Annotated in this window: 51 protein-coding genes and 1 riboswitch (2 of these 52 only partly in view); of the genes, 18 read left to right on the top strand and 33 right to left on the bottom strand. The window is 61.5% G+C overall.

Annotated elements, in window-relative coordinates; genetic code table 11:
- A protein-coding gene (locus ACSBQS_RS18985; RefSeq protein WP_434991276.1) for an autotransporter outer membrane beta-barrel domain-containing protein crosses the window boundary here: on the top strand, positions 1–1,256 show its 3' end. The gene continues 1,807 nt to the left of window position 1, outside the view; the window shows 1,256 of its 3,063 coding nt (coding positions 1,808–3,063); its start codon lies off the left edge, out of view; its stop codon occupies positions 1,254–1,256.
- A gap of 138 nt (positions 1,257–1,394) precedes the next feature.
- On the opposite strand, the gene rluF is transcribed toward ACSBQS_RS18985, so the two are convergent.
- Positions 1,395–2,264 carry a 23S rRNA pseudouridine(2604) synthase RluF gene (gene rluF / locus ACSBQS_RS18980; RefSeq protein WP_033651557.1) on the bottom strand — a complete coding sequence of 290 codons (870 nt, stop codon included), beginning with the start codon at positions 2,262–2,264 and terminating at the stop codon, positions 1,395–1,397.
- A gap of 273 nt (positions 2,265–2,537) precedes the next feature.
- Between rluF and ACSBQS_RS18975 the strand changes: the two genes are divergently transcribed.
- Genes ACSBQS_RS18975 through ACSBQS_RS18965 form a run of 3 tightly spaced genes read left to right on the top strand, consistent with a single transcriptional unit; the run spans position 2,538 to position 3,761 of the window.
- Positions 2,538–3,071 carry a type IV secretion protein Rhs gene (locus ACSBQS_RS18975; protein WP_197666687.1) on the top strand — a complete coding sequence of 178 codons (534 nt, stop codon included), beginning with the start codon at positions 2,538–2,540 and terminating at the stop codon, positions 3,069–3,071.
- 8 nt (positions 3,072–3,079) lie between these two features.
- The gene (locus ACSBQS_RS18970; RefSeq protein WP_049866702.1) at positions 3,080–3,460 is read left to right on the top strand and encodes a putative T6SS immunity periplasmic lipoprotein; all 381 of its coding nucleotides are present in this window, start codon (positions 3,080–3,082) and stop codon (positions 3,458–3,460) included.
- Between the two features lie 55 nt (positions 3,461–3,515).
- Positions 3,516–3,761, top strand: a complete 246-nt coding sequence (locus ACSBQS_RS18965) for a DUF1158 family protein (RefSeq protein ID WP_047025601.1) — start codon at positions 3,516–3,518, stop codon at positions 3,759–3,761.
- A 21-nt stretch (positions 3,762–3,782) separates the two neighbouring features.
- Here the strand turns inward: ACSBQS_RS18965 and ACSBQS_RS18960 are convergent, their stop codons facing one another.
- Entirely contained in the window at positions 3,783–4,232 is a 450-nt protein-coding gene (locus ACSBQS_RS18960; protein WP_042785200.1) for a winged helix-turn-helix transcriptional regulator, read from the bottom strand.
- Between the two features lie 95 nt (positions 4,233–4,327).
- Between ACSBQS_RS18960 and ACSBQS_RS18955 the strand changes: the two genes are divergently transcribed.
- Positions 4,328–5,551 carry an MFS transporter gene (locus ACSBQS_RS18955; RefSeq protein ID WP_047025602.1) on the top strand — a complete coding sequence of 408 codons (1,224 nt, stop codon included), beginning with the start codon at positions 4,328–4,330 and terminating at the stop codon, positions 5,549–5,551.
- Here the strand turns inward: ACSBQS_RS18955 and ACSBQS_RS18950 are convergent.
- Complete coding sequence (locus ACSBQS_RS18950; RefSeq protein ID WP_047025603.1) at positions 5,548–5,973, bottom strand: GNAT family N-acetyltransferase; 426 nt, start codon at positions 5,971–5,973, stop codon at positions 5,548–5,550. The two genes, ACSBQS_RS18955 and ACSBQS_RS18950, sit on opposite strands and share 4 nt — an antisense overlap.
- A gap of 142 nt (positions 5,974–6,115) precedes the next feature.
- Positions 6,116–6,212, top strand: a riboswitch (TPP riboswitch).
- A 35-nt stretch (positions 6,213–6,247) separates the two neighbouring features.
- On the opposite strand from ACSBQS_RS18950, the gene thiM reads away from it, so the two are divergent.
- The 3 genes from thiM to ACSBQS_RS18935 all read left to right on the top strand — a co-directional run bounded on the left by thiM (position 6,248) and on the right by ACSBQS_RS18935 (position 8,381).
- Positions 6,248–7,039, top strand: a complete 792-nt coding sequence (gene thiM, locus ACSBQS_RS18945) for a hydroxyethylthiazole kinase (RefSeq protein WP_033651555.1) — start codon at positions 6,248–6,250, stop codon at positions 7,037–7,039.
- The gene (gene thiD, locus ACSBQS_RS18940; RefSeq protein ID WP_033651554.1) at positions 7,039–7,839 is read left to right on the top strand and encodes a bifunctional hydroxymethylpyrimidine kinase/phosphomethylpyrimidine kinase; all 801 of its coding nucleotides are present in this window, start codon (positions 7,039–7,041) and stop codon (positions 7,837–7,839) included. The genes thiM and thiD overlap by 1 nt, the downstream gene beginning before the upstream one ends.
- Positions 7,840–7,922: 83 nt before the next feature.
- Entirely contained in the window at positions 7,923–8,381 is a 459-nt protein-coding gene (locus ACSBQS_RS18935) for an inhibitor of vertebrate lysozyme family protein (RefSeq protein WP_033644072.1), read from the top strand.
- Between the two features lie 39 nt (positions 8,382–8,420).
- On the opposite strand, the gene gutQ is transcribed toward ACSBQS_RS18935, so the two are convergent.
- The 9 genes from gutQ to yegS form a co-directional block, all read right to left on the bottom strand.
- Positions 8,421–9,392 carry an arabinose-5-phosphate isomerase GutQ gene (gene gutQ, locus ACSBQS_RS18930; protein WP_069100799.1) on the bottom strand — a complete coding sequence of 324 codons (972 nt, stop codon included), beginning with the start codon at positions 9,390–9,392 and terminating at the stop codon, positions 8,421–8,423.
- Positions 9,385–10,158 carry a glucitol operon DNA-binding transcriptional repressor SrlR gene (gene srlR / locus ACSBQS_RS18925; protein WP_033644070.1) on the bottom strand — a complete coding sequence of 258 codons (774 nt, stop codon included), beginning with the start codon at positions 10,156–10,158 and terminating at the stop codon, positions 9,385–9,387. Before srlR ends, gutQ begins: the two co-directional genes overlap by 8 nt.
- 83 nt (positions 10,159–10,241) lie before the next feature.
- Complete coding sequence (gene gutM, locus ACSBQS_RS18920) at positions 10,242–10,598, bottom strand: transcriptional regulator GutM (protein ID WP_434991275.1); 357 nt, start codon at positions 10,596–10,598, stop codon at positions 10,242–10,244.
- Between the two features lie 46 nt (positions 10,599–10,644).
- Positions 10,645–11,424, bottom strand: coding sequence for a sorbitol-6-phosphate dehydrogenase (gene srlD, locus ACSBQS_RS18915; protein WP_047025605.1), 780 nt, complete (start codon positions 11,422–11,424; stop codon positions 10,645–10,647).
- 10 nt (positions 11,425–11,434) lie between these two features.
- Positions 11,435–11,797 carry a PTS glucitol/sorbitol transporter subunit IIA gene (gene srlB, locus ACSBQS_RS18910; RefSeq protein WP_004941520.1) on the bottom strand — a complete coding sequence of 121 codons (363 nt, stop codon included), beginning with the start codon at positions 11,795–11,797 and terminating at the stop codon, positions 11,435–11,437.
- Positions 11,798–11,819: 22 nt separating this feature from the next.
- Positions 11,820–12,803 (bottom strand): PTS glucitol/sorbitol transporter subunit IIB, encoded by a 984-nt coding sequence (srlE, locus tag ACSBQS_RS18905; protein WP_042785195.1) that lies wholly within the window; start codon positions 12,801–12,803, stop codon positions 11,820–11,822.
- Between the two features lie 15 nt (positions 12,804–12,818).
- A complete protein-coding gene (gene srlA / locus ACSBQS_RS18900; protein WP_004941528.1) occupies positions 12,819–13,367 on the bottom strand; it encodes a PTS glucitol/sorbitol transporter subunit IIC in 549 nt (182 codons plus the stop codon).
- A 236-nt stretch (positions 13,368–13,603) separates the two neighbouring features.
- Positions 13,604–14,653: a class I fructose-bisphosphate aldolase gene (gene fbaB / locus ACSBQS_RS18895; protein ID WP_015378749.1), complete on the bottom strand. Its 1,050-nt coding sequence runs from the start codon at positions 14,651–14,653 to the stop codon at positions 13,604–13,606.
- 261 nt (positions 14,654–14,914) lie between these two features.
- On the bottom strand, positions 14,915–15,820 hold the full coding sequence (gene yegS, locus ACSBQS_RS18890; RefSeq protein ID WP_033644066.1) for a lipid kinase YegS: 906 nt from the start codon (positions 15,818–15,820) through the stop codon (positions 14,915–14,917).
- 29 nt (positions 15,821–15,849) lie between these two features.
- On the opposite strand from yegS, the gene ACSBQS_RS18885 reads away from it, so the two are divergent.
- Entirely contained in the window at positions 15,850–16,071 is a 222-nt protein-coding gene (locus ACSBQS_RS18885; protein WP_127897175.1) for a hypothetical protein, read from the top strand.
- Positions 16,072–16,287: 216 nt separating this feature from the next.
- On the opposite strand, the gene yegQ is transcribed toward ACSBQS_RS18885, so the two are convergent.
- Both yegQ and ACSBQS_RS18875 read right to left on the bottom strand, forming a co-directional pair.
- The gene (gene yegQ / locus ACSBQS_RS18880) at positions 16,288–17,640 is read right to left on the bottom strand and encodes a tRNA 5-hydroxyuridine modification protein YegQ (protein ID WP_197750028.1); all 1,353 of its coding nucleotides are present in this window, start codon (positions 17,638–17,640) and stop codon (positions 16,288–16,290) included.
- Between the two features lie 178 nt (positions 17,641–17,818).
- Complete coding sequence (locus ACSBQS_RS18875; RefSeq protein ID WP_033644064.1) at positions 17,819–18,157, bottom strand: YegP family protein; 339 nt, start codon at positions 18,155–18,157, stop codon at positions 17,819–17,821.
- A 285-nt stretch (positions 18,158–18,442) separates the two neighbouring features.
- Between ACSBQS_RS18875 and ACSBQS_RS18870 the strand changes: the two genes are divergently transcribed.
- Positions 18,443–18,625: a hypothetical protein gene (locus ACSBQS_RS18870; protein ID WP_046687632.1), complete on the top strand. Its 183-nt coding sequence runs from the start codon at positions 18,443–18,445 to the stop codon at positions 18,623–18,625.
- Here the strand turns inward: ACSBQS_RS18870 and baeR are convergent.
- Genes baeR through ACSBQS_RS18840 form a run of 6 tightly spaced genes read right to left on the bottom strand, consistent with a single transcriptional unit; the run spans position 18,622 to position 29,607 of the window.
- Positions 18,622–19,338, bottom strand: coding sequence for a two-component system response regulator BaeR (baeR, locus tag ACSBQS_RS18865; RefSeq protein WP_033644062.1), 717 nt, complete (start codon positions 19,336–19,338; stop codon positions 18,622–18,624). The two genes, ACSBQS_RS18870 and baeR, sit on opposite strands and share 4 nt — an antisense overlap.
- Positions 19,338–20,720 (bottom strand): two-component system sensor histidine kinase BaeS, encoded by a 1,383-nt coding sequence (gene baeS / locus ACSBQS_RS18860; protein ID WP_033644061.1) that lies wholly within the window; start codon positions 20,718–20,720, stop codon positions 19,338–19,340. Before baeS ends, baeR begins: the two co-directional genes overlap by 1 nt.
- Complete coding sequence (gene mdtD, locus ACSBQS_RS18855; protein WP_033644060.1) at positions 20,717–22,147, bottom strand: multidrug transporter subunit MdtD; 1,431 nt, start codon at positions 22,145–22,147, stop codon at positions 20,717–20,719. Before mdtD ends, baeS begins: the two co-directional genes overlap by 4 nt.
- A 10-nt stretch (positions 22,148–22,157) precedes the next feature.
- A complete protein-coding gene (gene mdtC, locus ACSBQS_RS18850) occupies positions 22,158–25,238 on the bottom strand; it encodes a multidrug efflux RND transporter permease subunit MdtC (RefSeq protein ID WP_047025608.1) in 3,081 nt (1,026 codons plus the stop codon).
- Entirely contained in the window at positions 25,235–28,354 is a 3,120-nt protein-coding gene (locus ACSBQS_RS18845) for an MdtB/MuxB family multidrug efflux RND transporter permease subunit (RefSeq protein WP_047025609.1), read from the bottom strand. Before ACSBQS_RS18845 ends, mdtC begins: the two co-directional genes overlap by 4 nt.
- Positions 28,354–29,607, bottom strand: coding sequence for an MdtA/MuxA family multidrug efflux RND transporter periplasmic adaptor subunit (locus tag ACSBQS_RS18840; protein WP_033644057.1), 1,254 nt, complete (start codon positions 29,605–29,607; stop codon positions 28,354–28,356). The genes ACSBQS_RS18845 and ACSBQS_RS18840 overlap by 1 nt, the downstream gene beginning before the upstream one ends.
- A gap of 269 nt (positions 29,608–29,876) precedes the next feature.
- Between ACSBQS_RS18840 and ACSBQS_RS18835 the strand changes: the two genes are divergently transcribed.
- Complete coding sequence (locus ACSBQS_RS18835) at positions 29,877–30,830, top strand: aldo/keto reductase (protein WP_197750030.1); 954 nt, start codon at positions 29,877–29,879, stop codon at positions 30,828–30,830.
- A gap of 61 nt (positions 30,831–30,891) precedes the next feature.
- Positions 30,892–31,509, top strand: a complete 618-nt coding sequence (locus ACSBQS_RS18830; RefSeq protein WP_033651545.1) for a pyridoxamine 5'-phosphate oxidase family protein — start codon at positions 30,892–30,894, stop codon at positions 31,507–31,509.
- Here ACSBQS_RS18830 and ACSBQS_RS18825 read toward each other — a convergent pair.
- Positions 31,506–32,072 carry a GNAT family N-acetyltransferase gene (locus ACSBQS_RS18825; protein ID WP_197750031.1) on the bottom strand — a complete coding sequence of 189 codons (567 nt, stop codon included), beginning with the start codon at positions 32,070–32,072 and terminating at the stop codon, positions 31,506–31,508. The genes ACSBQS_RS18830 and ACSBQS_RS18825 overlap by 4 nt on opposite strands.
- Positions 32,073–32,123: 51 nt before the next feature.
- Positions 32,124–33,476 (bottom strand): molecular chaperone, encoded by a 1,353-nt coding sequence (gene yegD, locus ACSBQS_RS18820; protein ID WP_197750032.1) that lies wholly within the window; start codon positions 33,474–33,476, stop codon positions 32,124–32,126.
- 271 nt (positions 33,477–33,747) lie between these two features.
- Here yegD and ACSBQS_RS18815 point away from each other — a divergent pair, with 271 nt between their 5' ends.
- From ACSBQS_RS18815 to alkA, 3 genes are all read left to right on the top strand, one after another.
- Positions 33,748–34,758, top strand: coding sequence for an AraC family transcriptional regulator (locus ACSBQS_RS18815; protein ID WP_197666693.1), 1,011 nt, complete (start codon positions 33,748–33,750; stop codon positions 34,756–34,758).
- 147 nt (positions 34,759–34,905) lie between these two features.
- Complete coding sequence (locus ACSBQS_RS18810) at positions 34,906–35,745, top strand: oxidoreductase (RefSeq protein WP_033651541.1); 840 nt, start codon at positions 34,906–34,908, stop codon at positions 35,743–35,745.
- A gap of 161 nt (positions 35,746–35,906) precedes the next feature.
- The gene (gene alkA, locus ACSBQS_RS18805) at positions 35,907–37,397 is read left to right on the top strand and encodes a DNA-3-methyladenine glycosylase 2 (RefSeq protein WP_033651540.1); all 1,491 of its coding nucleotides are present in this window, start codon (positions 35,907–35,909) and stop codon (positions 37,395–37,397) included.
- Positions 37,398–37,403: 6 nt separating this feature from the next.
- Here alkA and ACSBQS_RS18800 read toward each other — a convergent pair whose 3' ends face one another.
- The 6 genes from ACSBQS_RS18800 to ppk1 all read right to left on the bottom strand — a co-directional run bounded on the left by ACSBQS_RS18800 (position 37,404) and on the right by ppk1 (position 46,992).
- A complete protein-coding gene (locus ACSBQS_RS18800) occupies positions 37,404–37,757 on the bottom strand; it encodes a DNA-binding protein (RefSeq protein WP_033644048.1) in 354 nt (117 codons plus the stop codon).
- A 194-nt stretch (positions 37,758–37,951) separates the two neighbouring features.
- A complete protein-coding gene (locus tag ACSBQS_RS18795) occupies positions 37,952–41,281 on the bottom strand; it encodes a diguanylate cyclase (protein WP_405052957.1) in 3,330 nt (1,109 codons plus the stop codon).
- A 185-nt stretch (positions 41,282–41,466) separates the two neighbouring features.
- Entirely contained in the window at positions 41,467–42,900 is a 1,434-nt protein-coding gene (gene mgtE, locus ACSBQS_RS18790; protein ID WP_004941597.1) for a magnesium transporter, read from the bottom strand.
- 103 nt (positions 42,901–43,003) lie between these two features.
- A complete protein-coding gene (locus ACSBQS_RS18785; RefSeq protein WP_033644045.1) occupies positions 43,004–43,186 on the bottom strand; it encodes a YfgG family protein in 183 nt (60 codons plus the stop codon).
- A gap of 181 nt (positions 43,187–43,367) precedes the next feature.
- On the bottom strand, positions 43,368–44,918 hold the full coding sequence (ppx, locus tag ACSBQS_RS18780) for an exopolyphosphatase (RefSeq protein ID WP_033632396.1): 1,551 nt from the start codon (positions 44,916–44,918) through the stop codon (positions 43,368–43,370).
- A 10-nt stretch (positions 44,919–44,928) separates the two neighbouring features.
- Complete coding sequence (gene ppk1, locus ACSBQS_RS18775) at positions 44,929–46,992, bottom strand: polyphosphate kinase 1 (RefSeq protein ID WP_033644044.1); 2,064 nt, start codon at positions 46,990–46,992, stop codon at positions 44,929–44,931.
- A 396-nt stretch (positions 46,993–47,388) separates the two neighbouring features.
- On the opposite strand from ppk1, the gene ACSBQS_RS18770 reads away from it, so the two are divergent.
- The 3 genes from ACSBQS_RS18770 to pstB are packed head-to-tail and all read left to right on the top strand — an operon-like array spanning position 47,389 to position 52,047.
- A complete protein-coding gene (locus ACSBQS_RS18770; protein WP_434991274.1) occupies positions 47,389–49,560 on the top strand; it encodes an ABC transporter permease subunit in 2,172 nt (723 codons plus the stop codon).
- Positions 49,557–51,206: a phosphate ABC transporter permease PstA gene (gene pstA / locus ACSBQS_RS18765; RefSeq protein ID WP_033644042.1), complete on the top strand. Its 1,650-nt coding sequence runs from the start codon at positions 49,557–49,559 to the stop codon at positions 51,204–51,206. Before ACSBQS_RS18770 ends, pstA begins: the two co-directional genes overlap by 4 nt.
- Positions 51,207–51,234: 28 nt before the next feature.
- Positions 51,235–52,047, top strand: coding sequence for a phosphate ABC transporter ATP-binding protein PstB (pstB, locus tag ACSBQS_RS18760; RefSeq protein WP_004941613.1), 813 nt, complete (start codon positions 51,235–51,237; stop codon positions 52,045–52,047).
- 280 nt (positions 52,048–52,327) lie between these two features.
- Here pstB and ACSBQS_RS18755 read toward each other — a convergent pair whose 3' ends face one another.
- The 5 genes from ACSBQS_RS18755 to ACSBQS_RS18735 all read right to left on the bottom strand — a co-directional run.
- On the bottom strand, positions 52,328–52,549 hold the full coding sequence (locus ACSBQS_RS18755; RefSeq protein ID WP_033644041.1) for a hypothetical protein: 222 nt from the start codon (positions 52,547–52,549) through the stop codon (positions 52,328–52,330).
- A gap of 203 nt (positions 52,550–52,752) precedes the next feature.
- Positions 52,753–53,304 (bottom strand): spermidine N1-acetyltransferase, encoded by a 552-nt coding sequence (speG, locus tag ACSBQS_RS18750; protein WP_033644040.1) that lies wholly within the window; start codon positions 53,302–53,304, stop codon positions 52,753–52,755.
- 106 nt (positions 53,305–53,410) lie between these two features.
- Entirely contained in the window at positions 53,411–53,749 is a 339-nt protein-coding gene (locus tag ACSBQS_RS18745) for a hypothetical protein (RefSeq protein WP_033644039.1), read from the bottom strand.
- A gap of 45 nt (positions 53,750–53,794) precedes the next feature.
- Complete coding sequence (locus tag ACSBQS_RS18740; RefSeq protein ID WP_033644038.1) at positions 53,795–54,229, bottom strand: toxin-activating lysine-acyltransferase; 435 nt, start codon at positions 54,227–54,229, stop codon at positions 53,795–53,797.
- Positions 54,226–55,761, bottom strand: partial view of a hypothetical protein gene (locus tag ACSBQS_RS18735; RefSeq protein WP_047025625.1) — the 3' portion only. 30 nt of this gene lie beyond the right edge of the window; 1,536 of the gene's 1,566 nt are visible here — the last part of the coding sequence; the start codon falls outside the window, past its right edge; the stop codon is at positions 54,226–54,228. The genes ACSBQS_RS18740 and ACSBQS_RS18735 overlap by 4 nt, the downstream gene beginning before the upstream one ends.

Raw genomic sequence — 55,761 nt, 5'->3', positions numbered from 1 at the left:
GTGGGGAAAATCCAGGTGGTGAGAATCCGGGCGGAGAAAACCCTGGCGGTGAGAATCCAGGGGGCGAGAATCCGGGCGGAGAAAACCCAGGCGGGGAAAATCCGGGGGGCGAGAATCCAGGCAGCGGCAAGCCGGGCATTTTCCAAACGGTGGCCGAGAGCGGCAACCAGTGGAATACCGCCGGCGCGCTCTCCACGCTGGCGCAGCGCGGTCCTTCACTGGCGCTATACAACTCGCTGCTGCTGCTGAGCGCGCCGGAAGCGCGCGAGGCGTTCAATCAGCTGTCCGGCGAAGTCTATCCGTCGATGCAGTCTAACCTGATCGCCGGCAGCACCCAGCTGTTCAACGTGCTGAACCAGCGCATGCTGCGCCTGTTCGACAATGACAGTCTGCCGGTACCGCCGTTGGCGATGTCGCTGGTGCAACCGGCGCAGGCGCAAAACAGCGGCGTCTGGGGCCAGACCTTCAGTTCCTGGGGCAGGAACAGCGGCAACGGCAACGTGGGCAAGCTGGATGGCAACACCACCGGCTTCCTGTTGGGGGCGGATCGCAAGCTGGCGGACCATAACGTGCGCATCGGCGGTTACTTCGGTTACAGCCGCGGCGATTATGACGTCGACAGCCGCCGCTCCAAGGCCGATACCGACAACTACCACCTCGGCCTGTATGCGGCCGGGCAACAGGATGCGTTTTCGCTGCGCGGCGCGCTGGGTTACACCTGGCACAAGATTGAAGGCAAGCGCAACGTCGATTTCAGCGGCTTCTCGGATCGGCTGAAGTCGGATTATGACGCGAACTCGCTGCTGGCATTCACCGAAGCGGGTTACCGTTTCGGCCAGCCGGAGATGAACGTCGAACCGTTCATCAACCTGAGCTACATCCGCCTGCATACCGACAGCTTCCAGGAGTCGGGTGGCGCGGCGGCGCTGAGCGTGCGCAATGAAACGATGGACACCTTCTACTCCACGCTCGGGGTGCGCGGCGTGACCGAACTGCCGAAGAACGTCAGCCTTTACGGCTCGCTCGGCTGGCAACATGCCTACGGCGATAAGAACACCTCATCGCGCATGGCGTTTGCCGGCAGCGACGCGTTCGTCACGCAGGGCCAGGCCGTGGATGACAACGTGATGGTGGGCGATATCGGCGTGAGCGTGAAGCTGTCGCGCGCTGCGACGCTGGATGTTGGCTATCAGGGGCAATTCGGCGCCGATACCCGCGTCAATTCGGTCAACGCCAACCTGCGCTGGTCGTTCTGATTTTTCCTCTAGACTTCTCTGGTACTTGCAGGCCCGCTTGATGCGGGCCTTTTTTATGGTGAGAACTCAGTGGCGGCCTGCGACTGACTTTTATGATAAAAAAGCCCGCGCAACGGCGGGCTGAGCAGGGAAGGACGTTTAACGCCCTTTTTTCTTGCGTCCTGGCTGGGTAAAGCGCTTGCGGCCGGCCGGCGCAGCGGTTTTATCGGCGCTTTTCGGTCCGCCGGCGCTCGGTTTTTTCGCCGGGGCAGATTTGGCCGGGGCTTTCTTCGTCGGTTTAGCCTCGGACGAAGAGCCTTCAATCAGCTTGAACAGCTCAATCAGCTCGTCATCGGTCAGATCGCGCCATTCGCCCAGCGGCAAGCCCTTCAGGCTGACGTTCATGATGCGCGTGCGTTCCAGCTTGGTGACCTCATAGCCGAAGTGTTCGCACATGCGGCGGATCTGGCGGTTCAGCCCCTGCACCAGCGTGATGCGGAACACGAACGGCGCTTCTTTCTTCACCTTGCATTTTTTTGTCACCGTGCCAAGCATCGGCACGCCGGCGCCCATGCCGCGAATAAACTCGTCGGTCACTGGCTTGTTGACCGTCACCAGATACTCTTTCTCGTGATTGTTGCCGGCGCGCAGGATCTTGTTGACCAGGTCACCGTGGTTGGTCAGAAAGATCAGCCCCTGCGAATCCTTGTCCAAGCGGCCGATCGGGAAGATGCGCTTGCTGTGGTTGACGAAGTCGGTGATGTTGTCGCGCTCGCCGTCCTCGGTGGTGGTGACGATGCCGACCGGTTTGTTCAGCGCGATCAGCACCAGGTCTTCTTCATTGCGCGGTTCGATCAGCTGACCGTTAACCTTCACCACATCGCCGGCAAATACCTGGGCGCCAACGGTGGCGCGTTTACCGTTGATGAAAACGTTGCCCTGTTCGATGTATCGATCGGCGTCGCGGCGTGAGCAGATACCGCTCTCGCTAATGTATTTGTTCAGACGAATGGATGAGTTAGTCAGCATGGGATCTCCGTAAAACGCGGACTATACATTACCCGGATGGCGCTGCGAAGCGAATCATGCAGGGGGGGCTGGATAAGCGTATCCTGACCACGGTTGCTACAAAGGTATTTGCAATATTTTTTTTCGTTTAATTAATTATAGAAAATCGATGGGGATTTCCCTGAAAGTCATTCAAGTTATAAATGGATTATGCCAAATGCAATTCTTTAAGAGTTCATGTATAGATTCATTTTAAAAAAGTATTAGGATATTGATAAATTCAAGGAGGGATAAATGAACGCATTGGCCGAAGAAGGGACATTACGACGTATGACCATAGGGGAAATAAAATTGGCTCGCCATATATATGGAAGCTCAATTATATATGGTCGTGTATGGATACACTGTGATAGCTATTTCTCGTTTGGCTTACAAAACAGAAGTTATGCCATGGCACCTAATGGTGAGTTATGGTTACGGAGGGAGCTCTATAAAGACGATTTTTCTGATAATAGGGTTCTGATAGAAGATAAACATCTTTTCATCCATGAATTGGGGCATGTATGGCAACATCAGCATGGACAATGGGTAAGAATGCGTGGGTTGTTTAGTTGGGCGGCTGAGTACAACTATCGTCTTGATAGAAATAAAATTACTGATTACTCGCTGGAACAACAAGCTTCGATTTTTGCTGATTACTGGCTGCTGTTGGTTTATGGTATTGAAACGTGGCGTTATTATCAACGTCCTGGACGAGTGGGTAGGTACAGGGGAACCGATAGTTTGCGTGACATTCATGCACTTTATCAAAAAATTATTAGGGGATGAGAGGGAGCATGAAAAAATATGTGGTTCTATTCACGGCCTGCTTCTTGGTCGGCTGTCCGGGGCCTGGCGATAAGTTTACTCCGCGTTTCCCCGCCGTCGTCACTGCCAAAGATAACCATGTCTGCATTCTTTCTTCTATGAAGGCGGGGGATAATATCCGCTTCGTTCAGATTTATAGCGAATCAGGCGATAAGCTCATTAAAGATATCGATAATGACGCTTTTTTTGTTGAACCGGGGAGGTGCATGCCGGTATTCGACTATGCTTTTCGGCCAGGGAGGCGCTATTCCGTCGCCTACGATGTACAGACACCCGAAGGTTCGCATTTGATTACCGCCGCATTCATGGTTGTCTCCGACGAACGGGGCAACCTGAGGGTTAACGATTAACGTATGTTCTTAGGTTCAGTTTGTTGGGCTGCGTTAGGTTGTAGAATGAAAGGCTATGAAAAAATTTGCCCTGTTGCTCGCTAACGTATTGGCTGTTGTTGGGCTGGCTGTGCTGACAATAAAGCTTTTTCCTGTACCCAGGCTAAACCAGAATCAAACCGCTTGGCTGATTGACGCCAGTGAGTTTTTTCATTTTAACGATACGGAATGGTTTGGCGCGCTCGTTTTTGGCGCGGTTTATCTGTTGGCTGGATGTCTGGAATGGTTCTTTATCCGCCTAATCTTTCAACGGGTGAGCTGAGGACACCGTCATTAACTCTCATCACCGTTCCCCCACCTTCACCACCCGGGTGTTAAGCGGGGTGAGCGTCTGCCCGGCGTTGCCGATCGGCGTCAGGCGCGGCACGGGGCGGCCGCTGTCGCTTTCCACCAGCGTTGAATGCGCCTCTCCTTCGGCGAACAGATGATCTTCCCCCCACTGGCGCAGGCCAACGATCACCGGAAACAGCGCGCGGCCTTTCTCGGTCAGCACATACTCCTGATAGGCACTGCCGTCTGCGGCGGGCACGATCTCCAGCACGCCGTGCGTCACCAGGGCGCGCAGCCGGGTGGCAAGAATGTTCTTCGCCATCCCCAGCCCTTTTTGAAATTCGCTGAAACGGGTGACGCCGTCGAAGGCGTCGCGCACGATCAGCAGCGACCACCAGTCGCCAATCACATCCAGCGTGCGCGCCACCGGGCACGGCGCGTCTTCCAGGCTCTTACGTTTCACGACGATTATCTCCTGCTGCATATTCTGGTTGCATTATAAAACCTCTGCACCTAAAGTTCATTGGGTTTAATAATGAAACCACATTGAGGTGTACGATGAGCGACAAACTGCTGGAACCTCCCTGTGCGGCATTGGGGCGCCTGCCGGCCGCCCTGGTGCTGCTGTTGGCCGCCGCCAGCGCCTTTAGCGTGGCCAACGTTTACTATGCGCAGCCGCTGTTAGACGCCATCGCCCGCGATTTTTCCATCAGCCTGGCGGCGGTCGGCATGGTGATCGCCGTGACTCAGTTGGGCTGCGCGCTGGCGTTGCTGTTGGTGGTGCCGCTGGGGGATCGGTTGAACCGGCATCGATTGCTGGCGGGGCAACAGCTGGGGCTGATCGCTGCGCTGCTGCTGGTGGGCTGGGCGCCCAGCGCGGCCTGGCTGCTGGTGGGGATGATGCTGGTGGGGCTACTGGGCACCGCCATGACGCAGGGCCTGATCGCGTTCGCCGCCGCCCTGGCGCCGCCGCAGGAGCGCGGGCGGGTAGTCGGCGCGGCGCAGGGCGGGGTGGTGCTGGGGTTGCTGCTGGCGCGCACTCTCTCCGGCGCGCTGGCGGACGTTGGCGGCTGGCGCACGGTGTACTTCTTCTCCGCCGGAGTGACGTTGGTATTGCTGCCGATCCTGTCGCGCCTGCTGCCAGCGGCACGCACCGTTTCCAGCACGCTGAGTTATCCCGCGCTGCTGGGTTCAATGTTGAGCCTGTTGCTGCATGACCGCACGCTGCAAATTCGCGGCATGCTGGCGCTGCTGATGTTCGGCGCTTTCAGCCTCTTTTGGAGTTCGCTGGTGTTGCCGCTGAGCCGGCCGCCGTTCAACTTCACCCATGCCGCGGTGGGAGCGTTCGGCCTGGTCGGCGCGGTGGGCGCGCTGGCGGCGGTGCGCGCCGGGCATCTGGCGGATCGCGGGTTGGGGCAGGCGGCCAGCGGCGCATGTCTGCTGCTGTTGACGCTGGCCTGGCTGCCGCTCGGTTTGCTCGGCAGCGGCCTGGTTTGGCTGGTGGCGGGCATCGTGCTGCTGGATCTGGCGGGCCAGGCTATCCATGTGCTGAACCAGAGCATGATTTTCAGCGCACACCCGCAGTCGCACAGCCGGCTGGTGGCCTGCTACATGCTGTTTTACGCCGTCGGCAGCGGGCTGGGCGCCTTTGCCGGCACCCATGTGTACGCCTGGGCGGGCTGGAGCGGCGTTTGCTGGCTGGGGGCGGGCGTCAGCCTGAGCGCATTGCTGTTTTGGCGGCTGACGCTGCGCGGGATGCCGGATGCGGCGGGTAAGGGCTAGTGGGCCGGTGAGTGCATCAGGTAATAATCTTCTTCGCCGTCGTTGCCGGTGGAGATGATGCGCCAGCCGTGCTTGCGGTAGAACGCCAGCGCTTTTTCATTTTTAACCAGGCATTTCAGCGAACCGGTGGCGGTGAAGGTGGCTTGCGCCGCATGCAGCAGCGCACTGCCGACGCCGCGCGGCGGCTGATGGGGATCGACATACAGGTTATGAATGAAGTTATCTTCGCGGTAGACGGAGACGAATCCCAGCAGCGCGCCGCCGTCTTCCGCCACCCAAATCGCTTCGCCCAGCGTCGCGCCGTCGAAATCTTCCAACTGATAGTTTGAGGTATCGCGCCAGCCGAACGCCGCCTTGCGCGACGCCAGGTACAGCGTGCGCAGGAAGGGGCGATCGGTCTCTTGGTAGGGTCTTATCTGCATGGCATCTCCCGGTGGTTTGTGCTCACTATAGCGCATTGCGCGGCGTATGCCCGCTGGGCCAATTTAATCGCTTGTTTGTCCGCGCCGCCGCTGGCATGATCCCCTGCAGGGATTAACGCAACGTTGATCACAACCTATTGATTTTCATGACTCGGGGTGCCCTTCCGCGTGAAGGCTGAGAAATACCCGTATTACCTGATCTGGATAATGCCAGCGTAGGGAAGTCACGGCCGCTCAACCGGCGCCGCCTTCTTGAACGCCGGTTGGGAGGAATATGATCGCTCGACCTGATGCACTACCCGGCGCCCGCGCCGCGGCCTGCCTGACCCAATTCCAACAGCGGCCTCCGCTGATCCACTGCCTGACCAACGAAGTGGTGCAGTCGCTGACCGCCAACGTGCTATTGGCGCTCGGCGCTTCCCCTGCGATGGTGGTGGAGCCGCAAGAGGCGGCGCAGTTCAGCGCGCTGGCCGACGGCCTGCTGATCAACGTCGGCACCCTCAACGCGCTGCGCGCCGAATCGATGCGGGCGGCGGTGGCCGCCGCCAATCGGGCCGGCAAGCCCTGGACGCTGGATCCGGTGGCGGTCGGCGCGCTCTCCTACCGCACCGCCTTCGCCAAACAGCTGCTGGACGAGAAACCGGCGGCGATACGCGGCAACGCCTCGGAAATCATGGCGCTCAGCGGGTTGCTGGCCAGCGGCCGCGGCGTGGATAGCGGCGACGACTCGCTGGCGGCATTGCCCGCCGCGCGTGAGCTGGCGCAGCGCAGCGGCGCGGTGGTGGCGGTCACCGGCGCGGTGGATTACGTCACCGACGGCCAACGCGATTGGGCGATCGAAGGCGGCTCTCCGCTGATGACGCGGGTGGTGGGCACCGGCTGCGCGCTGTCGGCGGTGGTGGCGGCGTTTTGCGCCCTGCCGGGCGATCGCCTGGACAACGTGGCGACCGCCTGCCGGGTGATGTCCCACTGCGGCGGCCTGGCGGCCAGGCAGGCCGCCGGGCCGGGCAGCTTTACGCCGGCGTTCCTCGATGCGCTGTATCAACTGCGCGGGGAGGATCTGTGATGAAACGCATTAACGCCCTGACCATCGCCGGCACCGATCCCAGCGGCGGCGCCGGCATTCAGGCCGATTTGAAGGCCTTCTCGGCGCTTGGCGCCTACGGCACCTCGGTGATTACCGCGCTGGTGGCGCAAAATACCCGCGGCGTGCAGTCGGTGTATTACATCGATCCGGCGTTCGTCGCCGCGCAGCTGGACTCGGTGTTCAGCGACGTGCGCATCGACAGCGTCAAGATCGGCATGCTGGCCAACGCCGACATCGTGCAGGCGGTGGCCGAACGGCTGCGCCATTACCGGCCGGAATTCGTGGTGCTGGATACCGTGATGCTGGCGAAAAGCGGCGATCCGCTGTTGGCGCCGGAGGCGGTAGAGTCTATCCGGCGCGAGCTGTTGCCGCTGGTGTCGATCATTACGCCGAACCTGCCGGAAGCGGCGGCGCTGCTGGCGTGCGCGCCGGCGGAAGATGAAGCGCAGATGCGCGAGCAGGGGCGGGCGCTGCTGGCGATGGGCTGCCGGGCGGTGCTGATGAAGGGCGGCCACCTGAGCGAAAGCGAGAGCCCGGACTGGCTGTTTACCGCCGAAGGCGAGCAGCGCTTTACCGCGCCGCGCGTCGCCACCCGCCACACCCACGGCACCGGTTGCACGCTTTCGGCCGCGCTGGCGGCGCTGCGCCCGCGCCATGCCGACTGGGCGGCCACGGTGGCCGCCGCCAAGGACTACCTGCAACACGCGCTGCAACAGGCGGACACGCTGGAAGTGGGGCACGGCATCGGGCCGGTGCATCATTTTCACGCCTGGTGGTGAGTCAACTTTTTGCCGCAACCGTGGTCTGACTAGTTCAGGCCCGGTTTACGGGCGAAACCTGATTTAACCTAGGGAGAAGGACTATGACGGGACACCAGGCGCTGCGTTGCGCCCTCTTCGGCGCACTGCTCAGCTTCAGCGCGGGCAGCTTCGCTCAGCAGATCGTCACCACATCGGATTTGATTCAGCAGCCGGGGTATCAGGCCAGCTGGCAAAACATGGTCAAAGGCCAGGCGCGGATGCCGGGCTGGGCGCGCAAGGGCGTCGGCACCTCTACGCCGGCGCAAAACTTGAGCTGGAAGGGCAAAGAGTATCTGGTCGGCAACCTGTGCAAGCCGCACGACTGCGGCAACAACTTTTTGATCGTGGCGTTCAGCGCGGACAAATCCCAGGCCTGGGGCGTGCGGGTGGAAGTGGAAGATCGGCCGGAAGCCGTCGATCATCCGAAGAAATACGCCAAGTACCAGTGGCTCGGCAAGCCGGATGACGACATGAAAGCGCTGCTTAAGCAGCAGTTCGAGAACAATCCCGACTGGAAATGATCTGACCGGGGGCGCTGACGATGCCGCCCCCGGCGTCGATCAGCCGATGCCGGCCTGATGCAGATCGTGCAGGTTGAGCGCCCCCACCAGTACACCGTCCATATCGACCACCGGGGCTGCGCTGATGTGCTGTTCGTGCAGCGCTTCCAGCGCTTCGCCGGCGCGCCACTGCTCCGGCAGCCGATAGCCGGGGCGGGTGATCGCCGGGCTGAGCGGATCCTGCAGGCTGTTGCCCTTCACCAGCCAGCGGCGCAGGTCGCCGTCGGTAAACACGCCCACTACCCGCTGCTGCGCGTCGCACACCGCCACCAACCCGAGCCCGGTGCGGCTCAGTTCCAGCATCGCTTCCATCACGTTGGCGCTTTCGCTCACGCGCGGCAGGCGATCGCCGGTGCGCATCAGGTGATGCACGCGGTTCAGCAGGCGCGCCCCCAGGCTGCCGCCCGGGTGCGAGCGGGCGAAGTCTTCCGCATTGAAACCGCGCTGGCGCATCAGCGCCATCGCCAGAGCGTCGCCCATCATCAGGGTGTTGACCGCGCTGGAGGTGGGCGCCAGCCCCATCGGGCAGGCTTCGCGCTCGACGCCGATATCCAGTACGCAGGCCGCGCCCTGCGCCAGGGGCGATTCTTTGCCGCCGGTGATGGCGATCACCGGAATGCCGTTCTCCGCCAGCAGCGGCAGGATCAGATCCAGCTCTTTGGCGCGGCCGGAGTAGGAGATGAACACCACCACGTCGTCGGCGCCGATCATGCCGAGATCGCCGTGCAGCGCCTCCGCCGGATGAACGAAGAACGACGGCGTGCCGGTGCTGGCCAGCGACGCGGCGATTTTTTTGCCGATATGGCCGGACTTGCCGATGCCGGAAATCACCGCTTTGCCGCGGCAGTTCAGCAGCAGCTCGCAGGCGCAGACGAAATTGTCATCCAGGCGCGCCAGCAGGCGCTGCGCTTCGGTCAACTCGATCTCCAGCGTTTCGCGGGCGAAGGCGAGCAGGGCGTTGGCGTTACTCATCGGGGTCTCCTACCAGAATGATATTGATGCCTTTCGCCTGCAGGGCGGCGAGGTAATCGGGGTTGATGTCTCGGTCGGTGATCAGCGTATCGACGGCGCTGAGTTCGCACACCACGTTCGGGCTCTTGCGGCCGAATTTCGAGGAGTCCACCAACAAAATAATGCGGCCGGCGGCTTCGCACATCGCTTTGCTGACGTTGTGCACTTCGTTGAAGGTGGTGACGCCGGCGTTGAGATCGACGCCGTCCGCGCCGATAAACAGCTTGTCGAAGCTGAATTGCTGAAACGCCGATTCGGCCAGGCTGCCGTGGAACGAGGCCGATTTTTTGCGGTAGGTGCCGCCGGGCATCAGGATGGTCTGATCGTTGTCCAGTTCCACCAGCGCGTTGACGATGGTCAGGCTGTTGGTCATCACCGTGATGTTATTGAACTGCGCCAGGTGCGGCACCATCTGCAGCACCGTGCTGCCGGCGTCGAAGATCAGCGAGTCGCCGTCGGCGATCAGCGCCACGGCGGCGCTGGCGATGCGGCGTTTTTTCTCGGTGTTGATATGGGTTTTACGGTCGATTGGCTGATCGCCGTCGTCGCGGCTGAGTACTACGCCGCCGTAGGTGCGGATCACCTCGCCTTCTTCTTCCAGCAGGGTGAGATCTTTGCGGATGGTGGTGCCGGTAGTGGAGAAATGCTCGGCCAGGGCGTCCACTGCCGTTTTGCCATGCTGCTGCAGATATTCAAGGATAGCGGCCTGCCGCTGCTTTGGTTTCATCGCGATTCCCGTTCACAAGAGTGGGGCATTTCCCCTCGCTGAATAATTCACTATGAAAGGTAATGCCTTTTAATGTGAAAATATCACGATTTGGGTTCAATCGCTAACGATAGTGCAGACTGGCATGCGCGATCCTCGGGGAAGATCACATCCGGGCGCAAATCCCGCTGATGCAAACCGTGCAAATGAGGCAGCGGGCGGGGCCGGGCGAAGACGGTCAGGCCGCGCAGCAACAGGCTGCCGCACACCCGCCGATCGGCGTCGAAGGCCAGCGCCAGCACCACCCGCGGGCGAAAACGGCCGCCGGAGCGGCCGACGCCGACGGCGCCCAGTCGGCATAAGCCGTCGAAGGCGCGGTTGAAACGTTGCAGGTGCCACCAGCCGAAGGCGATTTGCAGCAGCCAGGCCAGCAGCGCGAAGGCGATCAAAGCTTGTGTCATGGGGTTCTCCTTATGCCCCCTTCCGCGGAAGGGGGCGTCGGTGGCGTCAGAACATCACCTGGCCGCCGGTGATGTTGATCGATTGGCCGGTGCAGTAAGAGGCCTTATCGCTGGCGTAGAACAGCAGGGTGTTCAGCACGTCCTGGTAGTCGCAGCCGCGCTTCAGCGGCACTTTGTCGATGTAGTACTGCTCCACCTGGTCCGGCGCGATGCCCAATTTTTGCGCGTACTGCGGCAGCAGCGATTGAAACATCGGCGATTTCAGCAGGTTGCCGAGCATCAGCGAATGCACGGTAATGCCGTATTCCGCCAGATCGAGCGCCAGCGACTGCGTCAGCCCCACGCCGCCGAACTTGGCGGCGCTGTAGCCGGAGTTGTGCTTGCTGCCGACCTTGCCGGACTTGGAGTTGATCTGAATGATGCGCCCGGCGATGCCGTCGCGGATCATCAGGCGCGAGAACTCGCGGGCGCAGAGGAAATAGCCCACCAGGTTCACCTGCAGCGAGCGGTCGAAGTCGCCCAGCGGGAAGTCGGTGATCGGCGCCGCCTTGGCGATGCCGGCGCTGTAGACCAGCAGGTTGGTTTGGCCAAATTCCCGGTCAACCGCCGCCGCCAGTGCGAGCACGCTCTGCTCGTCGGTGGCGTCGGCCTGAAAACCGCAGGCGCTGCCTGTGCCGTACTCTTCGTTGATCTGCCGCGCCACCCGATTGGCGTTGTCGGCGTTCAGATCGGCCACCGCCACCCGATAGCCGGCCTGCGCCAGCCCGTGGGACAAAAAGGCGCCTAACGTTTGGCCGCCGCCGATCACTACAGCTACTTCAGACATGGTCTACTCCTTATGCGATAAATGACAGCGTGCTGCCCAACGGGATATCGGTCGGCGTCGGGCCGGAAACGTGGATCGAGCCGGGGAATTCGGCTTCGGCTTCGCCGTCGAAGCGTACGGTGATGTGGCCGAGCTCGCGCAGATTCTGCGTGGCGACGCTGCCGACGGCGGTGATGGCGTAGCGCTGCTGCGCCAGCTCCATCACGCCGCCCACCTGCAGCTCGCCGGCGGTCGCGCCGTGGCGGTGGATGAAGCAGAACTCTTCGATATCCGCCGGCGCGCCTTCACGGAAAGTGATCAGCATGTTGTCCAGCAACGCGTCGCGGGCGCAGCCGCCGATCTGCGTGATGGTGGTATGAAAAATGGTGTGCATAAACGTCTCCCTGGAAATCATGCTATTGATAAATAAAGGCCGAGGCGGCCCAGGCGATCAGGACCGTCGGCGCGCCGGTCAGAAAGCGGCCAACCAGCACTGAAGGCACGCCGACCCGTACGGTGTCCTGTTTGGCTTCCGCCAGCGACAGGCCGACCGGAATGAAATCGCAGGCGGCCTGCGCGTTGATGGCGAACAGCGCGGGCAGCGCCAGCTGCGGCGGGATATGGCCGAGGCCGATCTGCACCCCGACCAGCACGCCGATCACCTGGGCGATGACCGCGCCGGGGCCGAGGAACGGCGACAGCAGCGGGAATGAGCAGATCAGCGCCAGCGTCACCAGGCCGATCGGGCTGTTGGCCAGCGGCGTCAGGCCGTGAGCGATAAAGTCCCCGAGGCCGGAGGCCATGATGATGCCGATCAAGGCCGAGACGAACGCCATAAACGGCAGAATGGTCTTCAGCACGGTGTCGATAGTGTCGCGTCCAGCCTGGAAGAACACCGCCACCACCGATCCCATGCCCATGCCGACCTTCGCCAGCAGCCCGTCGCTTTGTTCGGTGATCTTCTTGCTGGTGTCGTAGTCGCGCGCCTTGGGCGGCGCGGCAACGGCGGCGGCGGCGGGTGGGTTCTCCGTCGCGTCGATTCGGCTGATGTTGTGGTCGCGCACGCCGGAGACATAGATGTCTTCGAGGATAAACTGCGCCAGCGGGCCGGACTGGCCGGTGGCGTGGATGTTGACCGTCGGAATGCGGCGTTTCGGGTACAGGCCGCAGCGCAGGGTGCCGCCGCAGTCGATCACCGCCACGCCGATCTCTTCCGCCGGCGGCTCGCCCTCTTTGAAACCGTCGACGGCGGGCCAACCGGTCAATTCGCTGAGGCGATCGACGATGGAAGGCCGGGTGCCGGCGGTGATGTACACCACTTTTTTGCCGGGTTCTATCGGCAGTTCCAGGGGGCCGCCCCAGCCGCTGGCGCCTTTTTCAATACGGATATAAGCACTCATGCTGCACTCCACGAATTAAAGTTGCACCTGGCGATCCAGACGGATGCCCATCTTGCGTTCGAACAGACTGGTGGTGAGATCGGTGACCCAGCCGCGGAAGAAGTTGGTGAACAGCCCCACCAGGAAATAGCTCACCGCCAACGGGCCGAGCGGCAGGCCGAGGGTGGTCAGGCCGCTGGCGATGCCGAGGTAAACGAACAGTTCGCCGGGGTTGATGTGCGGAAACAGGCCGTTCATCGAGTGGCAGCTGTAGGAGGCCGCCGCGTAGTAGCTCGGCTTGTATTTCTCCGGCATGAAGCGCCCCAGGCTGAGGGTCATCGGGTTGCAGAAGACAAAGGTGCCGATCAGCGGCAGCAGCAGATAACGCGAAACGGGGTTGCCCGCACAGCGCTGCGCCAATCGTTCGATACGTTCCTGGCCAACAAATTTGATCAGCGCGTTCATGATAACCAACAGGCTGATCAACAAAGGCAAAATGCCGGTCACCATGCCGACAAACACTTCACCGCCTTTCTGAAACAGGCCGATAAACCACTCGGCGCCGTGGGTGATTAGCTCAATCATTATGTTCTCCTGTAATGGACTGTTATGGCCTGGAGCGAACGGCGGCTCTGTCGCCATGGGCCTTACAGTAGTCACTTTGTTGGGCTATTTGTTTTAAATAGATCACAATTTGAAAGATAAATATTTTATTTTGAAAGTTTAAAGTGAAAGAAAGAGAAGGTGAACGGCGCGAGAGGCGGGATAACGGGCACAAAAAAGCCCGGCGAACCGGGCTTTGGGACAGGCGGTCTGTCACATCAGGCGATGGTGACCTTCTTGTCCAGGTAGGCGTCTTGTACGGCGTTGATCAGCGCCACGCCGTCTTTCATCGATTTCTTAAACGCTTTACGCCCCAGGATCAGGCCCATGCCGCCGGCGCGTTTGTTGATCACTGCGGTGCGCACCGATTCCTGCAGATCGTTCTCACCGGCGGCGCCGCCGGAGTTGATCAGCCCGGCGCGGCCCATGTAGCAGTTGGCCAGCTGGTAGCGCACCAGATCGATCGGGTGATCGGTGGTCAGCTTGGTGTAGACGCGATCGTCGGTATAGCCGAATTTCACCGCGCGGTAACCGCCGTTGTTTTCGGCCATTTTCTGTTTGACGATGTCGGCGCCGATGGTGGCGGCGATGTGGTTGGCCTGGCCGGTCAGATCGGCGCTGGAGTGGTAGTCCACGCCGTCCTTGTTGAACGCCGGGTTGCGCAGATAGGCCCACAGCACCGTGACCATGCCCAGCTCATGCGCGCGCTCGAAGGCGATCGAGATCTCTTCGATCTGGCGGCGCGACTGCTCGGAGCCGAAGTAAATGGTGGCGCCGACCGCCACTGCGCCCATGTTGAACGCCTGCTCGACGCTGGCGTACAGGGTCTGGTCGTACTGGGTCGGGTAGCTCAGCGTTTCGTTGTGGTTGAGTTTGACCAGGAACGGAATTTTATGCGCGTAGCGGCGCGATACCGACGCCAGCACGCCGTAGGTGGAGGCGACGCAGTTACAGCCGGCTTCAATCGCCAGCTCGACGATGTTCTTCGGATCGAAATACAGCGGGTTGGCGGCGAACGAGGCGGCGGCGGAGTGCTCGATGCCCTGATCGACCGGCAGGATCGACAGGTAACCGGTGCCGCCCAGGCGGCCGTGGTTGAACAGGGTTTGCATCGAACGCAGCACGCTGTTGGGGCGGTTGTTATCGATCATTACGCGGTCGACGAAGTCGGCGCCCGGCAGGTAGAGATTCTCGGCGGGGATAGTGGTACAGCGGTGTTGCAGCAGATCTTCCGCTTCCTTTCCTAGCAACTGCACAATATCAGTCATGATTCACTCCCGATTAAGCTTCTTCATACACCGGCAATGCAAGGGTTTTTGACCACCGGCGTAGTAAAAAAGCGGTGATTGAAGCTGTAAAGCGATGCTACCGAACTTGATCCGGCAAGGACAAACAATAGATGCGATTGAGAGGAAATGCCATTGGCGTAGCCAAATACGCGGGGGCAATCGCCCCCGGCGCGTTAAGTGCTTGATTGTTCGATCTCGCCTGCCTTGGCGTTCCGAGCGGCGAGCGGGCGCAGAGCCGGATTAGCCCAGCAGGGCGCAGTTCGGCGGCAGGCGGCATTCGATGGCCTGCGGCACCACTTCGATGCGGAAATGGCGGCCTTTGAGCGGCTCGCCGTCGAGGTTGAAGGTCATCTCATGCGGCGCGTCGATCTCCAGCCACGGCAGCGCGGCGCTGAGGATGCTGTTGCTCTCTTCGTCGTTGAACAGGGCGGCCACCAGCGCCGGCAGCAGTTCATCGGCGATTAACAGGCGCAGCTGCAACTGCCCGTCGTTAATCAGCGCGTTGGGGCACAGTTCCTGGCCGCCGCCGGCCTGTTTGCCGTTGCCGATGCCGATCACCAGCGCTTCGCCGGCCCAGCGGAAGTCCGGCCCGCGGATTTCACAGCGGTCGGCCTGCAGCGTATCCATGCGCAATAAGCCGTGAACGAAGTAGGACACGCCGCCCAACGCCGCCTTCAGCTTCTCCGGCGTTTCAGTGGTGATACGGGTGCCGAAGCCGCCGGTGGCCATGTTGATGAAGTAGCGCTCGCCGTTGACCTTGGCCAGATCGATAGGCACCGAGCGGCCCTTGATCGCCAGCTGCAGCGCCTGCTCGGGCGAGAGGGGAATGTTGCAGGCCATGGCGAAGTCGTTGGCGGTGCCGAGCGGCAAAATGCCCAGCGCCGGCCGACCTTGCGCCGGCAGTTGCGCCAGCGCGGCGGCCACTTCGTTGATGGTGCCGTCACCGCCGCCGGCGACGACGGTGCCGACGCCGAGCCGAGCGGCTTCCGCGACGTAGCGCGCGGCGTCGCCGTGTTCCCAGGTGACGCGCACGTGCAGCGTTATCTGCTCTTCGCGCAGCCGGTTGACGGCCTGGCGCAGCTCTTCGTTGCCGGCGCCCTTGCCGTTGATGATAAGCAGTGCTGGTGCATGTGAGTGTTGAGGCATTGCCGAGCTCCTCCGGCGGAAAACCAATAATGCCTCAAGATAAACCAGCCCAGGCCGCCAAGCCATCAGAATATTCAGCTAATTCCGGTTATTTCCCATTGCGCCGTGAATATGAAGACGATGCGAATTTATCTGAATTTAACCTGACAATAAGCGCAATTTTAATGGCGGCAGGATTAATCGCTATAGCGTTATTTATATATCGATGTGGCGTTATTATTTTTATTAAAATGGATAACGGGAAAACGTAATGAGAAATAGGCGCGCCGGCGGCAATGGCGGGCCCATAAAGAAAAAGCCAGCCCAAGGGAGATTGGGCCGGCTAAGGAGGTGGTTCCTAGTATTGCTATGCAAATATTTTCGTTGTTCGTTTTAAGCAGCGTGATAGTAACCAAGCTGCGGGCACATTGATGTGATCCAATTCTAATATTTGCTAAAAATCGCCGCCGAATGACGGCGATTCATTGTTAGGCTCCGGCGCTATTTTCTTCCGCCAAATTGCGGATCAGCAAAGCATAATTGAGATCGATATCCTGCGGGATCGGCAAATAAACGATATGGCCGTTGCCCGGCGCGACCTCAATCGGCTCGCCTTTCTTATTTTGCATGCTTTCGAGGGTGAACAGCACGTTGCCGCCCGGCGTCATCATCTCGACGCTGTCGCCGAGTGAGAATTTATTCTTCACGTCGACTTCCGCCCAGCCTTCGCGGCGCACGCCGGTGAACTCGCCGACGAACTGCTGGCGCTCGGAGAGCGAAGAGCCGTAGTCGTAGTTCTGCTGCGCTTCGTGCACGTGGCGGCGCAGGAAGCCTTCGGTATAGCCGCGGTGCGCCAGGCCTTCCAGCGTGGTGAGCAGGGTCGGATCGAACGGTTTGCCGGCAACGGCGTCGTCGATGGCGCGGCGGTAGACCTGGGCGGTGCGCGCGCAGTAGTAAAAGGACTTGGTGCGCCCTTCGATCTTCAACGAATGCACGCCGAGCTGCGTCAGACGCTCTACGTGCTGGATGGCGCGCAGATCCTTGGAGTTCATGATGTAGGTGCCGTGTTCGTCCTCGAAGGCGCTCATATATTCGCCTGGTTTTTGCGTCTCAGACAGCATGAATACCTTGTCGGTCGGCGCGCCGATGCCCAGCGTCGGCTCGACGGTCTGCACCGGGATCGGCTCGTGCAGGTGCACGATATTGCCGGTGTCGTCCTCTTTGCCTTCTTCCGCCTTGTACTGCCAACGGCAGGCGTTGGTGCAGGTGCCCTGGTTGGGATCGCGCTTGTTGATGTAGCCGGACAGCAGGCAGCGGCCGGAGTAGGCCATGCACAGCGCGCCGTGGACGAAGATCTCCAGCTCCATGTCCGGCACTTCGGCGCGGATCTCGGCGATCTCTTCCAGCGACAGCTCGCGCGACAGGATCACGCGGGTCAGGCCCATTTGTTTCCAGAACTTCACCGTCGCCCAGTTAACGGCGTTGGCCTGCACCGACAGGTGGATGTCCATCTGCGGGAAGGCTTCGCGCACCATCATGATCAGGCCAGGATCGGACATGATCAGCGCATCCGGGCCCATATCGACTACCGGTTTCAGATCGCGCAGGAAGGTTTTCAGCTTGGCGTTGTGCGGGGCGATGTTGACCACCACGTAGAATTTTTTGCCCAGCGCGTGCGCTTCGTTGATGCCCTGCGCCAGATTCTCGTGGTTGAACTCGTTGTTGCGCACCCGCAGGCTGTAGCGCGGCTGGCCGGCGTAAACCGCATCGGCGCCGTAGGCGAAGGCGTAACGCATGTTTTTCAGCGTGCCGGCCGGGGAGAGAAGTTCCGGTGTAAACATAGTGTGTCTCGGTCTGATTTCAGGTCAGCACCACGCCACCTGATGGCGCAGTAAAAGCGGGGGATTGTAGCCGCGGCGCGGCAAAAAATCAGCAGTTAACCGGATTTATTCAAGGGAGATTGATCCCGGTCAAACGGAAAACGCGCGATGGCGGCCACCGCGCGGGCGAAACGGGGGATCAGGCGCTCAAATCGCGAATGTCGGTGGTCGGGCCGTTTTTAATCACCGACTGGATACCGTTTTTGGCTGCGCTTTCGGAGCTGTACATTTCGCTGACGCCGATCACCTGATGGTTCTTGGCCTTCAGCACAAAGTAGGGCTGGTTGCTGGTGCTGTGCTTCAGCTCAAACTGCGCTTCATGCGGCGAATTGGTCTGCACCGAGGCGATGCCGTTCTCCGCCGACGCTTTGCTGGCGTACATCTCGCTGGCCAGAATGATCTCGCCGTTACTGGCTTTCAGGTTGAAGTGGTACTGTCCGTTCTTTGCTTTTTTCAGCTCGTAATGACCGATTGCCATGGTTCTTCTCCTGTAGGTTCCGATTCGTGATGTAAGTGTAGCCAATCGCTTGAAAATCGGTGGCTAAACCTCACAGCAGCTTAGTCGAAAAAATGCGCAATTTTTTTGCGCCGGCGCGGAGTTTTCGCCCGAGAAGCCCGGCGCCGCACGGGAAGCTAAGAGAGGGGCGGTGATTGCGCAGTGCAGTATTTGGGACGTCTAAGCCGTGTAACACTCGCGATTTCATCTTGGCGGGTTCACCTCGCAGAGATAAAATAGGGTAAATTTTGCACAGGAGCGCCAAGGATGGAAAAAATCGAACGGTCAGTAGGAAATGATAAAAGCGAGGGCAGCGATAAAGATTGGGAGCCTCTGTTGAGAATGATCGCTAACACAGCCCTACCACACGACTTCCTGCTGTCGGATGAGCGACAACAGGGTGTGGCTGACCGCGCGCCTTGGTGGAACGCGGTCGATTCTCTCCCCTAAACCCCATTCACCAGCCGGCAGGGCTCGGCTTCCCAGCGGTAACCGACGCCGTATACCGAGCGGATAAAGGATTTTTGCCCGTCGATCAGCTCCAGCTTGCGGCGCAGGTTTTTGATGTGGCTGTCGATGGTGCGGTCGGTGACCACCCGATAGTCGTCATACAGGTTGTTCAGCAGCTGCTCGCGCGAAAATACGTTGCCCGGCTGGCTGGCCAACGTTTTCAGCAGGCGGAACTCCGCCGGCGTCAGATCCAGCAACTGCCCCTGATAGCTGGCCTGGAAACGCGGTTCATCGATGTGCAGCAGGTCATCTTCCCGCGCATTCTCCTGCGGCCGATAGCTGCGGCGCAGAATGGTTTTCACCCGCGCCACCACTTCGCGCGGGCTGTAGGGTTTGCAGATGTAATCGTCGGCGCCGATCTCCAGCCCCAGCAGGCGGTCAATCTCTTCGATTTTCGCCGTCACCATCACGATCGGCACGTCGCTGAAGCGGCGCAGCTCGCGGCACACCGTCAGCCCATCGGCGCCCGGCAGCATCAGATCGAGCAAGATCAGCGCCGGCGGATGCTGGTGCACGGTCGGCACCACTTCGTTGCCGTTGGTCAGCCAACGGGTGGCGTAGCCCGCCGCCTGCAGATAATCCACCAGCAGCTGGCCCAGCTTGGGCTCATCTTCAACAATCATGATCTGCACGGGTTGATTCTGAATGTCCATCAGGGCGCCTTATTTTTTATCGGGGTAGCAAATTCTACTGTAATGCGCACGCCGCCTAAAGGCGAATGCTCGGCGCGGATTTTTCCGTCGTGCGCTTCCACGATGTTGTGGCAGATCGCCAGCCCCAAACCGGAACCGCCGCTGGCGCGGTTGCGCGAGCCTTCCGCCCGGTAGAAACGTTCGAAAATGCGCGTCAGTTGCTGATCGCTGATGCCTGGCGCGCTGTCCTGCCAGCAGAGGGATAGCCGCCCCGGCTGCAGCTCGGCACTGATTTCCAGCCGGCCGCCGGCATCGGTGTAGCGCAGGCTGTTTTCCAACAGGTTATTGAACAGTTGATTCAGGCGATCGGGATCGCCGAACAGCGGCGCCTGGGGCGGCAGATGGGTGACGATCTCCAGCCCTTTGGCGCGAAAGCGCTCGCGGAAGGCGGCGACGGCGATCTGCAGCAGATGCACGCAGTCCACCGACGATTTGCGATAGGCCAGCGCGCCGAGATCGGAGAGCGAAAGCTGGTGCAGGTCGTCGACCAGTTTGGTCAGGGTGGACACCTCGGCCTGCAGCGAGCTGAGCGACGCGGGCGTCGGCTGGCGCACGCCGTCCTGCAGCGCCTCCAGCTCGCCGCGCAGCACCGCCAACGGCGTGCGCAGTTCGTGCGACACGTCGGCCATAAAGGCGCGGCGCATCTGTTCATTTTTCTCCAGCGAGGTGGCCAACTGGTTGAAGTCGTGCGCCAGCCTGCCCAGCTCATCCTGGCTGCTGACCGCCACGCGGGCGGTGAAGTCGCCCGCCGCCAATCGATGGGTGCCCGCCACCAGGCGTTTAACCGGGGCCAGCATGCCGCGCGACAGTAGCCAGGTCACCGCCGCCGCCAGCAGGGTGGAGAGCGCGACGATGATCCAGCTGGTGCGGCGCTGCTGGCGATCGAAGTTGATGTCGGTATTGCGCGTCAGGCGTTCGACCGGGGTAGTGAGCACCCAACCGACGATCTCGTTGTTGTAGCGGATCGGGTGGCGCGGCCCCTCTTTCGGCAACGGGCCGGAATGCCCGACCAGCCGATTGAACTGGCTGTCCACCACCCAAAACTGGGTGCGCCAGCCTTTGGGCGGCAGGTTGTGGCTGCTGTCGCTGTTCTGCTCGAACGAACGCATGATTTGGTAGACCACCTGATCGTTGTTGCGCAGGAATATCCAGTTGCCATGATGGCTGTACTGCTCCTCCAGCGCTTCGCTCAGCATGTTGATGCGCTGCTCGTTACTGCTCTTGATGTAGTCGATAAAACCGCGCTCAAAGCTGACGCGCACCCCCCAGTGCATGGTGATCAACACCAGCATGCAGGTGGCGAAAATGGCCAGGAACAGCTTCCCGGTAATGCCTATCTTCATTGCAACCTCGTTGAGCCGGTGCCCGGCTCTTTGGCCAGCGTGCGGTTAGGCGCGCTATCCGCCGGCACGCGCGCGAAGGCCAGCGCGGGCAGGGCGATAATCAACGCCATACAGCAGTAGCTGTAAATAAATGCGCTGTGGATGGCCGGGCTGTCGGCCACCGCCTGGTGATGGGCGAAGCTGCCGATCAAGATGCCGGCGACGCTGACGCCGAGGCTCATCGACAGCTGCATGACCATCGACAACAGGCTGTTGCCGCTGCTGGCCAGGCGGTCCGGCAGGTCTTTCAGCGTCAGGGTATTCATCGCCGAGAAGCGCAATGCGTTGACCATCCCCTGGAAGAACAGTATCACCGGCAGCAGCCACAGCCAGCCGAGCATCGCCGCCAGCAGGAAACTCAGGCTGACCAGCGCCAGCAGCAGCGTGGCGGCCACCAGCACGTTGCGGTAGCCGAAGCGGTTGACCACCTGCACCACGATGCGCTTCATGCCCATGCTGCCGATGATCATCGGGATCATCATCAGCCCGGCGTGGAACGGCGTGAAGCCCATGCCCACCTGCAGAAACAGCGGTGTCATGAACGGCAGCATGCCGCTGCCGATGCGCCCCAGCAGACTGGCCAGCAGCCCGATCTTGTAGGTCGGGGTGCGCAGCAGCCGCAGCGAGAACAGGGCGCGGCTATTGCCGTAGGCATGCCAAACATACCCCAACAACGCCGCCGCGCCCAGCGCCACCAGGCCGGCGATGGCGCCGCCGGTCAGGCCCATGCCTTTGTGGCCGTCGAGCGCCAGCGTCAGCGACGCCATGCCGATCGCCAGCAGGAAAAAGCCGCTGAGATCGAAGCGGCGGGTCTGCATTTGGTAGTTGGGCATCAGCAGCAGCGTGGCGATGGCGCCCACGATGCCCACCGGAATATTGATCAGGAAAATCCAGTGCCAGCTGGCGTATTGCACCAGAAGTCCGCCCAGCGCCGGCCCCATCAGCGGGCCGATCTGGCCCGGCAGCGTCACGAAGGTCATCGCCGCCATGTACTGCTCGCGCGGCACGATCTTCATCACCGTCAGGCGGCCGACCGGCACCATCATCGCGCCGCCGATGCCCTGAAGCACGCGCGAGGCGATCAGCTCGTTCAGGGTTGCCGAGCGGGCGCAGAGGAGGGAGCCGAGGGTAAACAGCACAATGGCGCTGAAAAACACCCGCTGTACGCCGACCTTGTCCGCCAGCCAGCCGCTGGCCGGCAGCGTCACCGCCACCGTCAGCACATAGGCGACGATCACCGACTGCATGCGCAGCGGGTTCTCCCCCAGGCTGGCGGCCATCGAGGGCAGGGCGGTATTGACGATAGTGGTATCCAGCGTCTGCATAAAGAAGCCGAACGCCACTATCCAGAGTTGCCAACGTACCGTGGCGGTGTGTTTCATCAGCATCGGTCGGCCATTAGTGCGGCAGCGGGGCCAGCTGCTTGTTGCGGCGGAACTTCGCCTGCAGCCGGTCGAAGTAAAGATAGACCACCGGCGTGGTGTACAGCGTCAGCAGCTGGCTCATCACCAGACCGCCGGCGATGGTGATGCCGAGCGGCTGGCGCAGCTCCGCACCGTCGCCGCTGGTCAACACCAGCGGCAGCGCGCCGAACAGCGCCGCCAGCGTGGTCATCAGGATCGGCCGGAAGCGCAGCAGGCTGGCCTGGAAAATCGCCTCGCGGGCGCTGATGCCGCCGTTGCGCTGCGCCTCGAGCGCGAAGTCGACCATCATGATGGCGTTTTTCTTCACGATGCCGATCAACAGCATGATGCCGATCAGCGCGATCAGGCTGAACGGCGCGCCGAACAGCTCGAGCGCCAACAGCGCCCCCACGCCCGCGGAAGGCAGGGTGGAGAGGATGGTCAGCGGATGGATATAGCTCTCGTACAGCACGCCGAGCACGATATACACCGTGGCGATCGCCGCCAGGATCAGGAGCAGCTGCGACTTCAGGGTGTCCTGGAACACCTGGGCGGTGCCGGCGAAGGCGCCGCGCACCGTGGACGGCACGCCGAGCTGAGTCATGGTGCGCTCGACAGCGGCGGTGGCGTCCGACAGGCTGCCGCCGTCCGGCAGGTTAAAGGAGATGGTTGAGGCGGCGGACAGCCCCTGATGGTTGACCGACAGCGGCGCGTTGGCCGGTCGCCAACTGGCGAAGTAGGAGAGCGGTATCGCCTTGCCTTCGTTGTTGATGATGAACATTTTGTCCAGCGAGCTGACGTCCTGAGTGTAAGGCGGCGCCACTTCCATCACCACCTTGTATTGGTTGAGCGGTTGATAGATGGTCGAAATCTGTCGCTGGCCGAAGGCGTTGTTCAACAGGTTGTTGGCGTCGGACACCGAAATGCCGAGGCGCGCCATGGTCTCGCGATCGTAGACCAGATCCATCTCCGAGCCTTTATCCTGCTGATCCGAGTTGACGTCCGCCAGCTCGGGCAATGCCGCCAGCGCGGCGCGGATCTTCGGTTCCCAGTCGCGCAGCGCGGCGAGGTCATCCGCCAGCAGCGTATATTGGTAGCTGGCGTTGGCCTGGCGGCCGCCGACGCGGATATCCTGCACCGCCATCAAGAACAGGCTGGCGCCCGGTTCTTTGGCCAGGCGAGCGCGCAGGCGGGCGATCACTTTCTGCGCGTCGTCGCTGCGCACCGACAGCGGTTTCAGTGAGATGAACATCGAGCCGCTGTTGGTGCGCGAGCCGCCGGTAAAGCCGGTGACGTTTTCCACGTCCGGATCTTCGCGCACGATTTTCATGAAATCTTCCAGTTTGCCGCGCATCGCCTGGAACGAGATGCTCTGATCGGCCTGGATAAAGCCCATCAGGCGGCCGGTATCCTGTTCGGGGAAGAAGGTTTTCGGGATGCTGATATACAGCCAGACGTTGAGCGCAATGGTGGCGAGGAACACCGCCAGCACCCAGCGCGAGTGGCCAAGCACCCAGTTCAGCGAGCGTCCGTAACCCTGCTGCAGCGCCAGCAGCATTTTGCCGAAGCCGCGCGCGCGCCGCTGCGAACGCGCCGGCTGGTGGCGCAGCAGATAGGCGCACATCATCGGCGTGAGCGTCAGCGAGACGATCAGCGACAGCCCGATCGACACCGACAGGGTGACGGCGAATTCGCGGAACAGCCGGCCGGGCAGGCCCGCCATCAGCAGCAGCGGGATAAACACCGCCACCAGCGAAACGCTCATCGACAGCACGGTGAAACCGACCTCCCGCGCGCCCAGCAGCGCGGCGTTGATCGGTTTCATGCCGGCCTCGACGTGGCGGGAAATGTTTTCCAGCACCACGATGGCGTCGTCCACCACAAAGCCGGTGGCGATGGTCAGCGCCATCAGCGACAGGTTGTTGAGGCTGAAGCCGCACAGGTACATGGCGGCGAACGAGCCGATCAGCGACACCGGCACGGCGACCGCCGGGATCAGCGTGGCGCGGCCGGAACGCAGGAAGATGAACACCACCAGGATCACCAGCCCGATGGCGATCGCCAGCGACTGTTCGACCTCGGCCAGCGACGCGCGAATGGTCGGCGAGCGATCCTGCGCGACGTTGAGCGAGATTGCGGCCGGAATGTTTTCCTGCAGCGCGGGCAGCTCGGCGCGAATGCGATCGACGGTTTCGATGATGTTGGCGTCCGGCGCGCGGCTGATGGCCAGAACGATCGCCGGCTTGGCGTCGGTCATCCCGGCGTTGCGCACGTCCTGCACCGAATCTTTGACCTCGGCCACGTCGCCGAGCCGCACCGCCGAACCGTTGTTGTAATGAACGATCAGCGGGCGGTAGGCGTCGGCGGTTTTCAGCGCGTCGTTGGCCTGGATTTGCCAACGTTGCTGCGGGTTTTCGACGGCGCCCTGCGGGCGGCGCACGTTGGCGTTGCTGATGGCCTGCCGCACGGCATCCAGCGAAACGCCCTGATTGAACAGCGCCGAAGGGTTCAACTCCACCCGCACCGCCGGCAGCGAGCTGCCGCCCACGGAAACGTCGCCGACGCCTTCGGTCTGGCTGATCTTCTGCGCCAGCTGGGTGGACGCGAAGTCGTAAAGCTGCCCCTGGCTGTAGGTGTCCGACGTCAGCGTCAGGATCATGATCGGCGCGTCGGAAGGGTTGACCTTGCGATAGCTGGGGCGGCTCGGCATGCCGGTCGGCAACAGGCTTTGCGCGGCGTTAATCGCCGCCTGCACGTCGCGCGCGGCGCCGTTGATGTCGCGGCTGAGATCGAACTGCAAAATCACCCGGGTGCTGCCGAGCGAGCTCATCGAGGTCATTTCATTGACCCCGGCGATGCGGCCCAGCGCGCGTTCCAGCGGCGTCGCCACCGAGGAGGCCATGGTTTCCGGCGAGGCGCCCGGCAGCGACGCGCTGATCGAAATCACCGGAAAATCCACCTGCGGCAGCGGCGACACCGGCAGCAGGCGAAAACCGATCGCGCCGCTGATGGCGATGGCCAGCGTCAGCAGGGTGGTGGCCACCGGCCGGTGAATGAACAGGGCGAAGAATTTCACGGCAGCTCCTGCGTATCCGGCTGGCGATGCGTGTTGCGCGCCAGTTTGTCAAACAGCAGGTAGATCACCGGCGTGGTGAACAGCGTCAGGATCTGGCTCATGATCAGGCCGCCGACCATACAGACGCCGAGCGGATGCCGCAGCTCCGCGCCGACGCCGGTGCTCAGCATCAGCGGCAGCGCGCCGAGCAAGGCCGCCAGCGTGGTCATCAGGATCGGCCGGAAACGCAGCAGGCAGGCCTGATAAATGGCGTCGCGCGGCGATAAGCCCTGTTCGCGTTCCGCCGCCAGCGCGAAGTCGATCATCATGATGGCGTTCTTCTTCACGATGCCGATCAGCAGGATGATGCCGATGATGGCGATCACGTCCAGTTCGCTGCCGGCCAGCATCAGCGCCAGCAGCGCGCCGACCCCGGCGGTCGGCAGGGTGGAGAGGATGGTCACCGGATGAATGAAGCTTTCATACAGCACGCCCAGCACGATATACATCGCCACCACCGCCGCCAAAATCAGCCACAGCGTGCTGCCGAGCGCCGCCTGGAAGGCCAGCGTCGCGCCCTGGAATTGGGTGGTGATGTCTTTCGGCATGGCGAGATTTTTTTCCGCCTGGGTGACCGCGTCTACCGCTTCGCCGAGCGAGTAGCCGGCGGCGACGTTGAACGAGACGGTGGCCGACGGGAATTGGTCGAGGTGGTTGACCGACAGCGGGCCGAAACGTTCTTCGATTTTGGCGATGGCGCTCAACGGCACCACGGCGCCGTCCTTGCCGCTCAGACGGATCTCATTGAGCGCCGCCAACCCCGGCGTCGCGCTGACGTCGTGCTCCAGCACCACCCGGTATTGATTGGCCTGGGTGTAGATGGTGGAGATCAGGCGTTGGCCGAAGGCGTTGTACAACGCATTGTCCACGTCGCTCATGGTGACGCCGAGGCGCGAGGCCGAATCGCGATCGACGTTGACGTAGGCGACCAGCCCCTGATCCTGCCAATCGCTGGTGACGTCCGCCAGCTGCGGGGTGCGCTTCAGCTCATCCATCAGCTGCGGCACCCACAGGCTGAGATCGTCCAGCGACATCGCCTGCAGGGTGAACTGGTACTGGGTGCGGCTGACCTGGGTATCGATGGTCAGATCCTGCACCGGCTGCAGGTACAGCTTCACGCCGGGGAACTGCGCCGTTTGCTGCTGCAACCGGCTGATGATCGCCGGAATGCGGTCGCTGCGTTCGCTCAGCGGCTTCAGGTTGATCTGCAGCCGGCCGCTGTTGAGCGTGGCGTTGCTGCCGTCGACGCCGACGAACGAGGTCAGGCTCTCCACCGCCGGATCTTTGAGGATCTGCGCCGCGACCTGCTGCTGGCGCTCGGCCATATTGCTGAACGAAACGCTCTGCGGCGCCTCCAGCGTGCCCTGAATGATGCCGTTGTCCTGCACCGGGAAGAAGCCTTTCGGGATCAGCAGGTACAGCAACACCGTCAGCGCCAGGGTGCCCACGGCCACGCCGAGCGTCAGCCAGGGGTGGTTAAGCACCGTTTTCAGCCACTGGCCGTATCGCGCGATCACGCGCTCGAAAAAGCGCTCAGAGGCGGCGGAGAAGCGGTTCTGCTTGCGCAGCGATTCGTGGCTGAGCATGCGGGCGCACATCATCGGCGTCAGCGTCAGCGATACCACGGCGGAGATCAAAATCGCCACCGCCAGCGTCACGGCGAACTCGCGGAACAGGCGGCCGACGATGTCGCCCATGAACAGCAGCGGGATCAGCACCGCCACCAGCGAGAAGGTCAGCGAGATGATGGTGAAGCCGATCTCGCCGGCCCCTTTCAGCGCGGCGTCGAGCGGCTTTTCCCCTTTCTCGATGTAGCGCGAGATGTTCTCGATCACCACGATGGCGTCATCCACCACGAAACCGGTGGCGATGGTTAATGCCATCAGCGTCAGGTTATTGATGGAGAAGCCGAGGAAATACATGGCGGCGAAGGTGCCGACCAGCGACAGCGGCACCGCCACGCTGGGGATAATGGTCGCCGGCACGTTGCGCAGGAACACGTAGATCACCATTACCACCAGCGCGATCGCCAGCAGCAGCTCGAACTGCACGTCGCTGACCGAGGCGCGGATGGTGGTGGTGCGATCGGTCAACACCTTGACGTCGACCGACTTGGGCAGGCTTTTAATCAGCGTCGGCAGCATTTCGCGGATGCTGTCGGCGGTGGTGATGACGTTGACGCCGGGCTGGCGCTGAATGTTCAGCACGATCGCCTGTTGCTGGTTGGCCCAGGCCGCCAGTCGGGTATTTTCCGCCCCTTGTTCGATGGTGGCGATATCCTGCAGGCGGATCGCCGCGCCGTTCTGATAGGCGACGATCAGCTGGCGATAGTCGTCGGCGGATTTCATTTGGTCGTTGGCGGACAGGGTGACCGAGCGGGTCGGGCCGTCCAGGCTGCCTTTTGCCGAGTTGACGTTGGCGTTGCTGATGGCGGTGCGGATGGTTTCGCTGTTCAGGCCATAGGCGGCGACCGCCGCGGCGTTCAGTTTTACACGCACCGCCGGGCGTTGGCCGCCGGCCAGGGTCACCAGGCCGACGCCGGTCACCTGAGAGATTTTCTGCGCTACGCGCGTCTCCACCATGTCTTCCACCTGCGTCATCGGCATGGCGGTGGAGGTGACGGCCAGCGTCAGGATCGGCGGATCGGCCGGGTTAACCTTGCTGTAAATCGGCGGGTAGGGCAGATCGTTCGGCAATAGGTTGGTGGCGGCGTTGATCGCCGCCTGCACTTCCTGCTCCGCGACGTCGAGCGGCAGCGCCAGCTGGAATTGCAGCGTCACCACCGAGGCGCCGCCGGAGCTTTGCGACGCCATTTGCTTCAGGCCGGACATCTGGCCGAACTGGCGTTCCAGCGGCGCGGTAATGGCGGAGGTGACCACGTCCGGGCTGGCGCCGGGGTACAGCGTCACCACCTGGATGGTCGGGTAGTCCACTTCCGGCAACGCGGAAACCGGCAGCGCGCGATAGCCGATGATCCCCGCCAGCAGTATCGCCACCATCAGCAGGGTGGTGGCGACCGGGCGCAGGATAAACAGGCGGGAAGGGCCGCCGCCGCGGGTCGGTGGCATCACCTGCATCAGGACTTCCTCTGAACGTCAGGTTCGCGCTTGGCTTTTGACGCCGCAGGCGCGTCGTTCGGCGCCAGCACTTCCACCTGCATGCCTTCGGTCAGGCGATCGATGCCGTCGGTCACCACCCGATCGCCGGCGTTGAGGCCGGCGCTGATCACCACCTGCCGGCTGTCCTGCACGCCGGCGGTGACCCGGTGTTTGCTGACCTTGTTGTCTTCGCTGAGCGTCCAGACGAAGTTGCCTTCGTTGCCCATCTGCAGCGCGGCGGTCGGGATCACCACCGCATCGTGCAGGGTATCCACCTGCAGCCGCGCGTTGACGAACTGGTTGGGGAACAGCGCGTCGTCTTCGTTGGCGAAGCGCGCTTTCAGCTTGATGGTGCCGGTGGCGGTATCAATTTGGTTGTCCAGGCTCAGCAGCGAACCGGTCGTCAGCTTGTTCTGGTTGGTGCGATCCCAGGCTTCGACGCTCACCGGCCCGGCTTTTTGCGCCTTGAGCAGATCGGCGATGTTGCCTTCGGGCAGCGTGAACACCACGTCGATCGGGTGCGTCTGCGTGATCACCACCAAACCGGTGGTGCTGCCGCTGGTGACGTAGTTGCCGACGTCGACCAGTTTCAACCCGACGCGGCCGTCGATTGGCGCAGTGATGCGGCTGTAGGTGATCTGCAGTTTGGCGCTGTCGACCGCGCCCTGATCGGCTTTGATGGCGCCTTCGGTTTGCTGCACCAGCGAGGCCTGCGTATCCAGCTCTTGACGGGAAACCAGATTGGTTTTCACCAATTGCTGGTAGCGCGCCAGATCGCGCCGGGCGTTGGCCAGCGTGGCCTGATCTTTCGCTAACTGCCCCTGCGCCTGGGTCAGCTGCACCTGGAACGGCCGGGGATCGATCTCCGCCAGCAGATCGCCGGCTTTGACCTGCTGGCCTTCGGTAAAGTGGATCGCCATCAGTTGGCCGTCGACCCGGCTGGTGACGGTGACGGTATTGGCGGCGGTGGCGGTGCCCAAGCCGGAAAGATAGCGCGGCACCGTCTGTTGCGTGGCCGTCGCGGCCTGCACCGGCGACATCGGCGCGCCGCGCCGCCCGCCCGCCGCGCGACCGGCCCCCGCTTTGCCGCCGGCCTGCTGCGCGCCCGGGGCCGTGCCGGCCGGCGGTTGAGCGGCGTTAAAATAACGCCAGGCGAAGACGGCGGCGATGACCAGGATGGCCGCAACCAGCAGGCGCGGCATCAGGGAACGGCGTTGGGGTTTTGCATTCATGGCGGCGAAAATTCTCTCCAAAAGGCAGGGGTGCGGGCACTCATTGCCACAAAAATGACACTCCTTACAGGATACTAGTTTAGCCAGCGGGGACGGCATAAAAATGAAGGAAATATGGAGGAACCGTCAGCATTGTCCTAATAAGTGGGTGATTTGAGCGTGCTATGTTTATAAGTGATTTGTTTCAGCTTATAGCCAATCCGTTTTAGCGTTCTATCCTGGTTGGCGCTAATAATTAACCCGCGAATCTTTTCCCACAGGAGCAGGTGATGAGCAACAGAGAATTGGGCCGCTCAGGCATTCAGGTGCCGGCGTTGACCTTTGGCGGCAATGTGTTCGGTTGGACGGCGGATCAAGCGATCTCGTTCAGCCTGCTGGATGCGCTGGTGGACAATCAGCTCAACTTTATCGATACCGCCGACGTTTATTCCAGCTGGGCGCCGGGCAACCGGGGCGGCGAATCGGAAACCGTCATCGGCGAATGGCTGAAGAAGAGCGGCAAGCGCGACCAGATGATCATCGCCACCAAGGTGGGTAAACCGATGGGCGAAGGCAAACAGGGTCTGTCGCCGCGCTATATTCAGCAGGCGGTGGAAGATTCGCTGCGGCGCCTGCAAACCGATTATATCGATCTTTATCAGTCGCATGACGATGACCGCGATACGCCGCTGGAAGAGACGCTGGCGGCGTTCGATACGTTGATTAAGGCCGGCAAGGTGCGGGCGATCGGCGCCTCCAACTATCAGGCGGATCGCCTGGAAGAAGCGCTGCGGGTGAGCGAGAGCAACGGATTGGCGCGCTACGAAACCCTGCAGCCGGAATACAATCTGTATGCGCGCGAAGGGTATGAAGCCGAGCTGGAGGGGGTGGCGCAGCGCCATGGCCTCGGGGTGATCAACTTCTTCGCGCTGGCCAGCGGCTTTCTGACCGGCAAATACCGCAGCAAAGCGGATGAGGGCAAAAGTCAGCGCGGCGATCGCATCGTCGAACGCTACCTGAACCCGCGCGGTTTCCGCATCCTGGCGGCGCTGGATCAGGTGGCGGGCAAACACGGCGTCTCTGCGGCGCAGGTCTCGCTGGCCTGGCTGATCGCGCGTCCGAGCATCACCGCGCCGATCGTTAGCGCCACCTCGTTGTCGCAGCTGGATGAGTTGGTCAGCGCCACGCGTCTGACGCTGGATGCGGACGACATTCAGACGCTGAACCACGCCAGCGCCGAGTAAGAGCCGCCGGCGATTTTGCTCTATGCTGAAGGGGTCAATATGACTCATTCAGGAAACTGCAATGTCTGGCGATATCATCAACGACCTCGCGGCGCTGGAACAGCTGTACGGCAAGCCCGCCGCGCCCTCGGTTTTTAAAGAAGTCAGCTACATCCACCCGGCGTACCGTCCGTTTATCGAGGCGGCGCCGTTCGCCGCCCTCTCGACGGTGGGGCCGGACGGCATGGACGTCTCGCCGCGCGGCGATCCGGCCGGTTTCATTCATATCGAAGACGAGAAAACCCTGCTGTTGCCGGATCGGCGCGGCAATAACCGCATCGACAGCCTGCGCAATATCCTGCACGACAACCGGGTGGCGCTGCTGCTGCTGATCCCCGGCATCGGCGAAACGCTGCGGATTAACGGGCGGGCGGAGATCGTGGTGGCGCCGGCGGTGTTGCAGCGCTTCGCCCACCGCAACCAGCTGCCGCGTTCGGTGCTGCGCATTCGGGTGGAGGCGGTGTTCTTCCAGTGCAGCCGGGCGATCTTGCGTTCGGGGTTATGGGAAGAGGCCAGCCGCCTCGAGCGTTCGGCGCTGCCCAGCCCCGGCCATATTTTGGCTGCGGTGAGCCAAACGCGCTTCGACGGTGAGGAGTACGACAGCGCGCTGCCGCAGCGGCTGAAGGATACGCTGTATTAATCGCCGTGGCGTTCGCGCCACGTTTGTCGATTCAGCCGGTACAGGACGTGCTTTTGCAGCGGATGGCCCGCCGGCAGACGCGGGTGCAGGAAGGTTTCGCCGTCGAAGCGCATACCGATGCGCGTCATCACCCGGCGCGACGGCTGGTTATCTTCGGCGGTGAAGGACACCACTTCCGGCAAATGCAGCGTGTCGAAGGCGCACGCCAGCGCGGCGCGCGCCGCCTCAGCGGCGTAGCCGTTGCCCCAGTGGGCCGCCGCCAACCGCCAGCCGATCTCCACGCAGGGGGAGCAAGGCAGATCGTCGCCCGGCCGCGCCAGCCCGACAAAACCGATAAAAGGCGCGCCGCTTTTCACTTCCACCGCCCACAGCCCCCAGCCGTGCTGTTGCAGGAAGGCGCGGATGCGTTCGGCCTGCGCGCGGCTTTCCTCGGTCGTCATCGTCGCCGGGAAATAGCGCATGACCTGCGGATCGGCGTTGAGCGCGGCGAAGGCCGGCAGGTCGTCGTCGCGCCAGGGGCGCAGCCGCAGCCTGGCGCTGTCGAGGGTAAGGATGGTCGACATGATGCATAGCCTCCAATGAACAAGGGCGCGGCGAGCCGCGCCCGCGGGCTGTCAACGGAACAGCGTTTGCGCCCAGCGCGCCAGCCCGGCGGTGACCGAGCCGAAGTCGTTGCCGCCGACGATCGGAATGCCCGGCAGCTGTTGTTGCAGCGCGGCGCGCAGCAGCGGCGAACGCGCGCTGCCGCCGGTCAGGTAGATCACCTGCGGCGCGGTCTGGCTGCTGGCCAGCGCGGCGCTGACCTGCTCCTGAATGCGCATCAACGGCTGCGAGATGGCGTCGGCGAGCTGATCCTGGCTGATGTTCTCCGCCAGATCGGCCTGCACGAAATTGAGCGGCGCGCTGATGGCCGTTTGGCCGGACAGGGCGATCTTACTCTCTTCGGCCGCCCGCACCAATCGGTAGCTCAGGCGCTGCTGGTACACTTTCAGCAGGCGCTTGATCTTTTCCGGCTCCGCCGCGTCGAGGATCAGATCGCGCAGCACGCGGCCGTTGGCGGCGCTGTAGAAATCGTTTTGCGCCGGCACGTCGTTGGTCGCCACCGCGTTCCAGTAAGGCAGCGCCGGCAGGGCGATGCCTTTGGCGGTTTCGCCGCCCAGGCCGAACAGCGGCATCAGCTGCTTGAAGGCCAGCATGATGTCCAGATCGTTACCGCCGACCCGGCAGCCGCTGTGGCCCAGCAGGCTCTGCTGGCGATCGGCGCGGTTGCGCCACTGCGGCCCCATCAGCAGCACCGAGCAGTCGGTGGTGCCGCCGCCGATGTCCACCACCAGCACGGTTTGCTCTTCGCTAAGCGTCGCTTCGAAGTCCAGCCCCGCCGCCACCGGCTCGAACTGGAATTCAATGTCCTTGAAACCGGCGCGTTCGGCAGCGCGTTGCAGAATGCCCTGCGCCTGCCGGTTGGCTTCGTCGCCGCCGATGCCCTGGAAGTTGATCGGCCGGCCGATCACCGCCTGATCGATGCCGGTTTGCAGCACATTTTCCGCCTGGCGTTTGATGTGGAACATCATGGCGCACACCAGGTCTTCGAACAGCGCGATCTGCTGTGGTTTCAGGCCGTTGGCGCCGAGGAAGGACTTCGGCGAGCGCACGAAATACACCTCTTCCGGATCTTCCATATAGTGCGCCAGCGCCTGCAGGCCGAACAGCACGCTGTCGCCGTTGACCGGAATGTCTTCTTCGCGGTTGTAACTGATGGCGCGGCGCAGCAGTTGCTGGTTTTCTTCGCTGCCGGTCGGGATCTGCCAATGGCGGTGCAGGCATTCGCTCACCGCTTCGCGGGTCGGCGCGCACAGCATCGAAGGCAGATAGGGCGCGTTGTTTTCCAGCGTCAACAGCTCGGGGCCGTGGTCGCGCATCACTGCAACGGAACAGTTGGCTGTCCCGTAATCGAATCCAATAAACATCTCTTTTTTGTCCCCATGCCAATGAAGGGGGGCGACTTTACCCGAGACGGGGCCGGCGGGCAATGCGCCAATGCGCGAGTGTCGAAAAATTTAGCGGGCGCGGCGGCGTGCGCGAACTTTCTCAGTGCGGATAACGCTCAAGCCGCAGCAATGGCACAGTCGGCTATGAAAATGGCGTGCTTCGCCCATCAAGACGCACGCCATTTCTTTATACTCAACAGGTATTCCGAGCGGGGAATGCCTTTCCCTATGACTCTGTGATGAGGATTTCATGACGCGCAACTCGACCTTTCTCATGAATATCGGCTGGCGAACCCTGCTGAAAGATCTGGGGCTCCAGCCGACAGATGTTTTACGCCGGGCTGCATTGCCTGAAGATCTGTTGTCACGCACCGCTGAAGGGATCACTACGGAAGAATATTTCCGCTTCTGGCGCGCGATGGAGGAAGGAACGGGCGACCCGTTGTTTCCGTTGAAAATCGTTGCGCTGATGTCAACGGAATCGTTTGACCCTCCGATATTCGCCGCCCTGTGCAGCGCCAATCTGGCGCAAGCTGTCCAGCGGTTAGCGAAATACAAGCAACTTACGGCGCCGATGAGCCTGGAGCTCGCCATCGGCCCTGAAGGCGAAATGACGATTTTACCCCGCTGGCTGTTGGCGGAGGAGGCAGTACCGGCGTCTTTGCTGGTGGCTGAGCTGGCATTTTATGTTCGGCTGGCGCAGCTTGCCACGCGCGAACAGGTAAAAGCGCGCCGTATCACCTTGCCTGAACTGCCGCCTGCAGCCCTTTCACGCCCCTTGGCAGCCTTCTTCGGCTGCGCGGTAACGCCTGGGGCAGGGCCGGGCATTACTTTCTCCTCCGCAGATGCCTTGCGTCCCTTTTTGACTGTGAATGAGGGCATGTGGCGCGTTTTCGAACCCGAGCTGCGTCGTCGCCTCAGTGAACTGGACGCCACGGCAACCACCGGAGAGCGCGTTTGTGCGGTGCTGCTGGAGTTGATTCCCAGCAATACCGCCGGCATCGACGCGGTGGCGGCAAGATTGGGCATGAGCCGCCGGACGCTGCAGCGGCGTCTGGAAGATGAGGGCGAGAGTTTTCGTTCGCTGAGCAACGGCACCCGGGAAAAATTGGCGCGCCACTATCTTAAGCATTCGACCCTTACCAGCGGAGAGATTGCCTTTTTGCTCGGTTTTGAAGAGCCGAACTCTTTCTTCCGCGCCTTTCACGAATGGACAGGGCAAACGCCGGAAGCGGCTCGCCAGGCGATGCGGCTGAATTAGCCGAGAGGCGCTGTTCACGTTGGCGCATTCTGCGAGTTGATTGGCGCGGTTCGACATGGTTGCGGCAGGGCCCGTCGCTTAAAGTGGACAACATACAGACTGCGCAGGCAGTCGCCAACGCAATCATCCTAATAAGGAGCAGTCAGTATGAAGTCCAAAGTGATCCTGGTGACCGGCGCCTCGTCCGGTATTGGCGAAGCCACCGCCGTCACGTTAAAGCAGCGCGGGCATACCGTTTATGCGGCCGCCCGCCGGGTTGAACGCATGCAGGCTCTGGCTGCCGCCGGCATTCGCGTTTTGCCGTTGGACGTCACCGACGATGCTTCCATGGCGCAGGCGGTAAAGACCATCATCGCCGAAACGGGGCGTATCGATGTGTTGGTCAATAACGCCGGTTACGGCTCCTATGGCGCTATTGAAGACGTTTCTGCGGATGAGGCTCGCGCTCAATTTGATGTGAATGTGTTCGGTGCGGTTCGGCTGACGCAGCTGATTTTGCCGCACATGCGAGCGCAGCGCTCCGGCACCGTCATCAATATTACGTCGATGGGCGGGAAAATACATACGCCGCTGGGCGGATGGTATCACGGCACCAAATTCGCCTTGGAGGCCATCAGCGACTGTTTGCGCATGGAGGTGCAACCTTTCGGCATCGACGTCGTGGTGATCGAACCCGGCGGCATCCAGAGTGAATGGGCGGATATCGCCGCGGAAAAACTGATCGGCGTTTCCGGCCAGAGCGAGTACGCCGCTCAGGCTCACGCTGTCGCCCACGCCATGGTCAGCGACGCCAGCAAGAAACGGCAATCGCCGCCGAGCGTGATTGCCGATACGATCGCCAAAGCCGTCGCCGCCCATCGTCCGAAAACGCGCTATGCCGTGGGGTTTGGCGCGAAACCGCTGATTTTTCTGCGGCGCTTGTTGTCCGATCGCGCCTTCGATGGGCTGATGCGCCGGGCATTGGGGGTACCGCGCCAGGGGCAATAAGTCGTCGGGCAGCGGGGCTTTATGTCGGTGGCGGTGAAAATGGTGCGTCTGAACGCTGTTCAGACGCATAATCATTAAAGACAATCGCTAATCTGGACGGTGGGAAGGTGCGTAACTTAATGTCCGAATTCCGCACGTCAGCGCGCTAGCCGAGTCCCATAATGCAGAAAAAACCGAACCCGAGCGTTGCCATGAATACTCAACAGCAAGCGTTGTACGACGCGCTGCGCGCGCGTGACCGCAAATTCGACGGCCGTTTTTTCGTCGGCGTCTCTTCCACCGGCATCTATTGTCGCCCGGTGTGCAGCGCCCGCACGCCGAAGCTGGAAAACTGCACCTTTTATCCGAGCGCGGCGGCGGCTGAACTGGCGGGGTTTCGCCCCTGCCTCAAATGCCGACCGGAACTGGCGCCCGGCCTGGCGCTGATCGACCTGGGCAACCGCTATGCCCAGGTGGCGGTGCAGCTCATCGAGCAGGGGTATCTGTCCGAACACAGCTGCGAAGCGCTGGCGGCGCGGCTGGGCATTTCCGATCGCCATCTGCGGCGCATCTTCGCCGAACAGTTTGGCGCCTCGCCGATCGATTACGCGCAGTCGCACCGGTTGCTGCAGGCCAAGCGCTTGCTGGCGGACACCGATCTGCCGCTCAGCGAGGTGGCGTTCGCCGCCGGTTTCGGCAGCCTGCGGCGTTTCAACGAGCTGTTCAAGGCGCGTTACCGCCTGATCCCGTCGGCGCTGCGCAGCGGCGGCGCGCGCGGTGAACGGGCCGCCGCCAGCGGGTTGGTGTTTCACCTGGGCTATCGGCCGCCCTATGACTGGGCGCGCATGCTGAATTTCTTGCAGGCGCGCGCCGTGCAGGGCGTGGAGCGGGTCGAGGGGCGCCGCTACCTGCGCTCGATCGCCGTCAGCCAGGGCGGCACGGAACACCGCGGCTGGCTCAGCGTGCAGCCGGAAGAGGCGCGCAATCGGGTTCGGGTCGAGATTGCGCCGACGCTCAGTCTGGTGACGACGGAGGTGTTGCGCCGGGTGCGCCTGCTGTTTGATCTGGACGCCGCGCCGGATCGCATCAATGCGGCGCTGGGCTCGCTGGCGGCCGATGCGCCGGGGCTGCGCCTGCCGGGCTGCGTGAACAGTTTCGAGCAGGCGGCGCGTGCGGTGCTGGGGCAGTTGGTCAGCGTGAAAATGGCGGCGACCTTCGCCGGGCGGATGGCTGAACGCTGGGGCGAAGCGCTGGCGACGCCGCATGAGGGCATCACCCACGTTTTCCCCACGGCAGAACGGGTGGCGCAGCTGCAGCCTGAAGAACTGCGCCCGCTCGGGGTGCAAGTGAAGCGCGCGGCGGCGCTGATCGAGATCGCCCGCGCGCTGGGGGAAGGGCGGCTGCAGCTCGACAACGTGCTGGATATCGAACAGGGCATCAAGGCGCTGACCGCGCTGCCGGGCATCGGCAACTGGACCGCCAGCTATATCGCGATGCGCGCCTGGTCGTGGCCGGACGTGTTCCTGGCCGGCGACTACCTGATCAAACAGCGTTTCCCCGGCATGACGCCGCGCCAGATTGAACGCTACGCCGAGCGCTGGCGCCCGTGGCGCTCTTACGCCACGCTGCATCTATGGCACAACGGCGGCTGGGCGCCGGAAGCGGAGAGTTGAACGCGGCTAGCGGGGAGACTCGATCAGCTGCAGCAGGCGGCTCATGCCTTCACGCATCAGGAACGCCAGCAGCTTTTCCCGTTCGGCCGGCGTGAGGTGATAGTAATACTCGATCCAGACCCGTACCGGATCCTGACGTTTGACGTCGTAATCCGGATGGTCGGTTTCGCGCAACGCCGACAGGCTGCGCGCGCCGAACGGCAGGCTGTCGATATGGTATTCCAGCGCTTTGCCCTGTACGCCGCTGCGGCGGCGACTGACCCAGCCTTCGCGCCGGGCCATCAAATTGACCCCTTGCGGGGTTGAGGGCAACCCCGCCTTACCCATCAGTTCCCTGGCGGAAAACCATTTCTTTTCCATAGTCCCTTGTCTCTGAGCCATCACCTGTCGAGGAAAATCAACGGATACGTCGATGTTCGCATGGGGATTTCATCTTACTTAATCGTTTAAGCTTCAGGTGTTATTTATATCACTAATCTTGTCTTGGTTAATATCATGTAACCAACGAGATGCGAGGCGCCGCCCGGGAGACGGCGCCTGAGAGGGGGAGAGGGTTAACGGATGCCGAAATAGCCGTCGCTGAGCAACACCGCCAGCGGCTGCTCCAGCGCCACCTGGTCGCCGTCCGCCAGATCGACGCCAATGTCGCGCAGCGCCTGCAGCGTCACCGGCTGGTGAGCCGGTCCGGCGAAGGTCTGCGCTTTAATGCGATGCGCCGCGCCGTTGAGCATCGAGACCATCAGCTCGTCCATCTGGTTGCAGTGCACGTTGGTGATAAAGCGTTCATCGATGCGAATGATGTCGATCCTCTGGTCGCTGAGCTCATCGAACGCATTGATGTTATGCCCGAAGCCGTTGACGATCAGCCGGCAGCCCTGCTGCTGCAGTTCGCGGAGAAATGCCCGACACTGCGCGGCGTGCTCCAGTATTGCGGCCTCATCGACGCTGAACAGCAGCGCCTGCGGCGGCAGCGAGGAAGCGCGCACCGTTTCCGTCAGGTAGCGCTGGAAGTCGGCGCTCAGCAGGCTGTCGATGGCCAGCGGCAGCGCGAGCGACAGCCCTTTGCGTTTGATGTCGTCGGCATATTTCACCAGCAGTTGCGCCGCCGTCCAGCGGTCGATGTCCGGCATCAGGCCGTACAGCTGCGCGGCGGCGATGAACGCCTCGTGCGACAGCGGGCGGTCGTCCGGCGCCATCACCTGCAGCTTCACCTGGTGAAACGCGGCCGACAGCGGCGTCGCCGGCGGCGCGACCGCGTGAGTCAGCAGCCGCAGTTGCCCCTCGCTGATGATCGTCTGCACTTCCTGCAGGCTCAGCACCTCGTGTTGCCGCTCCAGCAGCTGTTTCTGCCGCGTTTCGTACAGATAAACCTGGCTGCGCCCCTGGTGCTTGGCGGTGTAGCAGGCGATATCGGCCTGCGCCAGCAGTTCGCTGCTTTTGGCGTCGGCGCTGATGCGCGTGATGCCGGCGCTGGCGCCGACGCGGTAAATCTTCCCTTCCCAGTAGAACGGGTGCTGGCTGATTTGATTAACCACTTGCTGCACCAGCGATTTGGCCTGTTCCAGCCGGCAGTCGTACAGGATCAGACCGAACTCGTCGCCGCCCAGCCGGGCCAGGCAATCGCTATGGCGCAGCTGATGCCGCATCAACTGGGCGATGTCCCGTAGCAGGGCATCGCCCGCCGCATGGCCGGCGGTGTCGTTCACCGCCTTGAACCGATCCAGATCGAGGAACACCAGCGAATGCGGCGACGACGGTTCCCCGCCGGCGACGATCGCCGCTTTCAGCTGTTTCTCGAAGCGGGTGCGGTTCGGCAATCCGGTCAGCGCATCGTGCGAGGCGCTGTAGCTGAGTTTTTTCATCAGTTCGCGCGAGGCGGTGACGTCCTGCAGCACCATCACCGCACCCATGGTTTCCCCGTCGAGGGTTTTCAGCGGTGAGACCGACTGCTGTACGTCGAAATAACGCCCGTCGCGGCTGTGCAGCACCAGCGCATAATCCGCCGGCCATTGCCGTGGGTATTGCGTGAGGTTTTCGATTTCCGGGCCGTCTTTGCCGTTGGTCAGGCGCACCACGCCGGCGACGGGCATACCGATCGCCAATTCGAGCGGCCAGCCGCACATCTGTTCCGCCACCGGATTCATAAAGGTGATGCGCAGGTGGCTGTCGGTGGAGATCACCCCTTCGCCGATGGCGTCGAGGGTGATGTGCAGGCGCTCTTTCTCTTCGTGCAGCGCCTCGGCGAGGCTCTTGAGCTCGGTCATGTCGATATTGGTGCCGATCAGGCGCAGCGGCCGGCCCCGATCGTCGAGGATCACGTTGCCCTGGCCGCGGATATGGCGCACTTTGCCGCTGCGCGTAGTGATGCGAAACTCCATGATGAATGGCCGCGGCTGCGCCAGGATCTCGGCCAGCTCGCGATCGGTGCGCTCGCGATCTTCCGGCACCAGCAGGGTGCGCCACAACGCCAGCGTCGGCGTTTGGTCGGGGGTGAGATCGTAGAGTTCGAACATGCGCTGATCCCAGGTGAAGTTTTCCTGGCTCATCACCCATTCCCAGATGCCGACGCCGCCCACCTGGTTGGCCAGCGTGATGCGCTCCACCAACCGGTTGTTCTCCGCCTCGCTGCGCTTAAGGTCGCTGATGTCCTCCACCTGAGAGATGAAGTACAACGGCCGGCCTTCGCCGTCGCGCACCAGCGAGACCGCCAGCAGCGCCCAGACCGTCTGGCCGTCGCTGCGGATATAGCGTTTCTCCATGGTGTAGCTGCTGATATGGCCGTCGAGCAGTTCGTGCAGTTGGGTCAGGTCGGCGTTCAGATCGTCCGGGTGGGTGATCTCTTGAAAGGTCAGGCGATAAAGTCTTTCGGGCGGATAGCCGAGCAGCTTGCACAGCGCCTGGTTAACCTGCAGCCATTTGCCCTCCGGCGACACCAGCGCCATGCCGATGGCGGAATACTCCAGCGCGCTGCGAAAGCGGCTTTCGCTCTCGACGATATGTTGCTTTTCCACCCGGAAGGTGTGCATCACCATCGCCATGGCGTGCGCCGGGATCAGGATCAGCAACATCGGCAGATAGAGGCCGAGTTCGCCCAGGAAAGTGTGCTGGGAAGACTGAAGGCGCAGCAGGCCCAGCGACAGCAGGACGGTGATCAGCAAGAGAGTGCAGAAACAGACGGTGAAGGTTTCGAAGCGCGACAGCGCGATAGCCGCCCACAGCAGCGGCAGGATGACGAAGGTAAAGGGGAAGGGCAGATGTGTCAGCGCCAGATAGCTGAAGGCCAGCGAGCCCATCAGGGTCAATAGCAGCGGATACGGATTCAGCCCGGCCAACAGGCGGCGGTGATAGGTGAGCCCGAGCGGCGCCAGCGACAGCACCCCTATCGCCTCAGAGATGAACCAGGTGCCGAACGATTGCCAAAACGTTTGGTCCGGCGTGGGGGTCAGTCCGGCGGCCAGCAGCGCGCTGAACAATGGGGTAAATATCACCGCGCAGACCACGAAGCGCAGCCAACAGCCCAGATCGCTCAGCGGATCGATCGCCGGCAGCGTGCGGCGCAGCAGAAGAGCGCACACTGCCGCTTCCAGCAGGTTGATGGCGGCCAGCTTGACGGGAATGGCGCTGAGGCCGAACAGCAGGAAGCTGGCGAGCACGATGCCTGTGCCGCTGGCCAGCAGCGGTAAACCCCAATGACGCGGGGGATGGCGATACAGCACGGCGATCGCGGCGGCGGTCGGGAACCACAGCGGCGTGAAGTGATGAGCCTCACTGGATAACGACAGGCTCAGCAAGGCGAGCAAAAATGTCGCCAGCGCCACGAACAGAGAATGTGTCAGCATAACGCCTTTGTGTGTGCCGAACGCGTTCGGCGCGCTGATATCCATAGACATCCTTACCGATGACCTCTGCCTGTGATTGGATTCATGACGTGGATGAATCAAGATGACTTATTGAAAAAGGGTAGTACAGCGCGGGAGGAAAACCTACCGGGAGGGCCGACTTTACTGCGTTAGCGCAAACCCGGCGACAGAATGACGAAAAAGCCGGCGCGGGGCCGGCTTTGAGCGTCTTACAGCAGGAACAGGGTGGCGAGGCCGAGGAAGATGAAGAAGCCGCCGGTATCGGTCAGCGCGGTGATGAGCACGCTCGAGCCGACCGCCGGGTCGCGGCCCAGTTTGAGCATGGTCATCGGGATCACCACGCCCATCAGCGCCGCCAGCAGCAGGTTGAGCAGCATCGCCAACGTCATCACGCCGCCCATCGCCGCGTCGCCGTACAGCAGCCAGGTGATCACGCCCATGATGCCGCCCCACACCACGCCGTTGATGATGGCGACGCCCAGCTCTCTGAGCATCAGGCGCGAGATGTTGCCGACTTCAATCTGGTGCAGCGCCAGCGCGCGCACGATCATGGTGATGGTCTGGTTGCCGGTGTTGCCGCCGATGCCGGCGACGATCGGCATCAGCGCCGCCAGCGCTACCAGCTGGGAAATGGTGTGCTCGAACAGGCCGATCACTCGCGAGGCGATGAATGCGGTGCAGAGGTTGATCGCCAGCCAGGCCCAGCGGGTTTTGACCGCTTTGCTGACCGGGGCGAACACGTCTTCTTCCGGGCTTAAACCGCCCATGCGGCGCAGGTTGGTGTCGCTCTCTTCGTTGACGGCGTCGACGATCTCTTCGATGGTCAGGCGGCCCATCAGTTTGCCTTTGGCGTCAACCACCGGGGCGCTGATCAGGTCATAACGTTCGAACGCGCCCGCCGCTTCATCGGCCTTGTCCTCAGGCTGAAAGGTGGCGGGGTCGCTGTCCATCACTTCGCGTACCGGGATTTCCGGGTCGTTCAGCAGCACCGCGGTGAGCGGCAGTTCGCCCAGCAGGGTATTTTTGCGATCGGTGACGAACAGTTTATCGGTGGCGTCGGGAATGGTTTTGCGCATGCGCAAAAAACGGTGCACCGCGCCGAGCGTGACGTCCGGCCGCACCGTCACCAGTTCGAAATCCATCATCCAGCCGACGCTGTCTTTGGCGTACTGGCTCATCTCGCGCACCTGAGCGCGCTGCTCCGGCTCCAGCGAGGTCAGCAACCGGCCCATCAGGTTACGCGGCAGGTATTGCGCCAGATAGGCCTGTTCGTCCACGTCCAGCGTTTTGATCGCTTTGAGCAGGTCTTTATCGCTCATTTCTTCGATCAGGCTGTCCCAGACCGGTTCGGCGACTTCCACCAGCGTCTGGCCGCGCTTGCTGTTGCCCACCAGCCGCCACAGCGCCATGCGTTCGTCCTGTGGCAGCGCTTCCAGCAGGTCCGCCAGGTCGGCGGCGTGCATGTCGTCAAGCAGGCCGGTAATTTCCGCCGTTTGGTTCAGCAGTTCGCTTTGGCTGAGGGCGTGTTCATCCCCTGGCCGGCCGAGAATGCCGTCGACCAATTCCTTATTGTTCAACAACAGAGTGAGAATGCGCTGGCGGTGTTCAGCGACTTTTTTGACGTTATGGGTTGCGGCTGACATGGTGTTCCTTAACGGGCGCTCGGCGTTCCTGACGCAGGCTCATTAAAAGATAGAGCATAGCGAGTGCCGGAGTCATTTTTATGAAACGGACGGGGCGCGGCGGTTATTCAGAGGAGGCGTCCTGTTGCGGCGTGCTGACTTCGGCGGCGTTTTGCGCAGCGGCCTGCTTTTTTTCCTGATGATGAGGCACCGCCACCACGGCGGCGTACAGAAGTCGGCCGACTAAAATGATAAAGCTGATAAACAACACTATCTTCGTCATCTGTCCGGTGGTTTTCTTGCGCATATATCACCCGGTATGCCGGTGTCCTGTGTTATTCGCTCGAGAATTTGTAACCGGATTTTAGGCGCTGATGACAAAAGTTGTCCATTTTTTTCCGGCGAGCGGCGCGCCGTATTAGGGTTTCGTTTAGGTTGGCGGAGCGGGGGCGGAAAGAAAAACCCCCTGGCTGGCAGGGGGCGGGGGATCAGGCGGAGCGTTGTTCGTCTTGCGAACCTTCTTCGTCGATCAGCAGCTTCCAGCCGACGACGTCGTTCCAGTAGGCCTGCTCGCGCTCGAAGTCCAACTGCACCAGGTTGTTTTGCGCCAGGTAGCCGGCCGGGAAGCGCAGCGTCCAGTGGTTGTCGTCGGTGGTCAGGCGCAGCGTTTCCGGCGTGGTGGTCGACTGGCGCTGGTTGTTGAGCAGGGTGCTCAGACGCAGCAGCTGGATCAGCGGCAGGTAGTGTTTCTTTTTGAACAGGTTGAGGCGCGGCAGCTCTTCCAGCTTGATCGCCTTGCGGTGGAAACGCACCAACGCCGCCAACAGCAGCTGCTGTTCCTGGTTAAAGCCAGGCAGATTGGAGTTTTGCAGAATGTAGGCCGAATGGCGATGCATGCCGCTGTGGTTGATGCTCAGCCCCACTTCGTGCAGCATGGCGGCCCATTTCAGCAGGGCTTCCAATTGCGGATGCACCAGCTTGGTGTTTTGCGCCATCCACTGCGAATAGAGCAGTTCGGTGGTTTCCAGCACCCGCTTGGCCTGTTCGCGGTCGATGTTGTAGTGATCGGCCAGGCTTTTGGCGGTGCGGCTGCGGATGTCCTGGTGGCGGAAGCGGCCTTCCATTTCATACAGCACGCCTTCGCGCAGCGCACCGTCAGACAGGCGCAGATCGCGGATCGCCAGCGCATCGAACACGCCGCACAGAATAGCCAGCCCCGGCACGAACACCGATTGGCGATCTTCCGACAGCCCCGGCAGGCTCAGTGAGCTGAAGCTTTTGAACTGCAGCACCTGTTCGGCGAGCATTTCCAGGCGTTCGAGGGTGATCAGACCGTCTTTTTCGCCCATCGCCACCAGCACTTCGTGGGCGGCCTTGATGGTGCCCGAGGCGCCCAGCGCGTACTGCCAGCCCTGAATGCGGTACTGCCAGGCCAGCGTTTCCAGCTTCTGCGCCGCCGCCAGCCGCGCGCGGCGGAAGTTGTTTTTGCTGATCTCGCCGCCGGGGAAGAACAGCTGGGCGAAGCTGACGCAGCCCATGCGGCGGCTTTCCGCCAGCAGCGGCTCGAAGTCTTCGCCGATCACCAGCTCGGTCGAGCCGCCGCCGATGTCGATCACCAGCTTGCGGCCTTTCTCCGGTTGAGTGTGCTCCACGCCCATGAAGATCAGGCGCGCTTCTTCCTGGCCGGCGATGATTTCGATCGGGTAGGGGATCACTTTGGCGGCGCGCTTGAGGAACACTTCGGCGTTCACCGCCTGGCGCAGGGTGTGGGTCCCGACGATGGTGACGTTATCCGCCGGGAAGCCCTGCAGCCGTTCGGCAAACAGCGCCAGGCAGGCCAGGCCGCGTTCTATCGCCTCTTCACTGAGTACGTTGTTGCTGTCCAATCCGTCGGCGAGGTGCACCCGCTGTTTTAAACGGCCCAATACCTGTAAGGCGCCGTTGACGACGCGGGCGATCACCATGTGGAAACTGTTCGACCCGAGGTCGATGGCGGCGATTTCCTGCGGTTTGTTCGTTGCAGTGTTTTTTAGCGGCATAGTTGCTGGCCTACTGTCCTGGTTGTTCCAGAGCTTTTAAATACTCGTAAATAGCCACCTGGGCGCGCACTTTGCGGCGGTTGCCGCGCGGCACGTACTGGTTGCTCAGTTCTTTATCCACATAACGGGCCTTGACCGTATCGCTGAACAGGATCTCCAGAATGTCCAGAACGCGCTGTTTCAGCGCCGGATCCAGCAGCGATACCGCCACTTCGATACGGTAATCTATGTTGCGGGTCATCCAGTCGGCGGAGGACAGATACACCCGTTTGTCACCTTTGTTGTCGAAAACGTAAACCCGATCGTGTTCCAAAAAGCGATCGACGATGCTGATCACCTGAATATTGTCGCTGATCCCCGGCAGGTTGGGAATCAGGGAACACATGCCCCGCACCAGCAGGCGGATCTTCACGCCGGCGCCGGACGCGGTATATAACCGATCTACCAGCCCTTTATCCACCAGATTATTTATTTTCAACATAATGCCGGCCTGTTCCCCGGCCTGGGCGTTGGCGATTTCGTTGTCGATCAGCTCATACAGCTTCAGGCGCGAGTTCTGCGGCGACACCATCAGGTTGTCGAAGGTGACCGGCCGGTAGGGGTTCTCGATAAAGTTGAACACCCGGCGCACTTCGTTGGTGATGCGCGAGTCGGCGGTCAGCAGCGAATAGTCGGTATAGATGCGCGCGGTTTTTTCGTTAAAGTTGCCGGTGCCGATATGAGCATAGCGCACAATTTCATCGCCTTCACGGCGCGAAATCAGGAACAGTTTGGCGTGGATTTTCAGCCCCGGCGCCGAGAAGATCACGTGTACGCCGGCTTCGGTCAGGCGCTTCGCCCAGTGAATGTTGGCCTCTTCGTCGAAGCGCGCCTGCAGCTCGACCACCACCGTGACCTTTTTGCCGTTGTGCGCGGCGTGGATCATCGATTCGATGATGCGCGAGTCTTTCGCCACGCGGTAGATGTTGATTTTGATCGCCAGCACGCTCGGATCGAACGACGCCTGGCGCAGCAGCTCCAGCACGTGCTCAAAGGTGTGGTACGGGTAGTAGAGCAGCACGTCTTTTTCGCGAATGGCGTCGAAGCCGTTGCGGAAACCGTCGAACCAGATGTGGCGCAGGCGCGGCAGCGGCTTGTTGACCAGATTGGCCTTGCCGACGTTCGGGAAGCTGATGAAGTCTTTAAAATTGTGATAGCGGCCGCCGGCGATCACCGAATCGTAGTTGGAGATGCCCAGCTTGCCGCGCAGCAGTTCCACCATCTCGTTCGGCATGTCGCGCTGATAAACGAAGCGCACCGGTTCGGCGGTGAGGCGCTGTTTCAGGCTGGAGGACATCAGTTCCAGCAGGCTGGATTCCATTTCGGTCACCAGATCGTACTCGGCGTCGCGGGTCATCTTCATCGAATAGGCGTTGAGCGCGTCGTAGTCGAAGAAGCCTTTGAAAATCTCATCCAGGCAGTAACGCAGAATGTTGTCCAGCAGGATCATCGGCTTGCGGCGGCGCGGCGCTTCCGGCGGCAGATTGACGAAGCGCGGCACTTTGTCCGACGGGATTTCCAGCAGCGCATAGTCGGTGCGCGCGCCGCGGATAATTTCCACCGCCAGATAGGTGTAATCGTCTTTCAGGAACTGCACCAGATTGGTGTCGTGGTTGATCAGGATCGGCGTGATGTGCTGGCGCAGATGCTGTTTGAAATACTGGCGCAGCCAGATTTGCTGGTTTTCGGACACCTGGCGTTCGTTGATCAGGAAGATCTGGTTGCGCGCCATTTCCAGCAGCAGATCGTTGTACAGCCCGTCGAATTCCTGATCGGTTTTCAGCACCTTGGCCTGGATCTTTTTCAGCAGGTGGCGCGAGGCGCCGGCGGAGCCCTGCTCTTCGCTGATCAGGATGCGGCGTTTGAGATCGGCAAAGCGGACTTTATAGAACTCGTCGAGGTTGTTGGAGTAAATGCCCAGAAAACGCATTCGTTCAATCAGGGGATTGCTCTTATCTGCGGCTTCCTGCAACACGCGCTCATTAAAGGATAACCAGCTTAGTTCTTTTTCGATGTAGAGCTTTTCCTGACCCATTGCCACTCCAGTTCAATTTTAGAATAGGATCCGGGACGCAGCGCCCGGATGCCGCTCTAGTGTCCTTCATCATTATTGCGAGAGATTGACAGGAAAGTCCAACATATCCATTGCGTTGGCGCGCGGCGTTTTTCGCCGACAATAAATTCTCCCCGCGGCGGGATGCCCGGCAGTGAAACGATCAGCATGAAATGACGGTTAGCAGGCTTATTCTTGGCGTTATAAAGCGTGTTTATGGTCATTTTTCAGCAATATATCAAATTCATATTGTCTGTTGGCAGTGTAAAAAACCTGGGTTGATTCGGGTAACTTTGTCATGCAAACGTCATAAAACTGACATAAGATGCCCGGTTATCTTACGGCGTAAGCCCGATTACATCAGCGACAGCGAGACACATGACACAGACGACGGCAAATCAACATCCCCGAGATCGCCTGCGCGGGCGCATCGACCGCGGCGTGCAGGCGGCAGTGACCGCCTGCGGGCTGATGGTGCTGATGACGTTGATGCTGATCTTCGTTTATCTGCTGTTTGCGGTGCTGCCGCTGTTCAAACCGGCCTCGCTTGGGCAGGCTCAGCCGCTGCCGATTGCGGCGTCTTCCCCGGCGCTGGCGCTGGGCATGGACGTGCAGCAGCGCGTCGGTTATCGCATCGATGCGCAGGGCACGGGGCAATTTTATCGTCTGTCGCCGGCGCCGAGCGGCCAGGCCCAGACACCGCTGGCGCAGCAAACGCTGCTGGCCAAACCGGTGCTGCTCGCGCAGGCCGCCGGAGAGCGCGATCTGTTTGCACTGGCGCAGGCCGACGGCCGGTTGGTGGTGGCGCGCGCGGATTTCGCCACGGCGGAAAACGGCCGGCCGCAGTGGCTGTTCCCACTCGGGCAACCGCCGCTGGCGCTGGATCCTCAGCGCAAGCCGCTGAAGCTGTTGTCGCTGGCGGACGCGCATCGCGGGCAGTATCTGCTGGCCGGGGTGACCGACGATCGGCGGCTGGTGTTCGGCCGTTTCAGCCCGGATCGGCCGCCGCAGTTCAGCGAACGTCCGCTGGAACACGACGCAGAGCAGTTGGTGCTGACGCCGGATGGCCGCCAGCTTTACCTGCTGGCGGGCAACCGGCTGGCGCGTTACCAGATCGACGGCACGCAGCTGCAGCTGCGTGAAACGCGCACCTTGGGCGAACACGCCCCGTACCAGATGACGGCGCTGCCCGGCGGCAGCGCGCTGCTGATCAAGGGCGCCGACGGCAACCTGCGCGAGTGGTTCGAGGTGGAAAAAGAGCAGCGCTGGCGACTGACGCCGGTGCAGCATTTCGACCACGGCGCCGACGGGCAGGAGCTGACGGTGGCTGAACCTTATCGCCGGGTGTTCGCCACCCTGCGGCCCGATGGCGGCTTCTCGTTATTCTCCACGATCCAATCCCAGCCGCTGCTGAATACCCGTTTGGGCGCCGAGGTGCGGCAAATGGCGTTCGCGCCGCGCGGCGATGGCCTGCTGCTGGAGAGCGCGCAGGGCTGGCAGCGCTATGCGCTCGACAACCCGTATCCGGACGTCACCTGGCGTTCGCTGTGGGGCAAGGTGTGGTATGAGAACTACCCGCAGCCGGCCTATGTCTGGCAGTCTACCTCCGGCGAAGACAGCTACCAACCGAAATTCAGCCTGATGCCGGTGATCTTCGGCACCTTCAAGGCGGCGGCTTACGCGATGCTGTTCGCCATCCCGCTGGCCTTGGCCGGCGCCATCTATACCGCTTACTTTATGACGCCGGGGCTGCGGCGAGTGATCAAACCGGCTATCGAAGTGATGGGCGCGCTGCCGACGGTGGTGATCGGGCTGGTGGCCGGCATCTGGCTGGCGCCGATCATCGAGCAGTATCTGTTGGCGGTGCTGGCGTTGCCGCTGCTGCTGGCGGCGGCGGTGCTGCTGTGCGGCGCGTTGACCCATCGCTTTATGCCGCGCTGCCGGCCGGGCATCGATCTGCTGTTGCTGTTGCCGCTGCTGGCGTTGACGGTGTGGCTGGCGTTCAGCCTGGGGCCGTGGCTGGAGGTGGCGCTGTTCGGTGAGCCGCTGCATTTCTGGCTGGGGGATAATTATGACCAGCGCAATGCCCTGGTGGTGGGCGTGGCGATGGGGTTCGCGCTGGTGCCGATCATCTTCTCGCTGGCGGAGGACGCGCTGTTCAGCGTGCCGGCCACCCTGAGCCAGGGCTCTTTGGCGCTGGGCGCCACCCAATGGCAGACGGTGATCAAGGTGGTGCTGCCTTCCGCCAGCGCCGGCATTTTCTCCGCGCTGATGATCGGCTTTGGCCGCGCGGTGGGAGAAACCATGATCGTGCTGATGGCCACCGGCAACACGCCGATTATCGACGGCAGCCTGTTCCAGGGGCTGCGAGCGCTGGCGGCCAATATCGCCATCGAAATGCCGGAGGCGGTTTCCGGCAGCAGCCATTACCGCGTGCTGTTCCTGACTGCGCTGGTGCTGTTTGTCTTCACCTTCGTGTTCAACACGCTGGCGGAGGCGGTGCGCCTGCGGCTGCGCAAGCGCTACACGCCGAATCAGGAGGCGCCATGAAAAACTGGGTGAAGAGCGGGTCACCGTGGGTGTGGCTGACCGCCGGTTCGGTCGCCGTCAGCCTGCTGGCGCTGATCGGCATTCTGTTGCTGCTGGCCGGGCAGGGGATGCGCTATTTCTGGCCGAGCCCGGTTTATCAGTTCGAACTGAATCAGAACGGTGCCGGGCCGGTGACGGTGATCGGCGAGTTGTACCAGCAACAAAGCATTTCCCGGCGCCAGCTGGCTGAGGCGGGCGTCACGCCGCCGGGCGAGGCGCAGAACGTCGAACGTTATCTGATTAAGGTCGGCAACCGCGAGCGCGAGGGGCAGGATTTCCGCACCTTGCTGGCCAGCGATATCCGCAGCCAAAGCACGCCGCGCAGCCTGCTGGTGCTGGAACGCGACAGCCACGGCACCGCTTACGGCTATCTGGCGGGGCTGCTGGAAGACGGGCAACCGCTGACCGGCCGCAATCTGGGGCAGGCGTTGCAGCAGCGCCTGCCGCAAATCGCCGCGCTCTCACGCCAGGCGCACGACATTCAATTCCGCGACATGGCGCGCATCAATCAGCAGTTTGACGCGCTGCGGCTGCGGGAAAAGCGCCTGCAGCGCGACGATAAGCTGGACGCCCGCGCACAGGACGCCATCAAGGCCGAACGGCTGGAGCTGCAGCGGCAGTATCAGCTGTTGTCCGAACGTCTGGCGGGGCTGAACCGCGATCGCCAGCGCGACGCGTTGCTGCTGCGCGACATGCACGGGCAGACGTTGACCATTCCGCTCAGCCAGGTGCGCGATGCCTGGTACCCGAACGCCATGAGCACCTCCGAGAAGCTGGCGCACTGGGGCGAGCAGGTGAAGAAGTTTCTCATCGACAGCCCGCGTGAGGCGAATACCGAGGGCGGGGTGTTCCCGGCCATTTTCGGCACGGTGTTGATGGTGATCCTGATGTCGATCGTGGTGATGCCGTTTGGCGTGATCGCGGCGGTGTATCTGCACGAATATGCCGGCAACAATCTGCTGACGCGGGTGATCCGCATCGCGGTGGTCAATCTGGCCGGCGTGCCCTCGATCGTCTATGGCGTATTTGGCCTCGGCTTCTTCGTCTATATGATAGGCGGCACGCTCGATCAGCTGTTCTATCCTGAATCCCTGCCCAACCCGACCTTCGGCACGCCCGGCGTGCTGTGGGCGGCGCTGACGCTGGCGCTGCTGACGCTGCCGGTGGTGATCGTCGCCACCGAGGAAGGGCTGTCGCGCATACCCACCTCGCTGCGGCAGGGCTCGATGGCGCTGGGGGCCAGCCGGGCCGAGACGCTGTGGCGCATCGTGCTGCCAATGGCGGCGCCGGCGATGATGACCGGTCTGATCCTGGCGGTGGCGCGCGCCGCCGGGGAGACCGCGCCGCTGATGCTGGTGGGGGTCGTGAAATCGGTGCCGGTGCTGCCGGTGGACGAGATTTTCCCGTATCTGCACCTTGAGCGGAAGTTCATGCATTTGAGCTTCCAGATCTACGATATGGCATTCCAGAGCCCGAGCGTGGAGGCGGCGCGGCCGTTGGTGTTCGCCACCGCCTTCTTGCTGGTGACGATCGTGGTGAGTTTGAATCTGGCGGCGATGGGCATCCGCCATTCGCTGAGGGAGCGGTACCGAGCATGGTCGCAGTAACAATGACGCTATTTTTGGGGAGTGCGTAATGGGTTTGATGACGCCAGGCAGTTTGCCCCGGCTGGATGTCCAGCATCTCGACGATGAACAGACCGCGCTGGCGGTCAACGGCCTGAACCTGTTTTATGGTGACAAACAGGTGCTGCACGATATCTCGCTGCGTATCCCGAAACACCGGGTAACGGCCTTGATCGGCCCTTCGGGCTGCGGCAAATCGACGCTGCTGCGCTGTTTCAACCGCATGAACGATCTGGTGGACAACTGCCGCATCGAGGGCGAACTGCAGCTGAACGGCGCGGCGATCTCCGGCGCGCAGATCGACGTGGCGGCGCTGCGGCGGCGGGTGGGCATGGTGTTCCAGCGGCCGAACCCGTTCCCGAAATCGATCTATGAAAACGTGGTGTACGGCCTGCGCTTGCAGGGCGTGCGCGACCGGCGCTTGCTGGATGAAGCGGTGGAGCGTTCGCTGCGCGCCGCCGCGCTGTGGCATGAGGTGAAGGACCGGCTGCGCGAAAACGCCTTCCGCTTGTCCAGCGGCCAGCAGCAGCGCCTGGTGATCGCGCGCGCCATCGCCATCGAGCCGGAAGTATTGCTGCTCGACGAGCCGACCTCGGCGTTGGATCCGATCTCCACGCTGACCATCGAAGAGCTGATTTCGGCGCTGAAGCAGCGTTACAGTGTGGTGCTGGTGACGCACAACATGCAGCAAGCGGCGCGCGTCTCCGACTACACCGCCTTTATTCATCAGGGGCGGCTGGTGGAATACAACGACACCGACGCTATTTTCACGTCGCCGCGTCAGCGCCGCACCGAGGATTATATTACCGGGCGGTATGGGTGAGGGGAGAGCGACGGAGGTTTTCGCTCCGTCGCCGGCAATGGCCGTTGCAGTCGGCCTGCGTCTGTTGTTTTATTTTACCCGCGCATTAAGCCGGCATGAATTAAGGCATGGCATAAGTCTGATTGCCGGCGAGTTTGTTTTATTCATCTTTCATCATGTGGAATTCAATCCATTCTCTGCAATTTATTATCAACCACAATTATGTTGTCGGTGATGATCAATATAATTTTTCATGTCGATAATGGCTGTGGCGGGCTCGGCGGTGCTGAAATGGTAATCCTTAATGCGCGCGGCCTTTAGCCGTAACCCGCAATACCAACCCCACCAACAACAACGCAGCGCCCGAGGCATAGAGCGGGAACCAGCGCGTCCACCAGAGCGGGGAAAACAGCGGGGTGCTGTTGGGATCTGCAGGCGCGTAGCCGCTATAGGTATTTAGACCGGCGGCGATGGCGAGCATCGCCAGGCCGATAAAAAGCAGCAGGTTTGAAACTTTAGCCATTTACGTTACTCCTTCGTAGAAATTCAGAGGAAAGGTTCTTGTTATTGCGGTGCGTTACTGTTTCATCCACTATTCCGGTTAAATACGCTCTTGGCTTTTTTATCAGCTCATTTTCCGGTAAAAATGGCATCACCGAATACTAGCCGGTTATTCGCCAATAAAAAACCCGCCAGCGCGGGTTTTCTCTTTTTTCTCGCAGACCGTCACTTCACCAGCGGCTTATCGCCCGGCGTTTTGAACTTCGCCAGATATTGCGGCTGGAAGATGCACATGCGCAGCACGGTGCGGTATTCGCCGTTGACGAAGAACTCGTCGATCAGCTCGCCTTCCACGTTAAAGCCCAGCTTGCTGTAGATGTGGATCGCCTTCGGGTTCTCCTTGTCGACGATCAGGTACAGCTTGTACAGGTTCAGCACCGAGAAGCCGTAGTCCATCGCCAGGCGGGCGGCGGTGCTGGCGTAGCCTTTGCCCTGGTGGGCGGGATCGATGATGATCTGGAATTCTGCGCGGCGGTGGATGTGATCGATCTCCACCAGTTCCACCAGGCCGACCTTGGCGCCTTCGTGCTCGATGATAAAGCGGCGCTCGCTCTGATCGTGGATGTGTTTGTCGTAGAGATCGGAAAGTTCGACAAAGGCTTCGTAGGGTTCTTCAAACCAATAGCGCATAACGCTGGCGTTGTTGTCCATCTGGTGGACGAACGACAGATCGTCCCGTTCCAATGGGCGTAACCTGACGCTGGCAGTGCTGGACATGTGGGCTCCTCTGTGCCGTGAAATTGTGCAAAGTATAACTTCACAGAATGGATGAAGGCGAAAAAAAACGGCGCCGCGTGGGCGCCGTTTAGGCAAGGTTCAGACTTCAGACGGTGCAGGTATTAGCTGGCCTGGCGACACTTATGGCCTCTGGTGGCAATGGAGTCTGCAATAAAATTTGTTCGGCGATTTCCGCCGATACTTTTTTAATCGCAACAATCAATTGAATTGCCGAATTTAGGACAACGCTTTTTATTTCTTCCACGCTTTTGCCGCGAAGAAACGAATGCAGGAAGACATCGCCAAACGCGCTATTGTTCAAGTCGCTGCGGGTTTTACAGGCCATCAGACGCTCAAATCCGTTATCGCTGTCATAGGGGCCTTCACAGAAAAATGCCGTTTCTACCGCGATTCGTTTGATCGCCATGAGTACAAATCCGTCCATCGAGGGGCTCTCCATTCGTTTTATTTAAGGAGCGGGCCGTGCGGATCAGGCCAGCGTCATTACCTTTCTCTTTCTGTTCTGCCAGCGCACCTGGCCCTCTCCCCAGGGTTTGAGCTTGTTGAAGCGCTTGATTGCCTGAGGTGCGAAACCGGGCCTGCAACAAAAATCGAGCAGCCATATCCTGTCTCCCTCATTCCATTCGGAAGGGTGAAGTGGGAACCCCGGATCGCGTTGCAATTGCGTTTCGGTGTCCTCCGTCAGACAGGCCCAGAGAACATAGGCCAGCGGTTGGTCATTGGTGTCGAAAAGAAACTTGATCTGCCCGTGCTGTATGGCAAATATCAAGCGCTCTTGAACGCTTTTTATCGGATGAAGGCTGTAATTTCGGTGATGTAACATGCAGCTCACGGCAAAACCAAGCTGCTCATAGTCTGACCATTGATCTTGGCCGCCGGCGGTTTCTCGAATATAGAGCGTCATGCTGGTTCATTTCTCCTGGAGGGGATGACAAGCGGCTGCCCGCCAAAGGTTTCTTTGGCGAAGGCCACCGCCTTTATCCGCATGTCGGTTAACAGTTGCCGCAAGCGTTGGTCGTCATCACCATTGGCCTCCACCAGAGCCGTGATTTCGTTGAGCATCTGTATTTTCCCGCACTGGGGGCGGGGCCGCAGCCTGAGGCGAGCCTGTTGCGCCATGCCTTTCTGAATAACGGTGGCATCGATTCCCTGGGCGCGGCAGGTTTCGACCAACCAATGATTGACCTGCGAGAAAGCGCGCAGGGTGCCCATAAAACGCGCATCCCGTGAGAAATCGTCATGCGTGGGGACGGGGTGCCCTTGGCTGCAGCGAATCAAGGTCACGACCAAACGTTCCAGCGGCGATTCGTCTCCCGCCATTTCCGCTGAGACATAGAGCTTTCGGCAACGGTGGATAAGCAGCTGCAGGAAACTGTTTGCCAGCCTCTCTAAGGGTTTTGGCGTCTCCGCCGGTGAGAGCAGGTCGATGGGAATGCCCAGTAGCGTCAAATAGCCGCGGCAACAGGCCTGCTGAAAAAAATGCCAGAAATAGGTTTTTACCTGTTGCTGGGCGATGGCAATGAAAGGCCGATCAAACAGGTACTTCCCAAGGTAGAAGCACAGCTCGGATAGGCTGTTCTGAATGATTGCCGGTTCTCTCATCAATTGTGCAAACTTGAGCTGGTATTCGAAATCGTAACGATGATCGCTGGGGAATAAACAGGTTAGCCCGTTAAAATCCAATACCCTACCGTCCATGGTGATGTTGGAGGATGAGGTGGTCAACATCAGGAAGCGGGTGCGGCAAAACGCCATTTGCCGAGCCAGACGTTTGGTGAGCTCATACATCCCCTCAAGGCAGCGGCGCCGCGGATCGCGAGCGGCCTGTTCGCTGAAGCCCGCGGTGGGGACCGGCAAATAGTCCGGCAGGCGGCGAAGCACGGATTTAACCCGTTGAACGTCATGCATGAGCTGCCCTGCATATTCCGCTTTGGGCCGGAAGTAGGGCGTTCGTTCAAAATGTGCCGGGCGGACCAGGGGCTCGCGAACCAGAAGGGCGCGGCGAGAGCGGCCCTTTGTGCGGGTGAAATCCCCATGGGTATAGCTGTCGGTGAGCAAAATCGCGTGGGTGCGCGCGGCGCCATAAGGCAACGTCTGCGCCAGCATTTCGCTCCATAGGGCTTCATAGATCGCCTGTTCGGCGCGCAGTTCGCCATTGGAGTGATACCAATCCGAACCTTGCCCGACCAGCGGATTAGCACCGATTCCTTTCACCTGGTAACGGCCATCAAAACCGCAGCGGGCGCCGCCGCCGTTACGTTGAATACCGCCTCCGCCGTAACGTTCCGCGTGGAAAACTTTGACGGCGCCTGGCGTATCGGGAGTGACCAGATAGCTGCACGCGGCGTGCAGCGCTTCGCCGTCTGCCTTTTCTTCGGCGGACCAAATGAGAGAGGACGTAACCCGGTGTGCCGTGAAAGGCACTAAATTTTCCGC

The organism is Serratia sp. H402Y (genome assembly GCF_051172415.1).
Taxonomy (GTDB): Bacteria; Pseudomonadota; Gammaproteobacteria; order Enterobacterales; family Enterobacteriaceae; genus Serratia; species Serratia ureilytica.
Note: the sequence above shows the minus strand (reverse complement) of the source record. Positions and strands in the feature narration are given on the sequence as shown.

What these genes read in the sequence shown, in the direction of transcription:
- rluF (WP_033651557.1), bottom strand. Translation starts at nt 2,264, where the DNA reads ATGCTGACTAACTCATCCATTCGTCTGAACAAATACATTAGCGAGAGC.
- ACSBQS_RS18975 (WP_197666687.1), top strand. Translation starts at nt 2,538, where the DNA reads ATGAACGCATTGGCCGAAGAAGGGACATTACGACGTATGACCATAGGG.
- ACSBQS_RS18970 (WP_049866702.1), top strand. Translation starts at nt 3,080, where the DNA reads ATGAAAAAATATGTGGTTCTATTCACGGCCTGCTTCTTGGTCGGCTGT.
- ACSBQS_RS18965 (WP_047025601.1), top strand. Translation starts at nt 3,516, where the DNA reads ATGAAAAAATTTGCCCTGTTGCTCGCTAACGTATTGGCTGTTGTTGGG.
- ACSBQS_RS18955 (WP_047025602.1), top strand. Translation starts at nt 4,328, where the DNA reads ATGAGCGACAAACTGCTGGAACCTCCCTGTGCGGCATTGGGGCGCCTG.
- ACSBQS_RS18950 (WP_047025603.1), bottom strand. Translation starts at nt 5,973, where the DNA reads ATGCAGATAAGACCCTACCAAGAGACCGATCGCCCCTTCCTGCGCACG.
- thiM (WP_033651555.1), top strand. Translation starts at nt 6,248, where the DNA reads ATGATCGCTCGACCTGATGCACTACCCGGCGCCCGCGCCGCGGCCTGC.
- thiD (WP_033651554.1), top strand. Translation starts at nt 7,039, where the DNA reads ATGAAACGCATTAACGCCCTGACCATCGCCGGCACCGATCCCAGCGGC.
- ACSBQS_RS18935 (WP_033644072.1), top strand. Translation starts at nt 7,923, where the DNA reads ATGACGGGACACCAGGCGCTGCGTTGCGCCCTCTTCGGCGCACTGCTC.
- gutQ (WP_069100799.1), bottom strand. Translation starts at nt 9,392, where the DNA reads ATGAGTAACGCCAACGCCCTGCTCGCCTTCGCCCGCGAAACGCTGGAG.
- srlR (WP_033644070.1), bottom strand. Translation starts at nt 10,158, where the DNA reads ATGAAACCAAAGCAGCGGCAGGCCGCTATCCTTGAATATCTGCAGCAG.
- gutM (WP_434991275.1), bottom strand. Translation starts at nt 10,598, where the DNA reads ATGACACAAGCTTTGATCGCCTTCGCGCTGCTGGCCTGGCTGCTGCAA.
- srlD (WP_047025605.1), bottom strand. Translation starts at nt 11,424, where the DNA reads ATGTCTGAAGTAGCTGTAGTGATCGGCGGCGGCCAAACGTTAGGCGCC.
- srlB (WP_004941520.1), bottom strand. Translation starts at nt 11,797, where the DNA reads ATGCACACCATTTTTCATACCACCATCACGCAGATCGGCGGCTGCGCC.
- srlE (WP_042785195.1), bottom strand. Translation starts at nt 12,803, where the DNA reads ATGAGTGCTTATATCCGTATTGAAAAAGGCGCCAGCGGCTGGGGCGGC.
- srlA (WP_004941528.1), bottom strand. Translation starts at nt 13,367, where the DNA reads ATGATTGAGCTAATCACCCACGGCGCCGAGTGGTTTATCGGCCTGTTT.
- fbaB (WP_015378749.1), bottom strand. Translation starts at nt 14,653, where the DNA reads ATGACTGATATTGTGCAGTTGCTAGGAAAGGAAGCGGAAGATCTGCTG.
- yegS (WP_033644066.1), bottom strand. Translation starts at nt 15,820, where the DNA reads ATGCCTCAACACTCACATGCACCAGCACTGCTTATCATCAACGGCAAG.
- ACSBQS_RS18885 (WP_127897175.1), top strand. Translation starts at nt 15,850, where the DNA reads ATGCCTCAAGATAAACCAGCCCAGGCCGCCAAGCCATCAGAATATTCA.
- yegQ (WP_197750028.1), bottom strand. Translation starts at nt 17,640, where the DNA reads ATGTTTACACCGGAACTTCTCTCCCCGGCCGGCACGCTGAAAAACATG.
- ACSBQS_RS18875 (WP_033644064.1), bottom strand. Translation starts at nt 18,157, where the DNA reads ATGGCAATCGGTCATTACGAGCTGAAAAAAGCAAAGAACGGACAGTAC.
- ACSBQS_RS18870 (WP_046687632.1), top strand. Translation starts at nt 18,443, where the DNA reads ATGGAAAAAATCGAACGGTCAGTAGGAAATGATAAAAGCGAGGGCAGC.
- baeR (WP_033644062.1), bottom strand. Translation starts at nt 19,338, where the DNA reads ATGGACATTCAGAATCAACCCGTGCAGATCATGATTGTTGAAGATGAG.
- baeS (WP_033644061.1), bottom strand. Translation starts at nt 20,720, where the DNA reads ATGAAGATAGGCATTACCGGGAAGCTGTTCCTGGCCATTTTCGCCACC.
- mdtD (WP_033644060.1), bottom strand. Translation starts at nt 22,147, where the DNA reads ATGCTGATGAAACACACCGCCACGGTACGTTGGCAACTCTGGATAGTG.
- ACSBQS_RS18845 (WP_047025609.1), bottom strand. Translation starts at nt 28,354, where the DNA reads ATGCAGGTGATGCCACCGACCCGCGGCGGCGGCCCTTCCCGCCTGTTT.
- ACSBQS_RS18840 (WP_033644057.1), bottom strand. Translation starts at nt 29,607, where the DNA reads ATGAATGCAAAACCCCAACGCCGTTCCCTGATGCCGCGCCTGCTGGTT.
- ACSBQS_RS18835 (WP_197750030.1), top strand. Translation starts at nt 29,877, where the DNA reads ATGAGCAACAGAGAATTGGGCCGCTCAGGCATTCAGGTGCCGGCGTTG.
- ACSBQS_RS18830 (WP_033651545.1), top strand. Translation starts at nt 30,892, where the DNA reads ATGTCTGGCGATATCATCAACGACCTCGCGGCGCTGGAACAGCTGTAC.
- ACSBQS_RS18825 (WP_197750031.1), bottom strand. Translation starts at nt 32,072, where the DNA reads ATGTCGACCATCCTTACCCTCGACAGCGCCAGGCTGCGGCTGCGCCCC.
- yegD (WP_197750032.1), bottom strand. Translation starts at nt 33,476, where the DNA reads ATGTTTATTGGATTCGATTACGGGACAGCCAACTGTTCCGTTGCAGTG.
- ACSBQS_RS18815 (WP_197666693.1), top strand. Translation starts at nt 33,748, where the DNA reads ATGACGCGCAACTCGACCTTTCTCATGAATATCGGCTGGCGAACCCTG.
- ACSBQS_RS18810 (WP_033651541.1), top strand. Translation starts at nt 34,906, where the DNA reads ATGAAGTCCAAAGTGATCCTGGTGACCGGCGCCTCGTCCGGTATTGGC.
- alkA (WP_033651540.1), top strand. Translation starts at nt 35,907, where the DNA reads ATGCAGAAAAAACCGAACCCGAGCGTTGCCATGAATACTCAACAGCAA.
- ACSBQS_RS18800 (WP_033644048.1), bottom strand. Translation starts at nt 37,757, where the DNA reads ATGGAAAAGAAATGGTTTTCCGCCAGGGAACTGATGGGTAAGGCGGGG.
- ACSBQS_RS18795 (WP_405052957.1), bottom strand. Translation starts at nt 41,281, where the DNA reads ATGGATATCAGCGCGCCGAACGCGTTCGGCACACACAAAGGCGTTATG.
- mgtE (WP_004941597.1), bottom strand. Translation starts at nt 42,900, where the DNA reads ATGTCAGCCGCAACCCATAACGTCAAAAAAGTCGCTGAACACCGCCAG.
- ACSBQS_RS18785 (WP_033644045.1), bottom strand. Translation starts at nt 43,186, where the DNA reads ATGCGCAAGAAAACCACCGGACAGATGACGAAGATAGTGTTGTTTATC.
- ppx (WP_033632396.1), bottom strand. Translation starts at nt 44,918, where the DNA reads ATGCCGCTAAAAAACACTGCAACGAACAAACCGCAGGAAATCGCCGCC.
- ppk1 (WP_033644044.1), bottom strand. Translation starts at nt 46,992, where the DNA reads ATGGGTCAGGAAAAGCTCTACATCGAAAAAGAACTAAGCTGGTTATCC.
- ACSBQS_RS18770 (WP_434991274.1), top strand. Translation starts at nt 47,389, where the DNA reads ATGACACAGACGACGGCAAATCAACATCCCCGAGATCGCCTGCGCGGG.
- pstA (WP_033644042.1), top strand. Translation starts at nt 49,557, where the DNA reads ATGAAAAACTGGGTGAAGAGCGGGTCACCGTGGGTGTGGCTGACCGCC.
- pstB (WP_004941613.1), top strand. Translation starts at nt 51,235, where the DNA reads ATGGGTTTGATGACGCCAGGCAGTTTGCCCCGGCTGGATGTCCAGCAT.
- ACSBQS_RS18755 (WP_033644041.1), bottom strand. Translation starts at nt 52,549, where the DNA reads ATGGCTAAAGTTTCAAACCTGCTGCTTTTTATCGGCCTGGCGATGCTC.
- speG (WP_033644040.1), bottom strand. Translation starts at nt 53,304, where the DNA reads ATGTCCAGCACTGCCAGCGTCAGGTTACGCCCATTGGAACGGGACGAT.
- ACSBQS_RS18745 (WP_033644039.1), bottom strand. Translation starts at nt 53,749, where the DNA reads ATGGACGGATTTGTACTCATGGCGATCAAACGAATCGCGGTAGAAACG.
- ACSBQS_RS18740 (WP_033644038.1), bottom strand. Translation starts at nt 54,229, where the DNA reads ATGACGCTCTATATTCGAGAAACCGCCGGCGGCCAAGATCAATGGTCA.